The 57,671-nt window shown below is 41.5% G+C and carries 48 protein-coding genes, 1 tRNA gene and 1 pseudogene (2 of these 50 cut by a window edge); 29 read left to right on the forward strand and 21 right to left on the reverse strand.

What is annotated here, in order from left to right:
• The 4 genes from MF4642_RS03445 to MF4642_RS03460 all read left to right on the forward strand — a co-directional run.
• Positions 1-175 carry the end of a type IV secretion protein Rhs gene (locus MF4642_RS03445; protein WP_078425310.1) on the forward strand. The gene continues 332 nt to the left of window position 1, outside the view, so 175 of the gene's 507 nt are visible here — the last part of the coding sequence; its start codon lies beyond the left edge, outside the window; it ends in the stop codon at positions 173-175.
• 183 nt (positions 176-358) lie between these two features.
• Positions 359-1,315: a metal-dependent hydrolase gene (locus MF4642_RS03450; protein ID WP_078425311.1), complete on the forward strand. Its 957-nt coding sequence runs from the start codon at positions 359-361 to the stop codon at positions 1,313-1,315.
• 15 nt (positions 1,316-1,330) lie between these two features.
• Complete coding sequence (locus MF4642_RS03455) at positions 1,331-2,176, forward strand: SDR family NAD(P)-dependent oxidoreductase (RefSeq protein WP_078425312.1); 846 nt, start codon at positions 1,331-1,333, stop codon at positions 2,174-2,176.
• Between the two features lie 18 nt (positions 2,177-2,194).
• Positions 2,195-3,787: a flavin-containing monooxygenase gene (locus tag MF4642_RS03460; protein WP_078425313.1), complete on the forward strand. Its 1,593-nt coding sequence runs from the start codon at positions 2,195-2,197 to the stop codon at positions 3,785-3,787.
• Between the two features lie 148 nt (positions 3,788-3,935).
• Here MF4642_RS03460 and gltA read toward each other — a convergent pair whose 3' ends face one another.
• Positions 3,936-5,210, reverse strand: coding sequence for a citrate synthase (gltA, locus tag MF4642_RS03465; RefSeq protein ID WP_004695551.1), 1,275 nt, complete (start codon positions 5,208-5,210; stop codon positions 3,936-3,938).
• Positions 5,211-6,236: 1,026 nt separating this feature from the next.
• Between gltA and sdhC the strand changes: the two genes are divergently transcribed.
• The 10 genes from sdhC (at position 6,237) to MF4642_RS03515 (ending at position 18,980) form a co-directional block, all read left to right on the forward strand.
• Complete coding sequence (gene sdhC, locus MF4642_RS03470; protein WP_005400408.1) at positions 6,237-6,635, forward strand: succinate dehydrogenase, cytochrome b556 subunit; 399 nt, start codon at positions 6,237-6,239, stop codon at positions 6,633-6,635.
• Positions 6,635-7,000, forward strand: coding sequence for a succinate dehydrogenase, hydrophobic membrane anchor protein (sdhD, locus tag MF4642_RS03475; RefSeq protein WP_004695554.1), 366 nt, complete (start codon positions 6,635-6,637; stop codon positions 6,998-7,000). The genes sdhC and sdhD overlap by 1 nt, the downstream gene beginning before the upstream one ends.
• A gap of 12 nt (positions 7,001-7,012) precedes the next feature.
• On the forward strand, positions 7,013-8,911 hold the full coding sequence (locus tag MF4642_RS03480; RefSeq protein ID WP_004695556.1) for an FAD-binding protein: 1,899 nt from the start codon (positions 7,013-7,015) through the stop codon (positions 8,909-8,911).
• Between the two features lie 14 nt (positions 8,912-8,925).
• Positions 8,926-9,636, forward strand: coding sequence for a succinate dehydrogenase iron-sulfur subunit (locus MF4642_RS03485; protein WP_004982744.1), 711 nt, complete (start codon positions 8,926-8,928; stop codon positions 9,634-9,636).
• Positions 9,637-10,440: 804 nt separating this feature from the next.
• Positions 10,441-13,263 (forward strand): 2-oxoglutarate dehydrogenase E1 component, encoded by a 2,823-nt coding sequence (locus tag MF4642_RS03490; protein ID WP_078425378.1) that lies wholly within the window; start codon positions 10,441-10,443, stop codon positions 13,261-13,263.
• A gap of 16 nt (positions 13,264-13,279) precedes the next feature.
• Positions 13,280-14,494 (forward strand): 2-oxoglutarate dehydrogenase complex dihydrolipoyllysine-residue succinyltransferase, encoded by a 1,215-nt coding sequence (gene odhB / locus MF4642_RS03495; protein ID WP_004982740.1) that lies wholly within the window; start codon positions 13,280-13,282, stop codon positions 14,492-14,494.
• A gap of 59 nt (positions 14,495-14,553) precedes the next feature.
• Entirely contained in the window at positions 14,554-15,987 is a 1,434-nt protein-coding gene (gene lpdA / locus MF4642_RS03500; RefSeq protein ID WP_078425314.1) for a dihydrolipoyl dehydrogenase, read from the forward strand.
• 172 nt (positions 15,988-16,159) lie between these two features.
• The gene (gene sucC, locus MF4642_RS03505) at positions 16,160-17,326 is read left to right on the forward strand and encodes an ADP-forming succinate--CoA ligase subunit beta (RefSeq protein ID WP_078425315.1); all 1,167 of its coding nucleotides are present in this window, start codon (positions 16,160-16,162) and stop codon (positions 17,324-17,326) included.
• 11 nt (positions 17,327-17,337) lie between these two features.
• Complete coding sequence (sucD, locus tag MF4642_RS03510) at positions 17,338-18,228, forward strand: succinate--CoA ligase subunit alpha (protein ID WP_078425316.1); 891 nt, start codon at positions 17,338-17,340, stop codon at positions 18,226-18,228.
• 377 nt (positions 18,229-18,605) lie between these two features.
• Positions 18,606-18,980: a hypothetical protein gene (locus MF4642_RS03515; RefSeq protein ID WP_227518508.1), complete on the forward strand. Its 375-nt coding sequence runs from the start codon at positions 18,606-18,608 to the stop codon at positions 18,978-18,980.
• A gap of 299 nt (positions 18,981-19,279) precedes the next feature.
• Here the strand turns inward: MF4642_RS03515 and MF4642_RS03520 are convergent, their stop codons facing one another.
• The 3 genes from MF4642_RS03520 to trpS form a co-directional block, all read right to left on the reverse strand.
• A complete protein-coding gene (locus MF4642_RS03520) occupies positions 19,280-20,992 on the reverse strand; it encodes a flotillin family protein (protein WP_078388588.1) in 1,713 nt (570 codons plus the stop codon).
• Between the two features lie 45 nt (positions 20,993-21,037).
• Positions 21,038-21,682 (reverse strand): YqiJ family protein, encoded by a 645-nt coding sequence (locus tag MF4642_RS03525; protein ID WP_004982725.1) that lies wholly within the window; start codon positions 21,680-21,682, stop codon positions 21,038-21,040.
• 459 nt (positions 21,683-22,141) lie between these two features.
• Positions 22,142-23,155, reverse strand: coding sequence for a tryptophan--tRNA ligase (trpS, locus tag MF4642_RS03530; protein ID WP_004695576.1), 1,014 nt, complete (start codon positions 23,153-23,155; stop codon positions 22,142-22,144).
• A gap of 213 nt (positions 23,156-23,368) precedes the next feature.
• Here trpS and MF4642_RS03535 point away from each other — a divergent pair.
• The 3 genes and pseudogenes from MF4642_RS03535 to MF4642_RS03545 all read left to right on the forward strand — a co-directional run bounded on the left by MF4642_RS03535 (position 23,369) and on the right by MF4642_RS03545 (position 26,303).
• Positions 23,369-24,331 (forward strand): annotated as a pseudogene (locus MF4642_RS03535) (IS30 family transposase).
• A gap of 98 nt (positions 24,332-24,429) precedes the next feature.
• On the forward strand, positions 24,430-25,356 hold the full coding sequence (locus MF4642_RS03540) for a DUF808 domain-containing protein (protein WP_004695578.1): 927 nt from the start codon (positions 24,430-24,432) through the stop codon (positions 25,354-25,356).
• A 41-nt stretch (positions 25,357-25,397) separates the two neighbouring features.
• A complete protein-coding gene (locus MF4642_RS03545; RefSeq protein ID WP_078425318.1) occupies positions 25,398-26,303 on the forward strand; it encodes a neutral zinc metallopeptidase in 906 nt (301 codons plus the stop codon).
• Between the two features lie 54 nt (positions 26,304-26,357).
• Here MF4642_RS03545 and MF4642_RS03550 read toward each other — a convergent pair whose 3' ends face one another.
• The gene (locus MF4642_RS03550) at positions 26,358-26,915 is read right to left on the reverse strand and encodes a hypothetical protein (RefSeq protein ID WP_078425319.1); all 558 of its coding nucleotides are present in this window, start codon (positions 26,913-26,915) and stop codon (positions 26,358-26,360) included.
• Positions 26,916-27,139: 224 nt separating this feature from the next.
• Here MF4642_RS03550 and MF4642_RS03555 point away from each other — a divergent pair, with 224 nt between their 5' ends.
• Positions 27,140-28,639 (forward strand): cation:proton antiporter, encoded by a 1,500-nt coding sequence (locus MF4642_RS03555; protein WP_078425320.1) that lies wholly within the window; start codon positions 27,140-27,142, stop codon positions 28,637-28,639.
• A 114-nt stretch (positions 28,640-28,753) separates the two neighbouring features.
• The gene (locus MF4642_RS03560; protein WP_078425321.1) at positions 28,754-29,077 is read left to right on the forward strand and encodes an MGMT family protein; all 324 of its coding nucleotides are present in this window, start codon (positions 28,754-28,756) and stop codon (positions 29,075-29,077) included.
• A gap of 43 nt (positions 29,078-29,120) precedes the next feature.
• On the opposite strand, the gene MF4642_RS03565 is transcribed toward MF4642_RS03560, so the two are convergent.
• Complete coding sequence (locus tag MF4642_RS03565) at positions 29,121-29,561, reverse strand: universal stress protein (protein WP_078425322.1); 441 nt, start codon at positions 29,559-29,561, stop codon at positions 29,121-29,123.
• A 505-nt stretch (positions 29,562-30,066) separates the two neighbouring features.
• Between MF4642_RS03565 and MF4642_RS03570 the strand changes: the two genes are divergently transcribed.
• Positions 30,067-30,870, forward strand: a complete 804-nt coding sequence (locus tag MF4642_RS03570; RefSeq protein ID WP_078425323.1) for a hypothetical protein — start codon at positions 30,067-30,069, stop codon at positions 30,868-30,870.
• Positions 30,871-30,904: 34 nt separating this feature from the next.
• On the opposite strand, the gene MF4642_RS03575 is transcribed toward MF4642_RS03570, so the two are convergent.
• From MF4642_RS03575 to carA, 4 genes are all read right to left on the reverse strand, one after another.
• Positions 30,905-31,522 carry a CatB-related O-acetyltransferase gene (locus MF4642_RS03575; RefSeq protein ID WP_078425324.1) on the reverse strand — a complete coding sequence of 206 codons (618 nt, stop codon included), beginning with the start codon at positions 31,520-31,522 and terminating at the stop codon, positions 30,905-30,907.
• Positions 31,523-31,733: 211 nt separating this feature from the next.
• Positions 31,734-32,210, reverse strand: coding sequence for a transcription elongation factor GreA (gene greA, locus MF4642_RS03580; RefSeq protein ID WP_005400425.1), 477 nt, complete (start codon positions 32,208-32,210; stop codon positions 31,734-31,736).
• A gap of 94 nt (positions 32,211-32,304) precedes the next feature.
• Positions 32,305-35,538: a carbamoyl-phosphate synthase large subunit gene (gene carB, locus MF4642_RS03585; protein ID WP_078425325.1), complete on the reverse strand. Its 3,234-nt coding sequence runs from the start codon at positions 35,536-35,538 to the stop codon at positions 32,305-32,307.
• Positions 35,539-35,552: 14 nt separating this feature from the next.
• The gene (gene carA, locus MF4642_RS03590; protein ID WP_078425326.1) at positions 35,553-36,695 is read right to left on the reverse strand and encodes a glutamine-hydrolyzing carbamoyl-phosphate synthase small subunit; all 1,143 of its coding nucleotides are present in this window, start codon (positions 36,693-36,695) and stop codon (positions 35,553-35,555) included.
• A 308-nt stretch (positions 36,696-37,003) separates the two neighbouring features.
• On the opposite strand from carA, the gene MF4642_RS03595 reads away from it, so the two are divergent.
• Complete coding sequence (locus MF4642_RS03595) at positions 37,004-37,450, forward strand: hypothetical protein (RefSeq protein ID WP_010327273.1); 447 nt, start codon at positions 37,004-37,006, stop codon at positions 37,448-37,450.
• Between the two features lie 86 nt (positions 37,451-37,536).
• Here the strand turns inward: MF4642_RS03595 and MF4642_RS03600 are convergent, their stop codons facing one another.
• Entirely contained in the window at positions 37,537-38,076 is a 540-nt protein-coding gene (locus tag MF4642_RS03600) for a DOMON-like domain-containing protein (RefSeq protein ID WP_004695605.1), read from the reverse strand.
• A 12-nt stretch (positions 38,077-38,088) separates the two neighbouring features.
• Entirely contained in the window at positions 38,089-38,412 is a 324-nt protein-coding gene (gene yhbY / locus MF4642_RS03605; RefSeq protein WP_004695606.1) for a ribosome assembly RNA-binding protein YhbY, read from the reverse strand.
• Positions 38,413-38,606: 194 nt separating this feature from the next.
• Between yhbY and rlmE the strand changes: the two genes are divergently transcribed.
• From rlmE to MF4642_RS03625, 4 genes are all read left to right on the forward strand, one after another.
• Positions 38,607-39,257, forward strand: a complete 651-nt coding sequence (rlmE, locus tag MF4642_RS03610) for a 23S rRNA (uridine(2552)-2'-O)-methyltransferase RlmE (protein ID WP_004695608.1) — start codon at positions 38,607-38,609, stop codon at positions 39,255-39,257.
• Between the two features lie 132 nt (positions 39,258-39,389).
• Positions 39,390-41,282 carry an ATP-dependent zinc metalloprotease FtsH gene (gene ftsH / locus MF4642_RS03615; protein WP_005400430.1) on the forward strand — a complete coding sequence of 631 codons (1,893 nt, stop codon included), beginning with the start codon at positions 39,390-39,392 and terminating at the stop codon, positions 41,280-41,282.
• A gap of 135 nt (positions 41,283-41,417) precedes the next feature.
• Positions 41,418-42,269, forward strand: a complete 852-nt coding sequence (gene folP / locus MF4642_RS03620) for a dihydropteroate synthase (RefSeq protein ID WP_078425327.1) — start codon at positions 41,418-41,420, stop codon at positions 42,267-42,269.
• A 160-nt stretch (positions 42,270-42,429) separates the two neighbouring features.
• A complete protein-coding gene (locus MF4642_RS03625; RefSeq protein WP_004982696.1) occupies positions 42,430-42,741 on the forward strand; it encodes a DUF5713 family protein in 312 nt (103 codons plus the stop codon).
• A gap of 54 nt (positions 42,742-42,795) precedes the next feature.
• Here MF4642_RS03625 and MF4642_RS03630 read toward each other — a convergent pair whose 3' ends face one another.
• Positions 42,796-43,164: a hypothetical protein gene (locus MF4642_RS03630; RefSeq protein WP_078425328.1), complete on the reverse strand. Its 369-nt coding sequence runs from the start codon at positions 43,162-43,164 to the stop codon at positions 42,796-42,798.
• A 97-nt stretch (positions 43,165-43,261) separates the two neighbouring features.
• Positions 43,262-43,347, reverse strand: a tRNA-Leu gene (locus MF4642_RS03635).
• 213 nt (positions 43,348-43,560) lie between these two features.
• Here MF4642_RS03635 and MF4642_RS03640 point away from each other — a divergent pair.
• Positions 43,561-45,330 carry an alkaline phosphatase D family protein gene (locus MF4642_RS03640; RefSeq protein WP_078425329.1) on the forward strand — a complete coding sequence of 590 codons (1,770 nt, stop codon included), beginning with the start codon at positions 43,561-43,563 and terminating at the stop codon, positions 45,328-45,330.
• Between the two features lie 40 nt (positions 45,331-45,370).
• Here the strand turns inward: MF4642_RS03640 and MF4642_RS03645 are convergent, their stop codons facing one another.
• Positions 45,371-46,099 (reverse strand): hypothetical protein, encoded by a 729-nt coding sequence (locus MF4642_RS03645; protein WP_078425330.1) that lies wholly within the window; start codon positions 46,097-46,099, stop codon positions 45,371-45,373.
• Positions 46,100-46,272: 173 nt separating this feature from the next.
• Here MF4642_RS03645 and MF4642_RS03650 point away from each other — a divergent pair, with 173 nt between their 5' ends.
• The gene (locus MF4642_RS03650; RefSeq protein ID WP_078425331.1) at positions 46,273-46,785 is read left to right on the forward strand and encodes a hypothetical protein; all 513 of its coding nucleotides are present in this window, start codon (positions 46,273-46,275) and stop codon (positions 46,783-46,785) included.
• Positions 46,786-46,832: 47 nt separating this feature from the next.
• Here MF4642_RS03650 and MF4642_RS03655 read toward each other — a convergent pair whose 3' ends face one another.
• From MF4642_RS03655 to MF4642_RS03670, 4 genes are all read right to left on the reverse strand, one after another.
• Positions 46,833-47,117 carry a hypothetical protein gene (locus MF4642_RS03655; protein ID WP_004695618.1) on the reverse strand — a complete coding sequence of 95 codons (285 nt, stop codon included), beginning with the start codon at positions 47,115-47,117 and terminating at the stop codon, positions 46,833-46,835.
• Positions 47,118-47,238: 121 nt separating this feature from the next.
• Positions 47,239-48,579 carry a CitMHS family transporter gene (locus tag MF4642_RS03660; protein WP_078388602.1) on the reverse strand — a complete coding sequence of 447 codons (1,341 nt, stop codon included), beginning with the start codon at positions 48,577-48,579 and terminating at the stop codon, positions 47,239-47,241.
• Between the two features lie 236 nt (positions 48,580-48,815).
• A complete protein-coding gene (locus tag MF4642_RS03665; RefSeq protein WP_078425332.1) occupies positions 48,816-50,144 on the reverse strand; it encodes a hemolysin family protein in 1,329 nt (442 codons plus the stop codon).
• A gap of 128 nt (positions 50,145-50,272) precedes the next feature.
• Entirely contained in the window at positions 50,273-51,262 is a 990-nt protein-coding gene (locus MF4642_RS03670) for a LysR family transcriptional regulator (RefSeq protein ID WP_078425333.1), read from the reverse strand.
• 647 nt (positions 51,263-51,909) lie between these two features.
• Between MF4642_RS03670 and MF4642_RS03675 the strand changes: the two genes are divergently transcribed.
• Entirely contained in the window at positions 51,910-53,514 is a 1,605-nt protein-coding gene (locus MF4642_RS03675; RefSeq protein ID WP_004695627.1) for an isocitrate lyase, read from the forward strand.
• A 102-nt stretch (positions 53,515-53,616) separates the two neighbouring features.
• Here the strand turns inward: MF4642_RS03675 and MF4642_RS03680 are convergent, their stop codons facing one another.
• Together MF4642_RS03680 and MF4642_RS03685 are read right to left on the reverse strand one after the other, a co-directional pair.
• A complete protein-coding gene (locus MF4642_RS03680; RefSeq protein ID WP_078425379.1) occupies positions 53,617-53,991 on the reverse strand; it encodes a diacylglycerol kinase in 375 nt (124 codons plus the stop codon).
• Between the two features lie 213 nt (positions 53,992-54,204).
• On the reverse strand, positions 54,205-55,344 hold the full coding sequence (locus tag MF4642_RS03685) for a glycerophosphodiester phosphodiesterase (protein ID WP_078425334.1): 1,140 nt from the start codon (positions 55,342-55,344) through the stop codon (positions 54,205-54,207).
• A 256-nt stretch (positions 55,345-55,600) separates the two neighbouring features.
• Here MF4642_RS03685 and MF4642_RS03690 point away from each other — a divergent pair, with 256 nt between their 5' ends.
• Positions 55,601-57,671, forward strand: the 5' portion of a protein-coding gene (locus tag MF4642_RS03690) for a multidrug efflux RND transporter permease subunit (RefSeq protein WP_078425335.1). The gene runs 1,034 nt beyond the window's last position; 2,071 of the gene's 3,105 nt are visible here — the first part of the coding sequence; the start codon lies at positions 55,601-55,603; its stop codon lies beyond the right edge, outside the window.

Below are 57,671 nucleotides of genomic sequence, written 5' to 3' on the forward strand. Positions count from 1 at the left end.
ACTTTTTAACCGTCAATATCGTTATGCATTAAAACAAGGCAAGCAGTTTTTAAGCTATGGCATTGAACAGCAGGCGCAAATGGTGCAAGACTATTTTCTCAAAAAACACTATGGCGAAGAATGCTCAGCCTATGAACAGTGTATTCCCTTTGTGGCACACAAAGCCTCGTTCTGACCCCGATAGATAAATCTGTGGAGTGATTGTTAGACAACAGATTTTAAAGTCATAAATTGCAAATCATTTGAAGAAAAATGCCAGTGGCATAGGGGAAGCGGACTCTTATTTTGAATGCAAAGCACAGGTAAAAATCGTGAGATTGAGCCTAAAAAATGAGCTAAAAATAAGAAGGAATGTCCTATGCGTATCGCTCTTCCATTGAAAGGCAAAGCCAGCCAAATTTTTGCAGGACCCGTATTCGATGCTGAAAAACAGTCTGCGATTATTCCAATTCGGCATAGGAAATTTGACTTTGAAGCTGAGAAAATTGATCCCAAATTTTACTTAAATGCGGAGCTAGCCAGTGCTTACTTTGCATCTCTCTCGATCTTTCTGACCTATGGTGAAGACTTGGTGATTGATACCGCCCGTTATCACCGCGATTTCCTCACAGACCCTGTATTAAAACAACGTGTGACGTCTTTAATTGGACAGGAGGCACTGCATTCAAAGCTACATGAAGAATTGAACGATACTTTTAAACAGGTTGATTTACCCGTTGGCATTTTTCGTTATTTAGCCGAAATCGTTTTTGACTACGGTTTTAACCGTTTACCACAGCCGATGAAATTGTCTTTAATGGCAGGCATTGAACATTTTACCGCAGTGCTGTCTGAATACATGATGAACCATGAAGATATTTTTTTCGATTCTCAAGACGAAAAGCAACGGGCGATTTGGATGTGGCACATGCTAGAGGAATCTGAGCACAAAGACATTGCGTATGATGTGTTTCAATCACTTTCCAATAACTATGCCTTACGTATTGCGGGTTTTTTCCCAGCCCTTATCACTATTTTACTGCTGATCTCTGTGGCGTCAGTTTTTGTTCCGTTTTATCGCAAACCGTCTAATTTGGTGAGTCTCAGCTATTGGAAGGATGTGCCGCGGAGTTTCAGTCTCTTGTTTGGGCTGAAACGTGGTGTTTATGGCAGTAGTTGGATGCATATTTTTGACTATTTACGTCCGAGCTTTCACCCGAATGACTATGACACCTCTGCATTTTTAGATTATTACAAAGAGCGCTTACTACATCCTGAAACAGGAATATTAACCCCCTATTTCACCAAAGAATTTACTCCAGTACTTAAATCATAAAGAGGAGGTTATGACATGGGACTGTTGAGTAAAAAAAATAAACCAAGTCAAAAGGCCTATGCAGTTGTAACGGGTGCAGGTAGTGGAATTGGTCGTAGCTTTGCATTGGAACTGGCAAAACGCGGTGGTGATGTCATCTGTGCAGATATTGACTTAAGCTCGGCACAGGAGACGGTAGATTTAATTCAGTCGATGACATCTACGTCAGCCTATGCGGTGCATTGTGATGTTGGATTAAAAGAATCTGTACACGCTTTGGTGGAGCAAGCGGAACAGCTTTTGGGACATCCTGTTACTTTGCTCATCAATAATGCGGGAGTTGGGCTAGGTGGTAAGTTTGATGAGGTGTCGCTGGAGGATTGGCAGTGGTGTATGCATGTCAACCTGTGGGGGGTAATTCATGGTTGCCACTACTTTGTACCCAAATTTAAACAGCAAGGTTTTGGTGCCATTATCAATGTGGCATCGGCAGCGGGCTATACCGCAGCCCCTGAGATGACAGCGTATAACGTGACCAAGTCTAGTGTTTTGGCACTATCAGAAACCTTAGCTTCAGAGCTTCAGGCTTATAACATTGCAGTCAATGTGCTGTGCCCAACCTTGGTGCCGACCAATATTATGAAGAATGGGCGTTTGCCAAGTCGCTATTCTGGACTGGCTGACAAACTGCTGATGAACCATGCGTTTACCACCAGTGATGCTGTAGTCAAAAAAACATTAAATCGCTTAGATGCGGGCAAGCTTTATACCATTCCACAACCCGATGCCAAATTGTTCTGGTGGATGAAGCGTGCATCGCCAAGCTTATACGTCAAACTTTTAGGTTTGGGTTACCCACTGTTTAATCAAATCACAAAATAAGAATAGAGAAAAATGAATATGGAAACGCAATTAGAGATAGAGCAAGCAGATGTGCAAGCGCCGTCTGATCAAATGCGAGATCAAACTACCACGTCAAAAAGTACGGAAGCTCAACCTAAGCAGACCCGTAAAAAGGCTGTGCTTCGTCCTAAAGCTGTACATACTTACGATACCATTGTTGTAGGGGCTGGGATTTCGGGCATTGCTGCGGCTTATAAAATGAAACAAGTCGGCTATCAGGACTATCTGGTTTTAGAAAAGGCAGAGAGAGTTGGTGGTACGTGGCGTGATAATAATTACCCCGGCTGTGGCTGTGATGTACCTTCGGCATTGTATTCATTTTCCTTTGCACCTAGTCATCAATGGAGCCATTTATTTGCGAAACAACCTGAAATTTTAAGTTACTTAGAACGGGTAGTTGAGCAGTTTGAATTGCAAGACAAAATCTGTTTTCAGCATGAGTTGCTCAGTGCCAAGTTGAATGAAGAGGCGAATATTTGGCAACTTGAAACTTCTCAAGGGACATATCAAGCACGAACCGTGATCTTTAGCACAGGGCCGATTACAGAACCATCTTTACCTAAGATTAAAGGGATAGAGGGGTTTAAAGGAGAAATGTTCCATTCAGCCCGTTGGAAACATGATTATGACTTAACGGGAAAGCGGGTTGCAGTCATTGGAACTGGCGCATCTGCCATTCAGTTTATTCCACAAATTCAGCCGTTGGTGAAAGAGTTGATCGTATTTCAGCGTACTGCGTCGTGGGTTTTGCCCAAAGCGGATATGCAGCTGAATGCTAGCGTGAAGTCACTGGTGGCCAAATTCCCGATGATTCAGCACGGCTGGAGGAAGAGTGTTTCCAGTATTTTAAATGGGATCAACTTTGGGCTTCGTCATCCGTCACTGCTTGAGCCAGTCAATGTTTTAAGCCGTCAATTATTAAAATTGCAAATACAGGATGACTCCTTACGTAAAGCCGTAACGCCTAACTTTTCGATCGGCTGTAAGCGACTTTTATTTGCCAATAATTATTATCCTGCACTGCAACAAGACAATGTCACGCTGTTACCCCAAGGTTTGGTCGAGATTGATGGGCAGAGTGTCATTGCGGCAAATGGGGAGCGATTTGAGGTCGATGTAATTATCTGGGGAACTGGTTTTGAAGTGGCACATCCTCCAATTGGCCAACGTGTATGGAATGCTCAAGGTGAGCGATTGGCCGACCTTTGGAAGGATAGTTCGCCAGAAGCGTACTTGGGTACAAGTTTGGAAAATGTGCCGAATGCATTTTTGGTATTGGGCCCAAATATCTTGGTCTATGACTCTTTTATTGGCATTGCTGAAGCTCAGATTCAGTACATTGTAGATGGTCTACTAAAAATGAAGCAGCAAGGCTTTAAACGTATGGTGGTGAAACGAGATGTTCTGCGTTATCACAATGCCAAGGTACAAACCCATTTGAAAACCACCGTATTTAACCGAGGTGGTTGCTCAAGCTATTATTTAGATCAAAATGGCCGTAACTTCGCGGCTTGGCCGTGGTCCTTGGCTGAGTTAAAGCAACGTTTATCTGCGCTTGAGCTAAAACACTACGATGTTGTTGAAGCTTAAAGTAGCCACATTAAGTATTAAAAAAAGCCTGAGTCTGTTCAGGCCTTTTAATACTTTAAGGGTGTGATTCATGAATGGTAGGTTTAGAGTTCAATATATAAAAAAACCACCCATGCGGGTGGTTTTTTGTCTATCAACGCAGACCGAATTAACGGTTGATGTCGCGTTGAACTTCGCCAGTGTAAAGCTGACGAGGACGACCGATCTTGTATGGACCGCTGTGCATTTCTAACCAGTGGCTGATCCAACCAACAGTACGTGCAAGCGCGAAGATCACTGTAAACATTTCTGTCGGGATACCAATCGCTTTAAGGATGATACCTGAGTAGAAGTCTACGTTCGGGTATAAGTTACGTTTGATGAAGTATTCATCAGAAAGCGCGATACGTTCAAGTTCCATAGCAAGAGCAAGCTGTGGATCGTTGATGCCAAGCGCACCAAGAACTTCGTCGCAAGTTTCTTTCATTACTTTCGCACGTGGATCGAAGTTTTTGTACACACGGTGACCGAAGCCCATGAGTTTAACTTCTTTAGTTTTCACTTTTTCCATGAAGTCAGCAACGTTCTCTACAGTGCCGATTTCATCAAGCATCTTAAGAACAGCTTCGTTCGCGCCGCCGTGAGCAGGGCCCCAAAGTGCAGAGATACCTGCAGCGATACATGCATATGGGTTCGCACCAGTAGAACCAGCTAAACGTACTGTAGACGTAGAAGCATTTTGTTCATGGTCAGCGTGGAGCGTGAAGATACGGTCCATTGCTTTAGCAAGGATAGGATCTACTTTGTAATCACGGTCTGCTGGCGTAGCAAACATCATGTACAAGAAGTTTTCAGCGTAGCTTAAGTCGTTACGTGGGTAAACAAATGGTTGACCTACAGTGTACTTGTAGCTCCATGCAGCCAAAGTAGGTACTTTAGCAATTAAGCGGATCGCTGTAATTTCACGGTGATCAACATTTTCGATGTCTAAGTTGTTGTGATAGAACGCAGAAAGTGCACCAACTACACCAACCATGATCGCCATAGGGTGAGCATCGCGACGGAAACCATTGAAGAAGCGGCTAACTTGATCGTGAACCATAGTGTGGTTACGAACTTTAGCATCAAATACTTCTTTTTGTTCAGCTGTTGGAAGCTCGCCATTGAGAAGTAAGTAGCAAGTTTCTAAGTAGTCAGCTTTAGTTGCTAACTGGTCGATTGGGTAGCCACGGTGTAAAAGCACACCTTTGTTACCGTCGATGAAAGTGATTTTAGACTCGCATGCAGCAGTAGCCATAAAACCAGGATCAAAAGTGAAGTGACCTGCGGCCAATACATCCTTAACGTCGATTACATCTGGGCCCAATGTGCCGCTGTAAATTGGTAATTCAATTTCTTTGCCATCAAGCTGTAAAACGGCTTTTTTGCCAGTTGCTTCAGACATTCAATAGATCTCCTGTCCTGGTGAATGATTTATCTGACTCGAAATACTCATCTTTTAATGCACGAATCAGACGGATTAAAAATTTGCTCTAAGAGTAGAGAGTGCTGAAATTTTGTCAATTATACTTATGGATAAAATGATGACTTCCGAAGTTATAGTTAAGATTTAATCCATTAAAATTTGCATAAAATCACAGCACCGACACACTATAATAAGTTAATTCAACGAGCAAGTGCATAAATAAAAAATGTTGCTGGCGCAATTGTAAGCAGTTTTATATTGAAAAAAGCGCTTGAAAAGAAAAAGAATTCAAGTCGTCATATATTTACATTTATTATGATTCTCGTAACTTACGCATCATTTTAAAAAGAAAATGCTGATTTCGTAGTCATTGTTAAAAACAATAAGTGACTCAAAAAAAATGATTTAATTGTATAAAAAATAGCTTATTTGGTATTTCGAAAACGGTATATCAGTCACTTTTTTTATTTATACGGATGTGAAAAATTGTTTTAATTAAAATTTATTACGAGATATTTCAATCTTGTAGGGGATTAATCTGTTGCACCAACATCATGCATATTTATGCCACTATATTAAAATAAAATAATGAACATTTTATATATAAATAAAAAATGATTAAAATAAAGCAGTGAAATTCCCCAGTTTTTAAAACAAGAATTTTTTGTGCATCATTAGTCTAAAGTCGAATTTTCCCGTTTTTGTATAAATTTTAGCGCTTGAATTTGGTGTTTATTTTATAAAAACCAACCATATAGCTGAGATTTGAAGCTAAAGTATTGTAGCGTAAGGTATTTATCTATGTGTTAATGATTCTTATTTAAAGAATTTTTATGCAAAAAGGCCAAGGGCATTGTTTGTATTTTGATAGTTCACGTCTTATAATTCAGTGTCGTTTTAAGTTCAAACGCTATTTAATTTAGAGTTTTAAAGTAGCTGCTGAACAATGCCAGCTTTCCTTCGAATTAATTCCAACAAACTCCGGATGGAGTTTTTACTTACAGGATGCCCGCTGTGAAAAGCAACAGACCTGTCAATTTGTCCATGGGTCAAGTTTTAGAAGTAAACTTAAAATCCCCTGTGGCTATTGCATCAATCTTACACCGTCTATCAGGTGTCATCGTATTTTTACTCGTACCGGTACTTCTATGGATCTTAGACAAGTCATTGTCTTCGCCTGAAGGATTTGCTCAAGTTCAGGCTATTTTTAATAGCTTCATTGTGCGTTTTGTCGTATGGGTATTTGTAGCCGGCTTAATTTTCCACTTTATTGCGGGTGTTAAGCACTTACTTGCAGATATCGGTATTGCTGAAGAACTGCAAAGTGGTCGTATCGCAGCTACTATTTCATTGATCTTGTCTGCAATCGGTATCGTTGCGGCATTTGTATGGATTGTTATCTAATGAAAAGTGCTACTGGTTTAACGGGTTCAGGTTCTCGCGATTGGTTTATCCAACGTGTAAGTGCTGTCGTATTAGCGGTTTATACAGTTGTTGTTTTAGGTTGGATCCTATGCAATGGCGGTTTTAGCTATGAACAGTGGTACGGCTTTATGATGACAGCTCCAATGAAGATTTTATCTTTATTGGCCGTCTTATCTCTTGTCGCACATGCTTGGATTGGTATGTGGCAGGTATTCACGGATTATGTGACTACTCGTCAAATGGGTCCTTCAGCTTCAGGTTTACGCCTTGTACTGACTTCAGCAGTAATTATTGCTGTATTTGCATATGCGATCTGGGCAATCCAGATTTTTTGGGCGAATTGATAGGAATAGATCATGGGCGCTATAACCCCTAAAGAAGATTACACAAATATTCCACACGAAACTTTCGATGCTGTCATCGTTGGTGGTGGTGGTTCAGGTATGCGCGCGTCTTACCAACTTGCTCAAGCTGGTTTGAAAGTTGCTGTTTTAACTAAAGTATTCCCAACTCGTTCGCACACAGTTGCAGCGCAGGGTGGTATTGGTGCATCTCTTGGTAACATGCAAGAAGATAATTGGCACTACCACTTCTACGACACTGTTAAAGGTTCTGACTGGTTAGGCGACCAAGACGCGATCGAATTTATGACGCGTGAAGCGCCACAAGTGGTTTATGAGTTAGAACACTTGGGTATGCCATTTGACCGTAACGCAGACGGTACGATTTACCAACGTCCATTCGGTGGTCACTCTGCAAACTACGGTGAAAAAGCAGTTCCACGTGCATGTGCTGCTGCTGACCGTACAGGTCACGCACTTCTTCACACGCTTTATCAAAGCAACGTGAAAATGGGTACGCAATTCTTTGTTGAATGGATCGCGCTTGACCTGATTCGTAACGAAGCAGGTGATGTTCTTGGTGTAACAGCAATTGACCAAGAAACGGGTAAAATTGCAGTATTCCAAGCCAAAGCGACATTGTTTGCTACAGGCGGTGCGGGTCGTGTTTACCGTGCATCAACCAATGCTTATATCAACACTGGTGACGGCCTTGGTATGGCTGCGCGTGCAGGTATCCCATTGCAAGATATGGAATTCTGGCAGTTCCACCCAACGGGTGTTGCTGGCGCAGGTGTATTGTTAACTGAAGGTTGTCGTGGTGAAGGTGCAATCCTTCGTAACGATGCAGGTGAGCCGTTCATGGAACGCTATGCACCAACTTTAAAAGACTTGGCGCCACGTGACTTCGTATCACGTTCTATGGACCAAGAAATTAAAGAAGGTCGTGGTTGTGGTCCGAAGAAAGATTACATCTTGCTTGATATGACGCACTTAGGTGCTGAAACGATCATGAAGCGTCTTCCATCTGTATTTGAGATTGGTAAGAAATTCGCGAACGTTGACATCACCAAAGAGCCAATTCCAGTTGTACCAACAATTCACTACCAAATGGGTGGTATTCCAACGAATATCCACGGTCAAGTGGTTGTGCCTGAAGGTTCTGAAACTGAAGCATTTGCAGCACATTATGACAAAGATAGCGATATCTATTCGACTAATGCGGGCGATCGTAACTTTACGAAACCTGTTAAAGGCTTCTATGCAATTGGTGAATGTTCTTGCGTGTCTGTACATGGTGCAAACCGTTTAGGTACGAACTCATTACTTGACTTGGTTGTATTTGGTAAAGCTGCGGGTGAGCACATCATCGACTACGTGACTAAACATCACGGTGATGAATACCAACCACTTCCTACGACTGTACTTGAGCAAACTGTTGCACGTATCCGTAAGTTAGATGACTCATCTACAGGTGAAAATGCGCAAGAAGTTGCAGATGCAATCCGTGACATCGTTCAAGACCATGCTGGTGTATTCCGTACAACTGCACTTCTTGAAGAAGGTGTGAAGCAGATTCTTGCGATTGAACCACGTGTACGTAACATTCACTTGAAAGACAAATCTAAAGTATTTAACACAGCGCGTGTAGAAGCTTTAGAAGTTGAAAACTTGTATGAAGTGGCTAAAGCGACATTGATTTCAGCAGCAGCTCGTAAAGAGTGCCGTGGTGCGCATACGGTTGTAGACTTTGAAGAGTCGCCTGATCACCCAGCTTACCCATATGGTCGTCGTGATGATGAGTGGATGAAGCACACATTATGGTTCTCTAGCGATAACCGTCTTGAGTACAAGCCAGTGCGTTACAAGCCATTGTCAGTTGCTGCAATTCCACCTAAACCACGTACATTCTAATTAGGAGAAGTAAGATGAGTAGAGGTACTCGTACATTTAATATCTACCGCTACGATCCTGATAAGGATGCAGCGCCGTACATGCAAACTTTCAAGTTAGAATTGACTGATAAGCACCGTATGTTGCTTGATGCGCTTCTTGCATTGAAAGTACAGGATGAATCATTAACATTCCGTCGCTCATGCCGTGAAGGTATTTGTGGTTCGGATGGTGTAAACATCAATGGTAAAAATGGTTTAGCGTGTCTTTGGAACCTAAACGACTTACCAGAAGTGATTACAGTTCGTCCTTTACCTGGTTTGCCAGTGGTTAAAGATTTAGTTGTGGATATGAATCAGTTCTACGATCAGTACAACAAAATTCATCCATTCTTGATCAACAACCAACCTGCGCCACCAAAAGAGCGTTTACAGTCTCCTGAAGAGCGTGAGCACTTAGATGGTTTATATGAATGTATTCTTTGTGCATGTTGTTCAACTTCATGCCCATCATTCTGGTGGAACCCAGACAAGTTCTTGGGTCCTTCAGCGTTGTTGAATGCATACCGTTTTATCATCGACTCTCGTGATACAGCAACTCAAGAGCGTTTGGCTCGTCTAGACGACCCATTCTCGCTATTCCGTTGTAAAGGTATTATGAACTGTGTATCAGTGTGTCCTAAAGGTTTGAACCCAACTAAAGCAATCGGTCACATCCGTAATATGCTTTTAGATGCTGCGGGTTAATCTGTAGGCTGATTTATCAGTTAGAAAAAGCACACCTTTGGGGTGTGCTTTTTTATTTTATAGTTAGATTTTTGTTATAAAAAATAAAGTTGAGTGAAAGCGTGAGCTTGGCACTATTTTTGTTTGTGATAGGTGACTTTTGTGGAAATTGCACCAGATTGGTGAAAAGCGCGGCGATTTAAAACAAATGTCATAAATAAGTGCAAGTATGAGTCTGCAAAAAAAGTTATGAAGATGTTAATATGGATGTTGTTGATGGGGAGGGCATATTGAAAGATGATGCTCTCTTTTCGTATGTGTTTTTTGGAGTAGACTTTGGTCTACGTTGAAACTCGGTTTTATTTAAAGCACCATATATTAGATGAAATTTTGATATGTGTATTTCGCCAATTTATGAAAGGTATGTGTCAAAAAAATCAATTGAAATATGGGGAGTATGTTAAAATTTTTGCACGTTTATATTTAAAAAATGCGCGCTAAATATGTACATTAATTCAACATTTAAGCCGCATTAGAGCGAGTATAAATGAAGGGTTAGTCGCTTTAGAAAAAATAATGCATCGCCTTATTTTTTCTAAGTCGATTTGCAAAAAATTGCTCGGTTTTGGCCGGGTATGAATGAGTGATGATGCCGCTGAGGGCGTTATGATTCATTGTCACATTGGGTAATTCTAATGTAGTGATAACGCCTCATGGCATCCGCCTTATGGGGACTAATGTCATGTTACCAATTTGACATTACTAATCATGGGTTCGCTTAAAAAGCATCCTGAAATGTTTTTGCAATAGGAAATGGGTCCACAAATGCAAGAAGTTGCTGACGCATTGCGTCTTGACACTGAACTTTCCGCTGATAGTGCAGCGTATATTGAAGAACTTTATGAGCAGTACTTGGCTGCACCAGACTCAGTAGAAGCTGACTGGCGTGCATACTTCGATAAATACCCGAAAGGTGATCAACCACACAGCAATGTACGTGAGCAATTCTTATTACTAGGTCGTAATTCAAGTCGTGTTCAAGCAGTGGTACAGAGTTCTGTTAGTACAGAACATGAGCGTCGTCAAATTGGCGTACTACAACTGATCGCAGCGTACCGTAACCGCGGTCACCAAAAAGCGAAGCTTGATCCTTTAGGTTTGGCAAAACGTGAAATCGTGCCGGATCTTGACCTTGCTGCACATGGCTTAACCCAATCTGATTTCGACACTGTATTCAATACAGGTAATCTTTTGATTGGTAAAGATGAAGCAACTCTAGGTGAAATGGTTCAAGCCATGGAAGCAACGTACTGTGCTTCAATTGGTGCAGAATACATGCACATTGTTGATACCAAAGAAAAACGTTGGATTCAACAACGCCTTGAAGGTGCACGTGGTCAATTCAACTTCACTGCAGAACAGAAAAAACACGTATTAGAGCGTTTGACTGCGGCTGAAGGCCTAGAAAAATTCCTAGGTAATAAATACGTTGGTGCAAAACGTTTCGGCGTGGAAGGTGGTGAATCTTTCATTCCAATGGTTGATGCTTTAATTCAGCGTGCAGGTTCTGTAGGTTGTAAAGAAGTGGTCATTGGTATGCCACACCGTGGTCGTTTGAACCTTCTTGTAAACATCATGGGTAAAAACCCAGCAGACCTATTTGGTGAGTTCGAAGGTAAGAGCTTACATAAAAAAGGTTCTGGTGACGTTAAGTACCACCAAGGTTTCTCTTCAAACGTAATGACTCAAGGTGGCGAAGTTCACTTGGCATTGGCGTTTAACCCATCACACTTAGAAATCGTCGGCCCTGTGGTTGAAGGTTCAGTACGTGCACGTCAAGTACGTCGTAAAGACATTGGTGGTGATGACGTATTGCCAGTAATTGTTCACGGTGATGCTGCATTTGCAGGTCAAGGTGTTAACCAAGAAACCTTCCAAATGTCACAAACACGTGGCTATACTGTGGGTGGTACGGTTCATATTGTGGTGAATAACCAAGTTGGTTTCACAACCTCTGATCCACGTGATGCGCGTTCTACAGAATACTGTACGGACATCGCGAAAATGATCCAAGCGCCGATTTTCCATGTGAACGGTGATGATCCTGAATCAGTATTGTTTGTTGCGCAATTGGCACATGACTTCCGTCATACTTTCCGTAAAGACGTTGTCATTGACATGTTCTGTTACCGTCGTCGTGGTCACAACGAAGCGGACGAGCCAGCTGCAACTCAGCCAATGATGTATCAAGTCATCAACAAAAAAACTACAACGCGTGCGCTGTATGCAGACCAATTGGTTCAAGAAAGCGTTTTAGACCGTGCTAAAGCGGATCAAATGGTTGAAGACTACCGTTCGGATCTAGAAGCAGGTAAGCACGTTGCCAATGCACTGGTACTTGAACCAAATACAAAAATGTTTGTAGATTGGGCGCCGTACTTAGGGCATGACTATACAGATGTATGGGATACCACATGTTCTGAAGATCGCCTAAAAGAACTTGGTCGCAAAATGCGCGAGCTTCCTGAAGGCTTCGTTATGCAGCGTCAAGTTGCAAAAGTGATTGATGATCGCTTAAAAATGCAAACTGGCGAAATGCCATTGAACTGGGGTGCTGCGGAAACTTTGGCTTATGCATCTATTTTAGATGATGGCTATTTGGTTCGTTTGACCGGTGAAGACGTTGGTCGTGGTACCTTCTCACACCGTCATGCAAAACTGCATAACCAAGTGGATGGTTCAACCTATATTCCGCTTTGCCATATCAAAGAAAATCAACCACGTACTGCTATTTATGACTCATTATTGTCTGAAATGGCGGTGTTAGGTTTTGAGTATGGTTATGCAACGACTCTGCCTAAGAGCTTGGTGATTTGGGAAGCACAATTTGGTGACTTCGCCAACTGTGCGCAGGTGGTGATCGATCAGTTCATCGCATCAGGTGAAACCAAGTGGGAGCGTGTGTGTGGTTTAACCTTACTTCTTCCTCACGGTTTTGAAGGTCAAGGTCCAGAGCACTCATCTGCACGTTTAGAGCGTTTCTTACAGCTATGTGCTGAAGACAACATGCAAGTAATGACGCCAACTACGCCTGCACAGATTTTCCATGCTTTACGTCGTCAAGCGATTCGCCCAATTCGTAAGCCAATGATCATCATGTCACCGAAGTCTTTACTTCGTCACAAACTTGCAACGTCTACTTTAAGTGAACTTGCAAATGGTACATTCCAAACTGTGATTGATGAAATCGATAACATCAACAAAGCAGACGTGACACGTTTAGTGCTTTGTGGTGGTAAGGTTTACTACGACTTGCTTGAGAAACGTCGTGAGCAAGAGTTGAATAACACTGCAATCGTTCGTATTGAACAATTGTATCCATACCCTGAACAGCGTATTGCTGAAGTTCTTGCTCAATATCCAAATGTGAAAGACATCGTTTGGACGCAAGAAGAGCCGAAGAACCAAGGAGCTTGGTTATTTATTGCTCCTCGTCTATATGATGATGTAATGAAGTCAGCTAAACCAGTACGTATCAGTTATGCAGGTCGTGAAGCTTCTGCTGCACCGGCTTGTGGTTCACCATATTTGCATGCAAAACAACAAGCTCAGCTCGTAAATGACGCTTTAGCGATCGTAGCTGAATAACAGGAGATTCTTAGTAATGGCAACCGAAATTAAAGCACCGGTATTCCCTGAGTCAGTTGCGGATGGAACAATCGCAACTTGGCACAAACAACCAGGTGAAGCAGTATCACGTGATGAAGTGATCTGTGATATTGAAACAGATAAAGTTGTTTTAGAAGTTGTTGCTCCTGCTGACGGTACAATTGCATCGATCATTAAAGGTGAAGGTGACACTGTTCTTTCAAATGAAGTGATTGCACAGTTTGAAGAAGGTGCTGTATCTGGCGCTGCGCAAACTGAAGCAGTTCAGTCTGAAGCGAAAGTAGAACAAGCAGTTACTCAAACTGAAGCGGGTGCTGCACCAGTCGTTGAACGTGCTCAAGTTGCTGATCAAGCGCCTGCTGTGCGTAAAGCATTGACTGAGTCTGGCATTCCAGCTGCTGATGTTGCAGGTACAGGCCGTGGTGGTCGTATCACGAAAGAAGATGTGACAAATCACCAAACTAAACCAGCAGCTCCAGCTGCAGCACCATTAAGTGTTGCCGTGGGTGAGCGTGTTGAGAAGCGTGTTCCAATGACACGTCTTCGTAAGCGTGTTGCTGAGCGTCTGCTTGCTGCAACTCAAGAAACTGCAATGTTGACGACGTTTAACGAAGTGAACATGAAGCCAATTATGGAAATGCGTGCACAATACAAAGACGCATTTGAGAAGCGTCATGGTGCGCGTCTTGGTTTTATGTCATTCTTTGTTAAAGCGGCAACTGAGGCGCTTAAACGCTACCCAGCAGTTAATGCTTCAATTGACGGTGATGACATTGTTTACCACGGTTACTATGACATCGGTGTAGCAGTATCTTCTGAGCGTGGTCTAGTTGTACCTGTGCTTCGTGATACAGACCGCATGAACTATGCTGAAGTTGAAAATGGTATCCGTGACTTTGCTTACAAAGCACGTGATGGCAAATTAGGCATCGAAGACATGACTGGCGGTACGTTCACAATCACCAACGGTGGTACTTTCGGTTCATTGTTGTCGACTCCGATCTTGAATACACCACAAACTGCGATTTTGGGTATGCATAAAATCCAAGAGCGCCCTATGGCTGTAAACGGTCAAGTAGAAATCTTACCGATGATGTATTTAGCGCTTTCTTATGACCACCGTCTAATCGATGGTAAAGAAGCAGTTGGTTTCCTTGTAACAATCAAAGAATTGTTAGAAGAACCAGCTAAATTGATCCTTGACCTTTAATTCTAAAGAATAAAACATGGGCTTAGAGCGATCCTCTAAGCCCATTTTTGGAGATAAAAATGTCTCAACAATTTGATCTTGTTGTAATTGGCGGTGGCCCAGGTGGTTACGAAGCAGCAATTCGTGCAGCGCAACTTGGTTTTAAAGTTGCTTGTATTGAAAAACGTATACACAAAGGCAAACCATCTTTAGGTGGGACGTGCTTAAACGTGGGTTGTATTCCGTCTAAAGCATTGCTGGATTCTTCTCACCGCTATGAAGATACAGTGCATCACTTAGCTGATCACGGTATTACAACAGGTGAAGTGAACTTTGATTTGCCTAAACTCCTTGCGCGTAAAGACAAAATTGTTGACCAACTTACCATGGGTATTGATGGCCTTCTAAAAGGTAACGGTATCGAGTGGTTAAAAGGTACAGGTAAATTACTTGCAGGTAAAAAAGTAGAATTTGTATCTCACGAAGGTGAAACTCAAGTTTTAGAGCCTAAATATGTGATTCTTGCAACGGGTTCTGTGCCAATTAACATTCCATCAGCACCAGTTGATCAGAACATCATTGTTGACTCAACTGGCGCACTAGAATTCCAAGAAGTACCTAAGCGTTTAGGTGTCATTGGTGCGGGCGTAATCGGTCTAGAGCTTGGTTCAGTATGGCGTCGTCTAGGTGCTGAAGTTGTTGTATTTGAAGCAATGGACGCATTTTTACCAATGGCTGATAAAGCATTGGCGAAAGACTACCAAAAACTTTTAACTAAGCAAGGTCTAGATATCCGTGTTGGCGCTAAAGTTGCTGGCACAGAAGTTAATGGTTCTGAAGTCACTGTTAAATATACTCAAGGTGGCGAAGAAAAAACTCAAGCGTTTGATAAGTTGATCGTTTGTGTAGGTCGTCGTGCATACGCTGAAGGTCTATTGGCTGATGATTGTGGTATCAAATTAACTGAACGTGGTTTAGTTGAAGTGAATGATTGGTGTGCGACGTCTGTTGACGGTGTATATGCAATTGGTGACTTAGTACGTGGTCCAATGCTTGCACATAAAGCAATGGAAGAAGGCGTAATGGCTGTTGAACGTATTCACGGTCATGCAGCTCAAGTGAACTATGATACGATCATTTCTGTGATTTACACACACCCAGAAGCGGCGTGGGTCGGTTTAACAGAACAGCAAGCGATCGAGAAAGGCCACGAAGTGAAAACGGGTCAATTCGGTTTTGCTGCAAACGGCCGTGCAATGGCTGCGGGTGAAAATGCTGGTTTCGTGAAGTTTGTTGCTGATGCAAAAACAGATCGTTTACTGGGTATGCATGTGATTGGGCCTGCTGCGTCTGATATCGTACACCAAGGTATGATTGCGCTTGAGTTTGTATCTTCGGTTGAAGATCTACAGTTGATGACTTTTGGTCACCCAACATTCTCAGAAGTGGTTCATGAAGCTGCACTTGCAGTGGATGGTCGAGCGATTCACGCAATTCAGCGTAAACGCAAATAAGACAACGAAAAGAGCGACTACGGTCGCTCTTTTTTGTTTCAGGTGTTGTCTTCTCATGAAGAATCATCTAAAAATAAAGACAAGAAGTTTTTAAAATCCAAAATGGTTACTGTGATAGTAAACAGTTTTGGTGCAACAAAAAGTAAATAAGCAGTAATAAAAAGGTTAGTCGATGAATTTACATGAATATCAAGCTAAAGCGCTATTAAAAAAATATGGTATGCCTGTCCAAGAGGGCATACTAGCCACCACTCCAGAAGAAGCAGTAAAAGCCTTTGAACAAATAGGCGGAAAATTTGCTGTCATGAAAGCTCAAGTTCATGCGGGTGGTCGTGGTAAGGCGGGTGGCGTAAAAGTTGTAAAGTCTGCAACGGAAGCTGCTGAATATGCAAAAAGCATCATCGGGACCAACCTTGTTACCTATCAAACCGATAGCCATGGCCAACCTGTAAATAGCGTACTTGTCGCGGAAGATGTTTATCCTGTAGAGCGTGAACTGTATTTAGGTGCAGTGGTTGACCGCTCAAGCCGTCGTGTGACCTTTATGGCTTCGACCGAAGGTGGCGTCGAAATTGAAAAGGTTGCAGAAGAAACCCCTGAAAAAATTATTAAAGTTGAAGTCGATCCTTTGGTTGGCTTATTGCCATTTCAAGCGCGTGAAGTTGCATTTAAGTTGAACCTTAAAGATGGTCAAGTGAATCAATTTGTGAAAGTGATGTCTGCTGCGTATCAGGCGTTCATTGAGAATGACTTTGCTTTATTTGAGATTAACCCGCTATCTGTGCGTGAAAATGGTGACATCCTATGTGTCGATGCCAAAGTGGGGATCGACTCAAACGCGCTGTATCGTTTACCTGAAATTGCTGCGCTGCGCGATAAGTCACAGGAAAATGAACGGGAGTTGAAAGCATCTGAATTTGACCTCAACTACGTCGCGCTTGAAGGCAACATTGGCTGTATGGTCAATGGTGCAGGCCTTGCGATGGCAACCATGGATATTATTAAACTCTATGGCGGCCAACCTGCGAACTTCCTTGATGTCGGTGGTGGTGCAACCAAAGACCGTGTGATTGAAGCGTTTAAAATTATTCTGGCAGATACCTCTGTACAAGGGGTGTTGATTAATATCTTCGGTGGAATTGTACGTTGTGACATGATTGCTGAAGCAATTATTGCAGCGGTTCAAGAAGTAAATGTGACCGTACCTGTGGTTGTTCGTTTAGAAGGGAACAATGCTGAATTGGGTGCCAAATTACTTGATGAATCAGGTTTAAAACTTATTTCTGCAAATGGCTTGTCGGATGCCGCAGAAAAAATTGTTGCTGCAGTAAAAGCGTAAGGAGTATCAATATGAGCGTATTAATTAATAAAGACACCAAAGTATTGGTACAAGGTTTTACAGGTAAAAACGGCACATTCCACTCAGCACAAGCACTAGATTATGGAACTAAAGTCGTTGGCGGGGTAACTCCTGGTAAAGGTGGCACAACCCACCTAGATTTACCTGTATTTAACACCATGAAAGATGCAGTTGCTGGTACAGGCGCAGATGCGACTGTGATTTATGTACCAGCTCCGTTTGTATTAGATTCAATTATTGAAGCAGTGGACTCAGGTGTTGGACTGATTGTAGTCATCACAGAAGGTGTGCCAACTTTAGACATGCTCAAAGCTAAGCGTTATCTAGAAACCAATGGCCATGGTACACGTCTGATTGGTCCAAACTGTCCGGGTATTATTACTCCGGGGGAATGTAAGATCGGGATTATGCCTGGTCATATTCACCAACCGGGTAAAATTGGTATTATCTCTCGCTCTGGTACATTGACGTATGAAGCGGTTGCGCAAACGACTAAGCTTGGTTTAGGTCAATCCACCTGTATTGGTATTGGTGGTGATCCAATTCCGGGTATGAACCAAATTGATTGTTTGAAACTGTTCCAAGAAGATCCGCAAACTGAAGCGATTATCATGATTGGTGAGATTGGTGGTACGGCTGAAGAAGAAGCAGCTGAATATATTCAATCGCATGTGACTAAACCTGTGGTGGGTTATATTGCAGGTGTAACAGCACCGAAAGGCAAGCGTATGGGGCATGCGGGAGCAATTATTTCTGGTGGTAAAGGGACAGCGGAAGAAAAGTTTGCAGCATTTGAAAAGGCGGGGATGGCGTACACGCGTAGCCCAGCAGAACTCGGTTCAACGATGTTCCAACTTTTAAAGGATAAAGGTTTAGTTTAAGCCTTTTATATTTTAAAGGAAAAAGCCGTATGTCTTAATTGCACATACGGCTTTTTTGTGGAGAGCATATTGGTTTGCACTAATACATTTCTCTGTATAAAAATAATATGGGTATTAGAGTTTTTAATCTCAGCTGAAAACTATATTTAGCCACATTGAAAAATCCATATTGGACAAAAGACAAAATGGTTAAATTAGAGCAAGATTTACTATGTACTTAACAATCTGAGAATTGATAAATATTTGGTGTTCACTGTTTCTATAGGAGACTATGCTATATTCATAATTAAAATAATTCTTTTGAAGACATAATATTACAGATGTTTAAGCCTATTCATTTATTGTTTTGTCGCTGCTTATTCTTGTTCGGGCTAGCAATGAATAGTGCTTATGCTGAAAATGAAGACGTCTACTTGGCTGAGTCTTTGAGTGATGATATTTTCCACTATTATCAGCAGTTAGCTGCACAACATAATGAAGAAGAAAACGATTATACATTGATCAATAATGATTTTTATGAGAATGAATATATTCGCGTATTTAACTACTCGGCCTACAACTCGGATGGTTTGAGCCATAAATTGGGGACAGGGGAGTTTGATAGTTCAGATTTGGATGCACTCAGTATTTCATTTGGGTATGGTATTGAAATTAAAATCAACAAACGAAATAAAGTTGGATATGAGTACCTTTCAAATTTTCCTTATGATCGTGGGCAATTGATCCGTTTCTTTTGGGTGCGTTTGCACTAAATGGTTCAACTCAGTTTATTTGTAAAAAAGGTTGTAGCCATATGGTTTAGAATGTTTTCACTCAATTGTAGAGTCTAGGATGTTTACATTACTTTTGGACTTTTCTGATGGTAGGCTAATCGATTACCAAGCTAAAATAACTTAAATTTTTATAATAGATGATAGGCTTACTATGCTGAGTGAATTAGAGGGTCTATCGTTTTAACAGCTTAAATGTGTATTTTATTGAAAGTTGAATATTAAAGTAGATGATAAAAAACGCGACAGATCGTCGCGTTTTTTGCTTGTAAGTCTAACTACTATTGAGCTTTGCTTTGCGGTTTTAAGCTTTGGGTTAAACCATTGATGTCGCCGCCTTGAATTCCCAGTTCATTCATCAAGCTATCAATTAATGGTGCTTGGGTACGATAGCGTAGCGCACTATTCACCACTTGATCAGACAAAGCAACTTGTGAAGATTCCGCACCATCACCTCCAGTTGTGGCTGAGCCGACATTACCTAAACCGTTAACCTGTAGAATTTTGATGTCATCAATGTTTTCCATCGGCTTAACACTTTCACGAATGATTTCAGGTAAGTATTTTAACAATGCTAGGCGAATTTGCATTTCAACTTGCTCAGGAGATAAGACGTTGTTGGCCTCATTCACGGCACGTGTACCATCTGCATCGACTTGGTATTGTTTTTCCATTGCTTGAGCCAACAGTATTTTGGCATCCGCTTCACCTTTGGCCTTTAAGCGAGCTTGTTCGGCTTGAGCTTCCGCTGCAATACGAACTGCTTCGGCATCATCGGCAGCGGCTTGTTTACCTGCTTCAGCTGCAACCGTAATCGCAATCGCATCTTTTTCTGCAGCTTGTTTCGCCGCAACCAACTCAACTGCTTTTTGACGTTCCGCACGCTGTGTTTCACGTACGGTAATCACTTCTTCTTCAGCTTTAACGGCTTCAGCACGGGCACGGTCTGCAGAAGCTTTGGCTTCAGACTCTTCACGTGACTTTTCAGCAATTGCAATGGCACGTGACTGTTCAGCCAACTCGATGGTTTTCTTTTGCTCAACCTGCGCTTGTTCAATAATTTGTGATTTTTGAATATTTTGGCTTTCTACATCACGTGCTGCACCAATACGCTTTAACTCGACTTCACGCTCAGCTGCAATACGTGCTTCTTCTGCTTCACGTTTTTTCTCAGCTTCTTGTGAGGCAATTTCAGCCAATTGCTCTGCACGGCGAATTGCAATTTCACGTTCTTGTTGTAGTTTGGCGTATTCCTCTTCGCGAATGATTTGTAGGCGAGCTTGCTCTGCTTCTAAGTTTTTGGTCTTAATGGCAAGGTCAGCGTCTTGCTCGATATGATTACGTTTACGACGGCGGTCTTCAATTGTTTCAGTCAGCTTGGTTAAACCTTCGGCATCGAATGCATTTTGAGGGTTAAAGTATTTAAAACCTGTTTGGTCTAAACCTGTTAATGACACAGTTTCAAGCTCTAGACCATTTTTATGTAAGTCTTCGGACACCACTTGTTGTACTTTTTGCACAAAATCTACGCGCTTTTCATGTAACTCTTCCATCGCCATTTCAGCAGCGACTGCACGCAAGGAATCGACAAACTTACCTTCCACAAGGTTCTTCAACTCATTTGGAGACATGGTTTTTTGTCCCAAAGTCTGCGCGGCCACTGCAATTGATTCAGCCAAAGGCTTTACACGGACATAGAACTCCGCCATGACATCGACACGCATACGGTCACGGGTAATGAGCGCTTGATCATCAGCACGGCGAACCTCTAAACGTAGCGTGTTCATGTTGACAGGAATAATTTCATGTAATACAGGCAGTACAATTGCACCGCCACCTAAAATAACTTTTTCGCCGCCAAAACCTGTACGTACGAAAGAGATTTCTTTGCTGGAACGACGGTACAGACGGGCAATAATAATGCCGATAATAACCAGAGCTGCAAAGATAATCCCTGCAAGAATAAGAATGTTATAGAAATTGTTGCTGAGCATAAGGGTCCCGATTTTATTTAAAGTTATAAGTACAAAATGAAAGAATTAAAGTGAAATGGCTTTAAAGCCAATCTTGGTTTTTTGAGTCAAAATGACTTCTTGACCTTGAGAAAAATGAAGGTCTGTTTCAGGTTCAACCAGTACATAATGCGTTTGCCCGAACTGATCTTGAACTCGTGCTTGAGCAGGTGAGTTAACTTTAGCCTCTCCTAAAATAATCAGTGCTGTTCGTCCAATCAGCTCTTCACTGTAAATTGCTGTGGTTTCATCTTGTGGCAAAATTTTAGCAATCAGCATGGCGCTGTAACGAATCATAGGCATTGAAAGTACGAGGCAAAGAGGTGCCATGATCCATGCACTCCAATAGCTCCCGGTCCAAGTTTGAAGAATGGACTGTAGAATAAAGCCACTTAAGCTATATAGAGTGAGGAAGATAATCAGCCAAACTAAAAGAGGAACACGGCCGATAAACAACCAATCCAGCAGGGCATTGAGCCAACCTTGATCGGCATCTAGTGCAATGTCGACGTCTTTAGTACTGCCTAGGTCATCAGGTAGGAATTGGTCAAGTAGGCCTTGTGAGCCGCCGCCTAACACCAATAAAATCAATTCGAGCAGTCCCAATAAAAACATCAGACTGAGGCAAATACTAAAAATTAAATTGGATGGGTGAGTAAATAATTCCCACATTCTAAAGGTTCTCTATTTTTATGCTGTTATCAGTTAAGTGTAAATTTTTAAAAAGAATTGTATTGAAATTGGGCTTTAGCATAGCATTCAAAAAACAGAATGTCTAAGTTTGTTGGCACGTAAAGAAAGAGCAGTTTAATTGTGATTTGATAAATTTTAGATAAAAAAATACGCAATGATTGGGGTATTCATTGCGTAGAACTACGAATCTGTTGTTACACAGTTTCGGTAAAAGGAGAAATGTTATATCTCAGGGTTAATCTAAGCTATGAACTTATCATAAGGTCTGCGCGTACTTATTTCATGAGTATTCACGTTAATTACTGTAAATTTAGGTTAACAAACGACCCTAAATGTCAGTTTTTGAGATGCATGTAGCTTATTCGTGTTTATTTCGCGATTAAAAAAGCCTTTCTCAGTGAGAAAGGCTTTAAAGAAGCGGATTAGTTTAAGAACGGATTAGAAATGAAACACTCCTAAACCCGACTTAACTTCATCTAGAGTCTGTTGAGTGATGTCACGACATTTGTCTGTACCTGTCTTCAAAATATCCATGATGTAATCAGGATCTTTCGCAAGTTCCATACGACGTTCACGAATAGGCGTGATCAGCTCTTTCAATACGCCTTCAAGACGTTTTTTCACCGTACCATCGCCCAAACCACCACGGCGGTAATGTGCTTTCAGTTCTTCAACTTCTTCTTTATTTGGATCAAACGCATCTAAATATGTAAATACGATATTACCTTCTACCTGGCCGGGGTCTTCAACACGCAGGTGGTTCGGGTCGGTGTACATCGCATTAACAGCTTTTTTAATGTCTTTATCTGTTGCGTCCAACACAATGGTATTGCCCAAAGATTTCGACATTTTGGCTTTACCATCAAAGCCGGGTAAACGGCTCATATTGGAAAGCAGAGCCTTACACTCAGGCAGTAATTCCTGACCAATCTGACGGTTTAAGCGGCGTACGATTTCATTGGTCTGTTCGATCATTGGAATTTGGTCTTCACCCACAGGTACAACCGTTGCTTTAAATGCGGTGATATCTGCCGCTTGCGCAACTGGGTAGCATAAGAAACCAGCTGGAATATCACGTTCAAAACCACGCATCTGAATTTCAGACTTGATAGTTGGGTTACGTTCTAAACGAGACACGGTCACAAAGTTGAGATACAACATGGTGAGTTCATTTAGCGCGGGTAAGCTCGACTGCACGCAAATGGTGGTTTTGGTTGGGTCGATTCCGACAGCTAAGTAATCTGTGGCAACTTCAAGAATATTGCGGCGAACTTTTTCGAAATTATCTGCATTGTCAGTAAAGGCTTGTGCATCGGCCAATAATAAATGCTGATGGTGTGAATCCTGCAAACCCACACGTGAACGTAAAGATCCGACAAAGTGCCCTAAATGAAGTTGTCCCGTTGGACGGTCGCCTGTCAAAATAACAGGACGGTTGTCTTGATTACTCATTATCTATTTCCAAAGTCGTCGTAGCGACATGCTATTTTCAAAGAATGCAGACATTGTACGGCATAATCTTTTTCAATGTCAGTCTTAAAAAAACTGCAGAGAAAAAATTCGCAGATTCAAATCCCAAGTGCGACACATTTGTAGTTAGTTGAAAAAGTTAGGTGTATTCGTAGAATCATTGGACTTTTTCAACTCGCAATTGGAAAGCACACAATGAAGAAATACACCCAACTTTCTCAAGATGAAAGATACGAAATTTATGCTACTTTGAAAAGTAAAAGTTCAATCGCTACCCTTGCTCGGGAGTTAGGGCGTTCACGATCAACCATCTACCGTGAATTAAAATGAAATACTGGACAACGTGGATATAGAGCTCAACAGGCAGCTAAATTTGCAAGTCAAAGACGGTACCGTCCTTCATCACCCATGACAGCGTTTGCCTTCGCTTATATTGATTATTTGATTGGCTTGGACTGGTCACCAGAACAAATTTCAGGTGCTTTAACACAACGCTGTTGGCTGGATGTACCTTCACATGAGTGGATTTACCAGTACATTTATCAAGATAAATCAAAAGGCGGTAAACTCCATCTACACTTAAGGCATCAGAAGAAATATCGAAAACGAGGTTACAAAAACACGGATCGTAGGGGTCAAATCATTGATAAAACAAGTATTCATTGCCGAGACCAGGTCATTGATCAACGACAACGTTTAGGAGATTTCGAAGGTGACACGGTGATTGGTAAACATCATAAAGGTGCTTTATTAACTCTCGTTGATCGAAAGAGCCTGTACGTACATATTGTTCATTTAGGGTCAACGAGAGCATCCTCTCAAACGATTACTTGTGCATTAGATCGTTTACAGATGAGCCATGCTTATAGTGTGACATTTGATAATGGCAAGGAATTTTCCGAACACAAAAGAATTACTGATGCTGGCATAGATACGTATTTTGCTGATCCTTACAAGTCTATTCAGCGAGCTAGAAATGAAAATACGAATGGTTTAATCCGGCAATATCTGCCAAAATCGTCATCGTTTGATGACGTGTCAAACGAACAAATAGAGCAGATAGAATTTACACTCAACCATCGTCCTAGAAAAACACTAGGTTGGCATACACCGAGTGAAGTTATGGCTGGTTTTTATACTGTTGCACTTGCCGCTTGAATCCGCCATTATAAAATCAGTTAAATTTCAATAAACAAATATTCAAAAGCTTAGATCACAGATTAAAATGTCAAAATTCTCAAGATGGATAAAAATAAATGGCGAGTAGCTTATTAATATTACTAGATGATATTGCCACGATATTAGATGACGTTGCAGTCATGAGTAAAATGGCGGCAAAAAAAACGGCGGGTGTTTTGGGCGATGATTTAGCACTCAATGCACAACAGGTCAGTGGGGTTCGTACTGACCGTGAGCTGCCTGTGGTTTGGGCTGTGGCAAAAGGCTCTTTTGTTAATAAATTGATTTTAGTCCCTGCGGCGCTGTTGATTAGTGTGGTTGCACCGTGGCTGATCACGCCACTGTTAATGATTGGTGGCTTATTTCTATGCTATGAAGGGGTAGAAAAAGTCCTGCACAGTTTGCATCACAAAAAAGCCAAAACCGAAGAAGAAGCCAGCCAAGAATTAACTGCGATTGAAACGGATATGGCGACTTTTGAGAAAGATAAAGTCAAAGGGGCGATTCGTACCGACTTTATTTTGTCGGCAGAAATTGTGGTGATTTCATTGGGGACTGTGGCTGCTGCAACTTTTTCAACCAAAGTTATGGTGTTGTCTGTAATTGCCATTTTAATGACTGTCGGTGTATATGGTTTTGTGGCGATGATTGTCAAAATTGATGATTTAGGGCTGTATCTAACTCAGCAAGCCTCTTCATTTAAGCAAACTATTGGCCGTGGTTTATTGGCTTTTGCACCAAAACTAATGAAGACCTTAACCATCGTAGGCACTATCGCGATGTTTTTAGTGGGTGGTGGCATTATTTCCCACGGCGTGCCTTTATTGCATCATTTCACTGAAGGTTCAGTGGATTATGCTGAACATATTCCAACTGTGGGAAGCATTGTGGGGGCATTAACCCCAACACTGATTAACTTAGTGATTGGTTTTGTGGCTGGTTTGATTGTATTGGCTATTGTGAGCTTGATTAAAAAAGTTTGGCCGAGCTCAAAAAAGGCATAAACTGGATCGGGTCAGCATGTATTAGAAGAAGGAAGAGTGCTATGCGTTGGAAGGGACGTCGTGTCAGTAGCAATGTCGAGGATCGTCGCGGTGGTGGCGGTGTCAAGGCGGGTGGCATCAGTATTTTGGGGCTGATCGTGGCCTTTGTGGCATGGAAGTTTCTAGGTGTCGATCCGCAGCAAGCCTACCAAGCCACTAAACAAGTGACCGCACAAACTGGAGCGGCAGAAACCCAAGGTTTGGATAACCCAACGCCTGATCAGCAGGAAGCGATGGACTTTGTCGGTACTGTACTGGCCGACACTGAAGACACATGGGGTCAAATTTTCCAACAGCAATTGGGACAACAATATGTTCCACCGAAGCTGGTGATGTTTTCAGGAGTGATCAATTCGGGTTGTGGTACTGCTCAGTCTGCAATGGGGCCGTTTTACTGTCCAGCAGATCAGAAGGTGTATATCGACACCGCTTTCTTTAAAGACATGCGAACTCAAATGGGTATTGGCGGGGAGCAAAACCAAACGGAGTTGGCGCGCCAAGATCAAGCGGGTGACTTTGCTCAGGCTTATGTAGTGGCACATGAGGTTGGACATCATATTCAGACCATTTTAGGGATTTCTCAACAAGTGCAAAAGGCTCGTGCACAGGGCTCAAAAGCGCAAGGCAATGCTTTATCGGTACGCCAAGAGTTACAGGCTGACTGTTTAGCAGGAGTATGGGCGCATCATAACAATCAACGAACTCAGTTCTTAGAGCAAGGCGATGTTGAAGAGGCGATGGATGCGGCACATAAGATTGGTGATGATTACCTACAAAAGCGGGCAACAGGGCAAGTGGTGCCTGATAGCTTTACCCATGGAACCAGTCAACAGCGTATGACTTGGTTTGGCACGGGCTTTAAGTCGGGGCAAGTTGAAAGTTGTGATACCTTTAATCAAGCCATTTAAGTTATAAAAAAAGAGGCGATTTATCGCCTCTTTTTTATTTCAACCAATTCATTTCTATCGGTTTAAGAACTGCTTAAAGTTTCGAGCAATACGGACACTTACATATAAAGCAATACAGGCAAATAACAACACCCCAAACACCACATACTTTAAGTTGCTCATATCCGCACGGTAAAACTGCTGAATTTGTTCAGGCGTATAACGCAATGTTTTAACATCTTGTGTGCGTGTATCGAGATAACTGACTTGCTGAATATAGTTAAATTGCCCCGCTTTGAGTAGTTCAATTGACTGAATTTGGCGGGTATGTTGTTCGTTGTAGTCATCTACACAAATGTCAGTTAAATAATGATCACAGCTGAGTTTGGCGATATAACCCTGATTGGCCACATGCAAATAAATATGATCATCGGGAGCTTTATTGTTTGAAAGTAGAACCAGTGTTTGATCGGGACGAGAGTTCATTTTAAAACTTTGGGCTGAGGCAAAAGTTTGCTCGGCTTGTAAAATTTCTTTGGTTTTTGCAAAGCAGGTTAGAAACAACGCAAAGGTGGTCAGGAAAATAATCAGTGCGAAGAACATCCGAAAGATGGTTTTAAAAGTGAATTGCATAGGAGATCAAACTTGGCCAAAGGGAAAGTTCACACATAAAAAACATGCATATGTCCTATGTTAATTCATCATCAGGAGAAATGTTAAAAAAAATTATTTTTTTTGGGCGTTGATGTGAAAAATGATTAAAATATTTCGAGCATCAATGTGTATGAAATGAATTTTTATTCCAGATATCAGCACTGAAAGCCGCCGTCTCCCCAACCGCCCGATTTGGAAGTTCAATGGGAAATTATTTTTTTCTACAAGTTTTTACCGTTATTTTTGCATTATCTATTGCAACGACTATTTTCAATAAACGTATTTTAGGTTTTCCTCAAGCCATTGGCGTACCCATCGTTTCTGCCATTTTTGTCTTTATTTTACAGTGGGGCGCGAGCCTGCTGAGTGGTAATCAGTTTATTACCATCAATATTCATAACATTGAAGAAGCGGTTCGTCACATTGATTTTTATGACTTTTTAATCAATGGCGTGATTTGCTTCATTTTGACCTCGTCGGCACTGAAGTTCAAAGTCTCAGATTTACGTAGTTATTGGAAGCCGATCAGCATTTTAGCCAGTATTGCACTGGTGCTGTGCGCCGTGTTTTTTGGGGTGGTGCTCTACGGTTATCAGTTCATTATTGGGCAGCATGTCGATTTATTGGTGCTTTTGCTGTTGGGTGCTGCATTGGGTGCAACGGACCCGATTGGGATCAAAGGCGTGCTCAGTTCGGTACGTGCACCACATCATTTAATGGTCAAGCTCGAAGGCGAATCACTGTTTAATGATGCCATGTGTATTGCCTTGTTTATGACGCTTTTAAACGTCTTACAAGGTGAAAACTTTACCGTCATGGGCGTGTTGCAAACCTTACTCTATGAAATTTTTGTCGCCGTCATTATTGGTTGGGCCTTTGGTTTAGGGATCTTGCGACTACTACGTGGTAAGCACGAAATGGAGTCTCTCATTTTAACCACAGCACTCTTGGCCTGCGGTTCGTACTTGGTTGCACTGTTTGCTCATGCTTCAGCACCGATTGCATGCGTCATCGGTGGTTTGATTGTGGGGAACAAGTGGAAAGAAATTTTACAAGAGCGCGAGATACGGGAAGTAAACCATTTTTGGCATACGGTTGAAGGGATTATTAACTCGTTCTTATTCACCTTAATTGGTTTGGAACTGTTTATTTTAGATCTCAGCTTTAGTCTGATTTTTGGTGGCATCGTCGCTTTTATTATTCTGCATGCTTCACGTTTTGCAGCGAATTATTTATCTTTTGCCTTTTTTCCCTCTTTCCGTAAGAAAAGTTATAACGGAAGTTTGGCGATTTTGTCATGGGGGGGAGTACGGGGAGGGATTTCCTTAGCACTGATCTTAGCGGTAGCTAACGTACCTGAGCTAAGTGAATATAGCAGTATCTTGATTGGTTATACTTTTATCGCTGTGTTGCTTTCAGGTATGGTCTGTGGTCTAGGATTGCCTGCTGTAATGAATGCGTTTTACTACAATCCGAATGAAGAAAAGACAGGTTTTAAAGGCTGGTATCAACGTCTGTGTAATAAAATGAACCGTAAAGGCTTTAAGTATATTATTGGTGAAGATGCACAGGGTTTTGAGACGATTACTGTCTATCAACCTGAAGCATTGATTGATGTTAAAGCAGATGACGGCATTGCTGCGGTGCATAACCCTGAGCGAGTTCAGGAAGTGAAACGTTTGGAAAGTCCTGATAATTTTTAGCGATTTGGCCAACCCAAAAGCCCCTGTATTGGGGCTTTTTAGAATGAATGAGAGGGTTTATTTGAATCAAATAATGATGCCATTATGGAGTGATTAAAACAGGACACATTTGAAATGGCAGAATCGATAGTAAAAGAACTAGCCCCAATGATTTTTCAGGTGATCGCTCAAATTCCTTATGGGCGAGTAGCCAGTTATGGACAAATTGCACGTTTAGCAGGCATTCCTAAACATTCGCGTTTAGTGGGCTATGTGTTAAAACATATGGATGTAGACAGTAGTTTGCCTTGGTATCGAGTAATCAACTCACAAGGGAAAATTAGCCTAAGTCAGCTGAATGATCAGGGACAGAACATTCAAGCACAATTACTTCTGGCGGAAGGTATTTTAGTGGTTGCGGGAAAAGTGAAAATGAAAGAATTCCAGTGGAATATTTAAAATAGAAATGCTCTACCTCCTTGGAAGTAGAGCACTCGATGTATTACTGACGAACAACTAAAACAGGAATGTGCGCTTCACCTAAAACATTTTGTGCAACACTGCCTAGGAATAAACGTTTTAAACCTGTACGACCATGAGAGCCAATGACAATCAGGTCTGCTTTAGATGTTTCAGCTTCTCTGATAATTTCACGGTGCACCACCTGACCTTCAAGTAGTTTTGCTTCAACAGGAATGCCCAGATCGCTAAATTTAGCCGCAGCTTCCTCTAGCGTTTTCAAAACTGAAGTACGTGCACGTTCAATTAAGTCATTGGTTTGAGTTGCAGAAATGTATTCGGCAGCAATGTAAGGGTCAAGTGCAAGTACTTGAACGACTGTAATTTTTCCGCCAAATGCTTTAGCAAGTTCAGCCGCTTGCGCAACTGCTGCATATGATGTTTCTGAACCGTCTACAGGGACTAAAATGTTTTGGTATGCCATGGTTATTTCTCCTTATTATCAACTGATTATACGTACAGATTTCTGTTCTAATGTATCACGGGTTAAATACAGCTTATACCTTAATATTAGCTGTATTTTTTAAAGAATAAAACCTAGTAAATTCATATGGATATTTGCATATGAAATGCTAATTTCTCACTTCTAAATTAGCACAAAAGCGTGTGAATAATAATCAATTTAACACTAAAGTTGAATGTAAATGTAGCGTTTAAGAAACATAGGCTTTGTCTAAAAAATAGCTTATATTTATGAATAGCTTACTACTTTATAAATACGATGACAGATACGAATCAACTGAATTGGCAACGGACAAATTTAGAGAATGTTGAAATGTTTGTTAAGCTATCTTAAATTTTTCAGATGGTTATATTTAAAGAAGAATAAGTGATTGAATTTTAATGATAATGATAGAAAATAATATATTTTAGTAACTTATTAGATGTTAAGCATTAGGTAGCTAAATATTTACCAACTAAGGCAACTCATGATTTTAGATTTTCTCAGAAAACCACTTACAGTCGTAGATTTTTTAGTCTTACTATTATTGTCACCAGTAATTATTAGTATTGTGATCTTTATTGCCATAATTTTAGAACCTAGTGATATTCCAAGTATAAAAGATCAGCCTTACGAGTGTGGGAGATTTGGTGATCAACAAATGAAGATCGATCGAAATTATCTATTTTTTGCAAGAGTTGAATACCAAGATGTGAACTATTGGGGTAAGAATGTTAGAGAACAGCATAATATCAAAGGATGCGATGATCAGATTCAAAATGCTAGTTTTGACGTCAAATGGCCTGAAATGGAGCCATCAGATGGATTTCAGTTGGATTCAAAAAATGTAAATAACATCACAGTAGCACTCAATCAGCGGACTATATGGCCAGAAGAACAAGAGAGCAAAGGCTTTTTTGATTCAATTGCTAGTTTAAAACTCTACCTAAGAGATATAGCAACACATGAAGAGATGAGCGCAAAAGAGATCAATGAAAAAAAAGTATTTAACCTAAATCTTGGACTTTACCAAATAGATGTTAGAGGAATTGGGCGGGTTTCTCAAAGGGTTTTTTGGCAAGAAGTTGAGGGGAAAGGAGTGGGTGCCATCATTAATTGCCATTACTTTCAAAGTGAAAATACAAGTTGTGAATTAAGTTATCACGTACCAAATTATGGATTCAATACGAGCTATATAACGATCTATTTTCATGCAGAATTGCTTCCGCATTGGCAAGAAATACAACAAGATTCTTTTAAAATGATCGATTCTTTTCGGGTGAGGGTATAACAAGAAGAGTGAGATATTATCTCACAACAGATGTTTAATTCAGGTGTTCAATGAGTTGAGTAACATCACTCGTCTGCAACTGCTCACGCATTTTTAAAAACTGCTTTTCATCTAAGTCATAGAGCTTCAGTGCAAGCAGTTTTTCTATATCTGCTTCGGGAAAACGATACTTAATAATCTTGGCAGGTACTCCACCAACAACTGCATAGGGTGGAACATCTTTGGTCACGACAGCACCCGTTGCCACCACTGCACCTTCACCGAGTGTTACACCCTGCATAATCATGGCACGAGAGCCAATCCAGCAGCCATCTCCAATGATGGTATCACCTGCGGGAATAAAACTACGTGTATCAAAAGGAAAAGCCGAAATCCAGTCAGTACGATGCAGTTGGTTACCACCCATCATAATCACGCATTCTGAGCCAAAACAGACGAAGTTGCCGATATAGAGTTGATCAATTGGTTTGTCTATGGTCGAGGGCTTATCATGCAAATAACGCACGACACAACGTTCAAAACCTTGATCCCAATACGCTGAATAGTAAGAGTAATTCCCTTTAATGTGAATATTCGGATTCTTCACCGTTTTAGAGATGAACTCAAACTCACACCAGTGTTTGACAGGAGAATTAATCAGGGGCTCAGACATAAAAAGACAGCGTTGAAGAGTGTGAGAAATTATAACAAATAAAAGTCTTGCTTTGAAAAAGAGAGGAAATGAATACCCTAAATCTATCTCATTCTTGGAGTGAAATTTCCCACGTGCATAAGAAGAGGGCTAGGGAGAGATATTTGGGAAAATACAAAAACAAAAAACCCCTCAATAGAGGGGTTTCTACAGCCGTAAATATCAAAGAAACTTAGATATATGCAACTTTTACAATTTCGTATTCAACTTCACCCTGAGGGGTTTGAATTTTTGCTTCGTCACCTTCACTTTTACCCAAAAGGCCACGTGCGATAGGAGAGTTCACTGAAATTTTATTGATTTTAAAATCAGCTTCGTCGTCACCAACGATCATATAGGTCTTTTGTTCTTCGGTGTCTAAGTTTTCGATAGTAACTGTCACCCCAAAAACCACACGACCGTTCTGTTCAAGTTCTTTTACATCGATAACTTGAGCCGCACCCAATTTACCTTCGATGTCTTGAACACGACCTTCACAGAAACCTTGTTGCTCACGCGCAGCATGGTATTCCGCATTTTCTTTCAAATCCCCGTGCTCACGTGCTTCAGCAATTGCCGCAATAATACGTGGACGTTCAATACTTTTTAATTGATGTAATTCTTTCTCTAAGGCTAATTTGCCTTGGGGAGTCATAGGATAACGTTGCATTGTTGTCCCTCAAGTCGGTGAGTGTAAAAAAATATAGGTTTATAAATGAAAAAAGCCCGCCACCGAGAGGTGACGGGACTTCTCGGTAAACGAATTAACCTACAGTTTGTAAATCTTGCAAACGGTATACATCCATTGGCAATTGAATCGCAAAAGCTTGGCATACAGCATCAGCACCGTTCAAGGTCGTAGTGTTATACACTTTCGCTTGAAGCGCTGAACGACGAATCGAGAACGAATCTTGTTGAGCTTGTTTGCCTTCAGTTGTATTGATAATGAGGTGAACTTCGCCATTTTTCAAGCGGTCCACGATATTAGGACGGCCTTCAGTGACTTTATTTACACGTTCACACTCAATACCTGCAGCTTTAATGAACTCATAAGTACCGCCAGTCGCAAGTACTTTGAAGCCAAAGCCTACCAGTTGCTTCGCAATACCAACAGCACGAGGTTTGTCTGAATCACGCACAGAGATAAATGCATGCTTCACTTCACCTTCTGTTGGAAGACCTGGTAAACGCTCGTTTGCACCTAAAACAGCTTTGTAGAATGCTTCACCAAAAGTTTTACCCACACCCATCACTTCGCCTGTAGATTTCATCTCAGGGCCAAGAATTGGGTCAACACCAGGGAACTTATTGAAAGGGAATACTGCTTCTTTTACTGAGAAATATGTAGGGATAATTTCTTTCGTGAATCCTTGAGATTCTAAAGATTGACCCGCCATACAACGTGCAGCAACTTTCGCTAATGATTCACCGATACATTTAGAAACGAACGGTACAGTACGTGATGCACGTGGATTCACTTCTAAGATGTAAACGTCAGTGCCTTTTACAGCAAACTGTACGTTCATCAAACCAATTACGCCAAGCTCTTTCGCCATAGCAATGGTTTGACGACGCATATCATCCTGAACTTCTTGAGATAAAGAGTACGGAGGAATAGAACATGCTGAGTCACCTGAGTGAATGCCTGCTTGTTCGATATGCTGCATGATACCGCCGATCACAACGTCTTTACCGTCAGATACGCAGTCTACGTCAACTTCAATTGCATCATCTAAGAAACGGTCAAGAAGAACAGGTGCTTCATTTGATGCTTGTACCGCATCACGTAAGTAGCGCTTAAGTTCGTCGTCGTTGTATACGATTTCCATCGCACGACCACCGAGTACATAAGAAGGACGTACCACAAGTGGGTAGCCGACTTTCGATGCTTCAGCCATACCTTCTTCAGCAGATTTTACGATGCTGTTGTTTGGTTGGCGAAGTTGTAGACGTTGAATCATTTGTTGGAAACGTTCACGGTCTTCTGCGCGGTCAATCGCATCCGGTGATGTACCGATAATTGGCGCACCTGCTTCTTCTAAAGCACGAGCCAATTTAAGCGGAGTTTGACCACCGTACTGCACGATAATGCCTTTTGGCTTTTCAGTACGTACGATTTCAAGTACATCTTCCAAAGTGATTGGTTCGAAGTACAAGCGATCTGAAGTGTCGTAATCTGTTGAAACTGTTTCAGGGTTACAGTTCACCATGATGGTCTCAAAACCATCTTCACGCATTGCAAGCGCCGCGTGTACACAGCAGTAATCGAATTCGATCCCTTGACCAATACGGTTAGGGCCACCACCGATCACCATGATCTTATCTTTATCAGATGGGTTTGATTCACACTCATCATCGTAAGTTGAGTACATGTAGGCAGTGTCAGATTCGAATTCTGCTGCACAAGTATCCACACGTTTGTAAACTGGAGTCACGCCCAAGTTCCAACGGTGCTTACGGAATTGTTTTTGTGAAATACCCATCAAGTTCGCGATGCGAAGGTCAGATAAACCTTTACGTTTGAACGAACGGATGTTGTCTGCGTTTAGATCACCAAAACCTAAAGTTTTGATTTCATTTTCAGTTTTGATGATGTCTTCGATTTGGATCAAGAACCATTTATCGATTTTCGTCGCTTGGAACACGTCTTCTAAGGTGAAACCATGACGGAATGCATCGGCTACATACCAAATACGCTCTGGACCCGGAACTTTAAGTTCAACCAAGATCTTTTCTTTCGCGCCTTCAGTACCTACAGCGATTTTTTCATCAAAACCACACGCACCAACTTCAAGACCACGAAGCGCTTTGTTTACAGACTCTTGGAAGTTACGACCAATCGCCATCACTTCACCCACAGACTTCATCTGTGTGGTCAGTGTTGCGTCTGCTTGTGGGAATTTTTCAAAGTTGAAACGTGGAATTTTTGTTACCACGTAGTCAATTGCAGGTTCGAACGAAGCAGGCGTTGTACCGCCAGTAATGTCGTTTTTTAATTCATCAAGGGTATAACCAACTGCTAGTTTCGCAGCGATTTTTGCAATTGGGAAACCAGTTGCTTTTGATGCAAGGGCAGATGAACGCGATACACGTGGGTTCATCTCGATGATCACCATACGGCCAGTATCTGGACAGATACCGAACTGAACGTTAGAACCACCTGTTTCCACACCAATTTCACGAAGAACTGCTAAAGATGCATTACGCATCAATTGGTATTCTTTGTCTGTCAATGTTTGAGCAGGCGCAACAGTGATTGAGTCACCTGTGTGCACGCCCATTGGGTCAAAGTTTTCGATCGCACAAACGATAATACAGTTGTCGTTTTTGTCACGAACAACTTCCATCTCGTATTCTTTCCAACCAATTAAAGATTCATCAATCAATAATTGTTTGGTTGGAGAAAGATCGAAACCGCGTTCACAGATTTCAAGGAATTCTTCTTTGTTATAAGCGATACCGCCACCTGAACCACCCATCGTGAATGACGGACGGATAATCACAGGGAAGCCGAAGCGCGCTTGAATCTCTAAAGCTTCTTCCATGTTTTCAGCAATCGCAGCTTTTGGACATTCAAGACCAATTTTACGCATTGCTTCATCAAACAGTTTACGGTCTTCAGCTTTTTCAATCGCCTCTTTAGTCGCACCGATCAATTCAACATTGTATTTTTCTAAAATACCGTTGGCATCCAGTGCAAGCGCACAGTTCAATGCTGTTTGACCACCCATTGTTGGAAGGACAGCATCTGGACGCTCTTTTTCAATGATTTGTGCAACAGTCTGCCAAGTGATTGGCTCGATATATGTTGCGTCTGCCATCGCAGGGTCGGTCATAATGGTTGCTGGGTTAGAGTTCACCAAAATAACACGGTAGCCTTCTTCACGAAGAGCCTTACACGCTTGCGCACCTGAGTAGTCAAACTCACATGCCTGTCCGATGACAATCGGACCTGCACCAATAATTAAGATACTTTTAATGTCTGTACGTTTAGCCATGATCGCTTCCTTAATTACTTCTTAGATGCTTCGATAAGTTCGATGAAATGATCGAACAATGGTGCGCAGTCATGCGGACCAGGGCTTGCTTCAGGGTGACCTTGGAAGCTGAATGCTGGTTTGTCTGTACGATGAATCCCTTGAAGAGTTTGATCGAACAAAGACTTGTGCGTAGCTTTCAAGTTTGCAGGAAGAGTCTCTGCATCTACTGCGAAGCCGTGGTTTTGAGAAGTAATCATCACTGTGCCTGTTTCCATGTTTTGAACAGGGTGGTTAGCACCGTGGTGGCCATGCGGCATTTTCACCGTTTTTGCACCTGAGGCAAGTGCAAGAATTTGGTGACCCAAGCAAATACCAAAGACAGGTAGGTTGCGAGCGTCTTCTACAATTGTTTTTACAGCTTCAATTGCGTAGTCACATGCAGCTGGATCGCCAGGGCCGTTCGATAAGAACACGCCATCTGGATTCAATGCAAGTACTTCAGCAGCAGGAGTTTGTGCAGGCACGACAGTGAGTTTACAACCGCGGTCTGCAAGCATACGTAAGATGTTGGTTTTGACACCGTAGTCGTATGCAACAACATGGAATTTAAGTTCAGGTTGTGTGAAGCCTTTGCCTAATACCCAAGAACCTTCTGTCCATTCGAAACCAGTTGGGTCACAGCATTCTTTCGCTAGGTCTAAACCATTTAAACCACCGAATGCGCGTGCTTTTTCTAAAGCCTGCTCTTCAGTAATATTTTCACCAGCAAGGATGCAACCATTTTGCGCACCTTTGTCACGCAAAATACGGGTTAATTTACGCGTATCAATATCTGCAATTGCGACAACATTATGTTCTTTTAAGTATTCGCCTAAAGATTGCGTTGATCGGAAGTTGCTATGCAATAAAGGTAGGTCACGAATGATTAATCCGTTGGCCCACACTTTATGAATTCGACCTGACTCAGCGTCTTCATCATTACAACCTGTGTTACCGATATGAGGGTAAGTTAAAGTCACAAGTTGCTGTGCATAACTCGGGTCAGTCAAAATTTCTTGATAGCCAGTCATGGCAGTGTTGAAAACGACTTCACCAGTCGTACTACCCGATGCACCAATAGACGTTCCTTTAAAGATCGTACCATCGGCAAGGGCTAAAATTGCTGGGGTGCTCAAACCAAAGCTCCTGAAATTTAGGCTGTAAAAAAGCGAGTAGACGAAAAAAAAGGAAGGCTATCTAAAAACCTACCCTCCCTATGTCTGCTCGCTTGAACTTAACATGGCACTATACGCAACTTCACTAACAAAGTCCATGCCAATAAGATGGAATTAACAAGATAAAGTGCTTTTATTTTGTAGCGGATACTGTTTCTAAGTTTTGTAAAGAAAAATGTAACAACAAATAATTGTCTAACAAATCAAAATCTAAATTTTATCGAATCACGCTAAGCTGTCGCTGTGTATATAACAACAGGAATAACATCATGACTGAACAAGACAAAGTGACCAAACCAAAGCCAGCGTTGAAAGAAGTTGTTGCAGAAAGCACTGAAAAGCTTGAGCAAGTGGCGAAAGAAGCAACAGAGCAGGTCACTGAAGCGGTAGTTGAAAGCAAAGAAAAGCTTGAAGCTGAAGCGAAGCAGTTAAATGCCAGTGTGCAAGAGCAACTCCGCCAGTTTAAACAAGATCTTTTACTGCGCTTAGAAACCATTAAAGGGCAGTTATCGAACTCTCAAAAAGACTTAACTGAACTAAAAGAGTTTGTTAAAACTGAGTTTACGGCTGTTTTAGATGACTTGACCAAACTAGGTAAAGAGTTAAAAGGTGATGTAAGCGAAATTTCAGTAAAACATAAAGATCAGTTGACTGAAACGTTTAAACGTTCAAAAGAACACACCTTAGATGCGTGGAATAAGGTTTCAAGCAAGTAATCTAGCTGTACGAGGCCCAAGATTAAGTGCATAAAAAAGTGAGGTCATAGCCTCACTTTTTTATTGATCTGGTTTATTTGTCTGGATTAAAACTGATGTAGCCAATCACGTTTATTGTGAAAGTCAGCTTGTTGGCCACTATGCTGCATGGCATAGAACTGTTGACCTTGTGAAGTATTCAACACCGCGGATAAACCCAGATATAGGTCAGCCCATTTGAGTTTGTGTTGCAGCATAAATTCAGTCAGATCAATGCTGACATTTAAACCATAGTGGGTGCGCTTCAATTGATTGAGTTCAATATCATAAGCGACCTGTGGCGGCATATCTTCAGGATAACGATATTCCTCAAACTGATAGGCCTGCCAAGCTTGCGAAGGGGAGAGATTGATCTCGCGATAATAATCTTCGCCTTTTACCCCGATAAAGACTTCAAAACAGGTGTTTTCCCATAAAAAGTCTTGACGAGGATTTGCATTCACGACTTCGGGCCAGTGCATGTACAAATTGGGATCGCGTAACCAAAAGCCGATATTGAGAGCATATGGGCTTTGTTGTTCAATCGCACCAACAAGCGAAATAGCTTGAAAGCGACGATCAAATGCACTGAGTTCGTAACTTGCCATAAAAAACTACAATTATTTTGCTGCGTGAGCGAAACGAACTAAATTAGACAATTTGGCATTTTGTTTCGCCGCTTTTTTGTAAAGCAACGCAATCTTACCAATGGTCTGTACAATTTCTGCACCTGTAGTTGAGGCAATTTCTGCAATGATTGCAGCGCGCTCTTCACGGTCTTCACCCGCGACTTTGACTTTAATCAATTCGTGGTCGTTTAAAGCACGTAAAATTTCTTCAACGACATTTTCAGTCAGACCTGAACCGCCAAGCATTACCACTGGGTTTAAAGCATGACCGATTTGACGCAAACGCTTGCGTTCCTGAATGGATAAAGTCGCCATAAAGATAACCTAATTTTAAAAACGGCTTAGTATAACAAACTGCGAAATTAAACGCTTTATATTCTGTGGAAATAATCGATTTAGATAATAGAAAAAAACAACTAAAACCCAAGATTTGGATACAGATGTATACTGCAAGCCTAGAGAATTTAACGTACAATTGAGTTTAAGAAATTTTAATGTTTTAGAGAGATATGGCAACACGCATTACCAACCAAAAGTTATCCAAAAGTAGCCGTGCGTGGATGAGAGAGCACCTTGATGATCATTTTGTGAAAAAAGCACAAAAAGAAGGTTATCGAGCACGTGCAGCTTATAAGTTACTTGAAATTCAAGAAAAATATAACATCATTCGTCCAGGCATGACCGTGGTTGATTTGGGTGCTGCACCTGGAAGTTGGTCACAAATTGCAGGAAAGCTGGTCGGTGATCGAGGATTGGTGGTTGCATCTGACATTTTGGAAATGGATGCACTCCCAGATGTAACCTTCTTGCAAGGTGACTTCCGTGAGCAAGAAGTATTCGATAAATTGTTAAATATTTTAGATGGACGTAAAGTAGACGTTGTAATTTCAGATATGGCCCCCAATACTTCAGGTAACAAGGCTGTAGATCAACCTCGCCAGATTTACCTCTGTGAATTGGCCATCGATTTTGCTACGAAAGTGCTCGGTCCAAATGGTCAATTTGTTGTAAAGGTATTCCAAGGTACAGGCTTTGACGAGTTCCGCAAGCAAGTAGTCGACAACTTTGATGTGTTAAAAACAGTAAAACCTGCTGCATCACGTGCCCGATCTAAGGAAGTATTCTTAGTTGGGCAAGGCCGTAAGAAGGCTTTCAAATAAAGTTTACTTGCCAAGTCGTTAAAAATTGTGCATTTTGTACCTTTTTATTATTTTGCGAAGCTGATCTTCAGCAGAAACTTTAAGGTCACCCGATAGGGCATGATCAAATTAGATTGATATGGGAATAAAGCTTTGAGCGATCTCTTCAAGAATGCCATATTGTGGCTAGTGATACTGGGCGTACTGATCCTTATTTTCAGTAATGTCAGTAGCAATGAAAAGCCGACAGCGATGAATTATTCAGAGTTTGTTGCTGCGGTGAATGCTGGTCAAATTAAGCAAGTGACAATTGATGGCGAACGAATTCATGGCCAAAAATCAAACGGTTCAGAGTTTGAAAGTATTCGTCCTGCGGTTCAAGACCCAGAGCTTATGCCTAATCTGATTAAAAATAACGTTGTCGTTGAAGGTACTGCACCTGCACGTCAAGGTTTATTGATGCAACTTTTGATCGCAAGCTTCCCTGTACTTTTAATCATTTTGTTATTCATGTTCTTTATGCGCAACATGGGTGGCGGAGCAGGTGGTAAAAACGGTCCAATGAGTTTTGGTAAGTCAAAAGCAAAAATGTTGGCAGAAGACCAAATTAAAGTGACTTTTACCGACGTCGCTGGCTGTGATGAAGCAAAGCAAGAAGTTGTAGAAATTGTTGATTTCTTAAAAGATCCTTCAAAATTTAAACGCTTAGGTGCAACGATTCCTAAAGGCGTGTTAATGGTGGGTCCACCGGGTACAGGTAAAACTTTACTTGCAAAAGCAATTGCAGGTGAAGCGAAAGTACCATTCTTTAGTATTTCTGGTTCTGACTTTGTTGAAATGTTCGTGGGTGTGGGTGCATCACGTGTACGTGATATGTTCGAACAAGCCAAACGCCACGCGCCGTGTATCATCTTTATTGATGAGATTGATGCTGTGGGTCGTCATCGTGGTTCAGGTACAGGTGGTGGTCACGATGAGCGTGAGCAAACCTTGAACCAAATGTTGGTGGAAATGGATGGCTTTGAAGGTAATGAAGGTATTATCGTCATTGCTGCGACAAACCGTGCCGATGTACTGGATAAAGCTTTACTCCGTCCGGGTCGTTTTGACCGCCAAGTAATGGTTGGCTTACCAGACATTAAAGGTCGTGAGCAAATCTTAAATGTTCACATGAAGAAATTGCCTTCAGTGACTGGTGTCGATGTACAAGTGCTTGCACGTGGTACGCCAGGCTTCTCGGGTGCACAATTGGCGAACCTTGTGAACGAAGCTGCACTCTTTGCTGCGCGTCGTAACAAGAACACTGTCGATATGCATGATTTTGAAGATGCAAAAGACAAGTTGTACATGGGCCCTGAACGTAAGTCGATGGTGATTCGTGAAGAAGAACGTCGTGCAACTGCGTACCATGAAGCTGGTCATGCGATTGTGGCTGAAATTCTGCCGGGTACAGACCCTGTACATAAAGTGACTATTATGCCGCGTGGTTGGGCGTTGGGTGTAACTTGGCAGTTGCCTGAACATGACCAAACCAGCCACTATAAAGACAAAATGTTGAATGAACTTTCAATTTTGTTTGGTGGTCGTATTGCTGAAGAAATCTTTATCAACCAAATGTCGACAGGTGCTTCAAACGACTTTGAACGTGCAACTAAAATGGCACGTGCGATGGTGACCAAGTACGGTATGTCTGACAAACTTGGTGTAATGGTGTATGAAGATGATTCTCAGCAATCATTCATGGGCAGCATTGGTAGTCGTACGATTTCTGAAGCAACACAGCAACAAGTAGATGCTGAAGTTCGTCGTATCATCGATGAGCAATACCATGTCGCACGCAATATCTTAGAAAACAATAAAGATATTGCTCATGCGATGGTGAAAGCTCTGATGGAATGGGAAACGATTGATCGCGAGCAAATTCGTGACATTATGGAAGGTCGTGAGCCACAACCACCAAAAGTATATGTTGCAGAAAATCCTGTGATAGATGTAACTCCAACGGATGGTCCAAGTACACCACCACCATTACCATCTGCAACTTAATTTTTAAAAGTTAAAATAAAAAACCACCTTCGGGTGGTTTTTTATTGCGCAGATTTTCCACTGCCGATGAAGAAAAATAGGCACTTAAAAGTGGGAACGCGTTAAGATAATGTAAGTTGAACTGGAGAATATTACATGCAATTGATGGCTTTGCCGAAGAAAATCCTACGTTGTGGTGAGCGATCAATCGACCTGTCGGTACCGCATGTGATGGGTATTTTAAATGTGACGCCAGACTCGTTCAGTGATGGCGGCAAACATAATGGCAAAGCACAAGCGCTTGCGCATGTTCAGCAAATGATTGCGGATGGGGCTACAGTCATCGATGTTGGGGGTGAATCTACACGTCCAGGTGCATCTGTAGTTGAGGTTGAAGAAGAGATTCGTCGTGTCGTCCCAGTGGTGGAAGCTTTGGCTGAACTTGATGTAGTCATTTCGATTGATACCTCTCAACCTGAAGTAATTCAAGCTGCGGTCGCAGCAGGCGCACATATCTGGAATGATGTGAGAGCATTAACACGCCCGAATGCTTTAGAGATGGCAGCTGAACTGAATATTCCAGTGATCATCATGCATATGCGTGGTGAACCAACCACCATGAATAGTTTAGATCAATATGATAATGTCACTTTAGATGTGATGGCTGAGCTTTCCCAGCGTGTGGCGGATGCACTCAAGGCAGGTGTCAAAGCTGAAAATATCATGATTGATCCGGGTTTTGGCTTTGCTAAAAATGCAAAGCAGAACCTTAAGCTTTTAAACGAATTCCATCAGCTGAATCAGCTCGGGTATCCCATCTTGTCCGCATTGTCACGGAAGCGCTTTATCGGCGAAGCCTTAGGTGGGGCAGATGCAGGCCAGCGGGCCGTGGGTTCTGTAGCGGGACATTTGCTGAGTATTCAACAAGGCGCGTGTATGGTACGCACCCATGATGTCAAAGCCATGAGTGATGCGATCAAGGTTTGGCAAGCGATGAATCTTGCTTAATGGGGCGGCGGAATGCTGGGCTAATGATTTAATTTGAAAATTTGATCTATATTAGATTGTTAGACTGGCAGCATCTTCAGATGCTGCTTTTTTATTTGGTGATTTGTTCGGTTTATGTTATACAGACTCGTTTTTTAAGTTTCTCGTTTTGAGTGCCTGTATGTTTGCAGATTTACTTCTCCCTATGTTTGATGATGAATATTATCCCGATATTCTTGTTGCTGAAGTGAAGCAGCATGTTGAGACTTTTGCTAAAAAAATTGTAAAAGCAAAATCTGAGGGTGATATCTATCAATATGCCAATGCCACAGTAGCTGAAATTAATGAAATGAAGCCGCATTTTGAAGATCTAGATTCATCATTAGATGATTCTGCTGCCGATTTTATTGCTGAAGCGATGATGATGGTGGTGCAAGATGCTGGGTTTATGGATATTGAAATGGAAGAATTGGTGGTGAACAGAGAGTGGTGAGTCACTCTCTCATTTCAAGTTCTGTTGGTTTTGCTTTAGAAACAGAGTTTGCTGTTACAACTCATCTAAAAGATCGGTGAGATGACAGCTTTGCTTTAAATGCTCATCTCCAATCGCATCGACTGTCATCAGGTATTCGCCTTCGACCATTTCAGCATTTGCATTGAGATTCAGCCAAAATTTTGGATGCTTTTTCATGAGCTCACGAATATGTTGCTCATCTTTAGTGTGATTAAAGCTTAATTTAAAATGAGCATCTACTGATTTACACGCATGTAAATAGAGTTGACGGTCTTTTTCAATAATCGTGCCTGCAAACAAGTCATAAAACGTATCGCTATCTGTTTGCTGCGAGGTGGGGTTTGCATGGCTGACGTTTGAAAAAATTAGGCATAAGATGATAATAAGAGTGTTCTTTTTCATATTGTGATTGTTATGTGCTTCGAGGCATAAATTATAGACATAAAAAAACCAGCATATCGCTGGATTTTTTATTGCACCATCTTAATTAGCTTAAGAATGGTGCCCGAGGCCAGACTCGAACTGGCACGCTTTGTGGGCGGGGGATTTTAAATCCCCTGTGTCTACCGATTTCACCACTCGGGCATGAGCGCAATAATAGAGGACGAAATAAAAGTTGGCAAGTCTATTTGTGATTATTTGCTTTCTTTTCAATCAATTCAGCGGTTTATGTTTAAAAAATAGCAAAATTATCTGTGCTGCACTCGTTCAGGCTTCATAAAAATGTCATCGACTTGAGATATGGATGTCATCTTTTTCGCATAAATTTCAAGTCCATATCGTCTTTAGGCAATCCACATGACAAAAAAAATGAACCGCCGAGAACTTATTCAAAAAACTTTGGCAGGATTTGGTGCTTTATCTTTACCTATTTCACTAACCGCTTGTGGTGATGACGCCGATTCAAACACACAGCCCACTACGCAAGTGCAGTTTTTGCATGGGGTTGCCAGTGGTGATTCTTTACAAACTCAAGTTATCATTTGGACACGTGTAACACCGACGGACAGCAGTGCGCGTTTAGAGGTAGTGTGGGAAGTGGCAAAAGATGCAGACTTTAAACACATTACAGCAACTGGAAAGGTGCTGACCACGGCTGCACAAGATTTTACGGTGAAAGTGGATGTGACGGGACTGGCAGCAGGGCAAGTTTATTTCTACCGTTTTAAATCGGCGTCGAAATATTCGATCACTGGGCAAACCAAAACATTGGCAGCACAAGTACAGTTGGTACAGTTTGCGGTCTGCTCATGCTCAAATTATCCAGCGGGCTATTTCCATGTTTATAAAGAAATGGCCAAACAGGATGTCGATGTTGTGATTCATTTGGGGGATTACATTTACGAATATGGTATGGGCGAATATGCAACGGAAGAGGCTGTAGCGATGGGGCGCGCACTGGCGGATGATAATAATGCAGAAATTATTCGCTTAGATGACTATCGCAAACGTTATGCTTTATATAGATTAGATCAGGATTTACAGGCCGCGCATCAACGTCATCCTTTTATTGTGATTTGGGATGATCATGAACTCGCAAATGATGCCTGGGAAAAGGGTGCTGAAAATCATCAGTCAGATACTGAAGGTGATTTCTTTGAACGTAAACTTGCTGCACTGGCAGCCTATTTTGAATGGATGCCAATCCGTCCGCTTTCTGAAAAAGATCATTTGAATATTTATCGCCAGTTTAACTTTGGTAATTTAGTGCAGTTGAATATGTTGGATACGCGTATTCTAGCGCGGAGTAAACAGTTAGATTATGCAGATTATTTAACCGCATCGGGTTTGGATGCTGTGCGCTTTACTACAGATATGCAAGACCCAAATCGAACGTTACTGGGGTTGAATCAACGCGCATGGTTAACACAGCAACTTGCGAGCTCTAAAGCCACATGGCAAGTTTTGGGTCAGCAGGTGTTGATGAGCAAAATGCTTGTTCCAGCCGAGATGTTACAAGTGCTCAGTGCAATCAGTAGCGGCGCGGTGACTCCAGAGGTTTTGGCGCAGGTGAATCAACTCATTAAAGAATTGGTAGAAATAAAACTTCGTTACTTAAATCATGATCCATCTTTAACAGTAGAGCAGTTGTCTCGTATTAAAACTGTGGTTCCTTACAATTTAGATGCATGGGATGGTTATGCGGTTGAAAGGGAGACGCTGTACGGCACACTGCAGTATTTAAATAAAAAAGTCGTGGTCTTGGCTGGTGATACACATAATGCATGGGCATCGGACTTACACGATTTAACAGGGCAATTTGTGGGTGTGGAGTTAGCGACCAGTTCAGTCTCTTCCCCTGGGTTGGAGAAATATTTGTCCATTCCGATGCAGCAACTGCAAGAATTTGAATTTGCATTTACCAGTTTGATTGAGGAGTTGAATTATTGCAACTTGAATCAACGTGGTTATTTGAAAGTCCGTTTTACCGCAGAGCGGGTACAAGCGGATTGGATTTTTGTAGATACCATTAAGCACAAAGAATACATCGTTGATGAAACTCGCTCGCATCAAGTGATATTAGACCCGACATTATCACCAGTCAGTGCGTTAAAGCAAACGGCATAAAATGACCCTAGAAAAAACCGAGCATCATTGCTCGGTTTTTTTATAATTTCTCATCGATATAACTATCGAGATCGATATGCTTAATCTGCTTACAGTAAGCATGCTCATACTTCAGTAGTTGCACATATAAATCTGCTTCATGCCCCAGCTGGGTTTTACGTGCCTGATAATCTTCAGATTGATGGGAGCTAAAGCGTAATTGGAGTCGTGATTTGAGCGTTTGCTTATAGGCCCAAAAGCAGACACGTCTGAGTTGTTGTAACTGGTGATGTTCAACCGACTGGCTGTGGTCTCGAAATAAATTTTCTTTATAGAAGCGCACAAAACCAAAGTTCACACCAAAATAAAACAAGATCCACATTAGCAAACTGCTTTCAAGGAACACCAGATTTAGTCCACTTAAAAGAATCACGGCAGCGAGTTTGAAGGGCGCATGGCGTTGCAGTTGATACAGGGAGTTTGATGAATGTTTAATTTGTTTAATGACACAAGGTAAGACCCACATCAGCACCAATAAAATACTGATAATGGCATAACTGTGACTTTGGAGCGGATCGAGATTCTCCAAGTGAGTTAAGTAAAAATCTTTCAGAATTAAGCTGATTGGAATAAAAATCATCACCGCCAAAACCCACGGAATAACTTCACGCTGGTCATCTAAAATACCGCGTGTTTTGATTTGACTATAAAGCAAGTAATTACGTTTAAATGCGGCAGGGTAAAGGGTCTCTAATTGTTGCAGTAACAGTTGAACTTGTTTGGATTGCATCGTCAAAAAAGAGCGTATGAGAAAAATAGCCTTTACTATAGTAGATTTGGAAGGGGATGGCTCAAAAAAATACGTGAAACAGAATATTCACAGAGAAAAGCACAACAATTTCGCTTTTTCGCTCTGAATTATGCGAAAATGTCGGATTCAATTTTTTTGTCTAAGGGCAGTTCATGACTGATCATTCTCCTGAATCTTTAAGTGATATCGAAATTTTAGACATTTTGCAGTCTATGAAAGACGATGAGCTTGATACAGAGGCAAAAGAAGAGATTCGTAAAGGCGGTAAAGCGGGTCGTCAAGAAGCACATAAACTTGCGATTGTGGCTTTAAACCAATCTTTTGAAAGCAAATTTGTTGAAGCTGTAGCTTTGGCATTGGGCTTGAATGAAGGTCAAGCCAAAAAAATTCGTTATAAGAAAGACCGCATCCGTATTTTAAAAGTACGTAGGATTGATTACATGGCGATTGATGGTGCGGAAACAGCACAAGTCTTGTCACAAGTTGCACAAGCCATTGTACGGGAAGATGCGACCGTGACACATGATTTGCACAACATCTTCCCATTTTGGAAAGAAGGCTGGCCAATGGTTCAGTTTGACAGTGCATATAAAATTTTATCTGAAGATATTACCATTCACTATCAAGCAACTTTAGATAAATTGCTAGAATTGTATGGTCGTTAAGATCGCAGTATCAAAGCACCTTCGGGTGCTTTTTTTATGGGGCTATATTAGCTATGGAAAATCCAAGACAGTAATAAGCTGATGGGCCAAATGAACAGTCGCCACCATGTAATGAGTGGATTCCAGAAATATTGTCCAAAAGACAGAGTATCGTTAAAGCTGCGTTGCCCACGTTCATAAGCATAAGGTGTAATCCGCCATGCTAAAATCAGCAAAACAATCGCACTTACGATCAGAAGTGTGTGGCTGTATTGGGAAAAATAATAGTAAATCAGATAAAGCGCAGAATAAAAGAAAGTACACGCCAAAATAGCAGGCAATGAAAAAGACATAAGCTTGACTCTATTATATTGTTATATCAAGGCATTATAAATGAAAATACCCGATGTGATACATCGGGTATTTATCGGTTGTTGAGCTTAAGGTTCGTTATAACTCAGTATGAGTATTTGATTAACCCAGTGTTGAGTAAAGTGGGAAAATACCAAAGATCATCGCTGTAACCAGCATCACTAAACAAGTAATCACCGCCCACCTGATGGTAAATTCTTGGTGTTCACCAAAGTTAATTCCAGCCAATCCACAGAGTAAGTAAGTCGATGGAACCAATGGGGACAGTAAGTGTACAGGTTGACCAACAATCGATGCACGAGCCATTTCCACAGGAGTGATACCATAGTGTCCAGCGGCTTCAGAGAGTACAGGCAGTACACCAAAGTAGAAGGCATCATTCGACATGAAGAAGGTCAGTGGCATACTAATCACAGCCGTGATAGGTGCTAAATACGGCCCCATACTTTCTGGAATAATGGCAACCAGTTCTTGAGACATGGCTTCAACCATACCTGTACCCGATAAAATACCGGTAAAAATACCTGCCGCAAAGATAATCCCGACTACAGCTAAGGCACTGGCAGAGTGGTTACCAACCAAACGCTTTTGCATGTCTAGATCTGGATAGTTCACCACCAAGGCAATACACAGGGCAACCATGAACAGAATCGCCGCAGGTAAAATGCCCATTACTAAGCAGACCATCAAGACCAAAGTTAGTAGAGCGTTAAACCATCTTAAGTGGGCACGGTTGGCTTCAGGTTCTTGCGAAATCTGAATACTGTCACCATGGCTAATATCTAATTCCACAATACCAATGCGTTTACGCTCCATACGGCCATACATAAAGCCGAGGAAGTATAACCACCCAATTGCAACGAGCATTGGTAAAATCATCGGAACAAAGACATCGTTTGGATCGACATGCAATGCCGTTGCAGCACGTGCTGTTGGTCCACCCCATGGCGTTAGGTTCATGATTCCGCTCGCAAGCATCATTAGACAAGCCATAATTAAAGGGCTCATACCAATACGCTTATACAGCGGTAGCATTGCGGCAACACAGATCATGTAAGTGGTTGAACCGTCACCATCCAAGGAAACAATTAAAGTCAGTGTAATGGTGCCGAGGGTCACTTTTAAAGGATCACCTTTAACCTGCTTTAAAATCCACTTCACTGAAGGGTCGAATAGACCCGTGTCGATCATAATTGCAAAATAAAGGATTGCGAAAAGGAGCATTACGCCCGTAGGAGCGAGCTTTTTAATGCCTTCCATCATCATATTGCCAAGTTCAGCAATATCAAATCCAGCAAGGTTGTCAACAAAGAGACTTAAAACATAAGTAAGTAATGCAAAAATGATAGGGATTAAAGTTAAAGCAACAAGAGCGCTCAGTCGTTTGGACATGATTAAGTACATGAAGCACATAATCATGCCTAAACCTAAAATGGTCAGCATGGATCAATCCTTTGAACGTGTTAAGTCTGTTTATTCATCAAGTGACAGCGATAGTATGCAATTCAGCATGATTTTTAAATGCTCTTAAACATATGTGATTTTTCATTCTATTTTTCTAATAAATAATATATATCTGTAAAGTATGGTTAAGATACTTATTTTGTATAACTTCATATGTTTAAATCTGAAGCAAAAAAAACCTTGCAGTTGCAAGGTTTTAATTCAAGGCGATGTTTCTATTCATCGACTGTTTGGGTTGCAGGCTGTAGTGTTTCTTCAAGTAAGCGCGTCACTAAAAGTTGGTCAATCTTAAAATGATCGACATCAACCACTTCAAATTTAAAGCCTGCGTATTCTACGGTATCGGCAGGGCGTGGAATTTTGCGTAGACGGTACATCATAAAACCAGCCAAGGTTTCATAATTTTCTTCATCTGGCATTTCATCAATGGCCAGTGCATGCTTCATGTCTTCAATCGGCGTGCTGCCATCAATCAGCCATGAATTATTATCACGTTTAATGATCTGTTGTTCGGCTTCAATTGGAGTAACCCAGTCGCCCATGACCGTAATCATAATGTCTGACAGGGTGATGACGCCCACGACCAAAGCATATTCATTAATCACAACAGCAAACTTTTCTTTGGTGGAGCGGAAACGGTCTAATAACTCAGACAAGGTTAATGTGTCTGGAATGGTGAGAACATTACGAATGGTGCTTTCATTGAGTTGTAGTAAAGATTGATTATTCAGAATTCGGACCAGAATGTCTTTGGCATCGACATAGCCAATTACATCGTCAATATTTTCACTACAGACTAAGAACTTAGAATAAGGATATTCAGCCAATTTTTGACGAATGCTGGCTTCGGATTCATTTAAAGTAAAATACACCACATTTTCACGCGTGGTCATACTTGAAGGAACGTTCCGCTCTTCAAGTTCAAATACGTTTTCAATGAAATGGTGTTCTTGCTTTTGCAGTACCCCAGCTTGCGCACCCGCATCCATCACTGCAGAAATATCAGCGAAAGTAATATTGTCATCACGGATAGTATTAATTTTAAACAAGCGGAACAGCAAATTCGCGATGGCATTGATACCCCAGGCCAATGGCTTGCAAATTTTGATAAAAACTTGAATCGGGTTAATGACAGAAACTGCAATTTTTTCTGGTGCAATCATGGCCATGCGTTTCGGCATTAAATCTGCAAAAAGAATAAATAGCGAGGTAACCAAGCTAAAGGAGAGGATAAAGCCAATGTTTTCAGTCCATGGGCCTTGATAAATGCGATTTACAAAATTTACGATATAGGGGCGAAATGCTGCTTCACCCAAGATACCACCGAGAATGGCAACCGCGTTTAAGCCAATTTGCGAAGCCGCAAAGAAATCAGCGGATTGTTCTTGCAAGTCTAAAACTTTTTGGGCGCGTTCCTCGCCAGCTTCTGCAAGAATTTTAAGTTTGACCTTACGTGCACCGGCAAGGGCAATCTCCGTTAAAGAGAGAAAACCGGCTCCGGCAATCAGTATCGCGATGATGAGGATATTCTGGAAAAGGCTCACGAATCCACCTGTAGATCATCATTATTATGGAGTATTTTTAACACAAAAAGACTAGAGGTAGTAAGGAAATTACTACCTTGATGAGCACAGTATAATCTTAAAAAAGAATAATTTAAGATTTTTTACGATTAATAGTGAGAAAATTGTGAGTTATTGCTTAAAAATTCACGATTTTCTTCTTCAATCATTTGACGGGCTACATACAAAATAAGCTGACGCAACCAGCGGTGTGCAGGATGATGATGCAACAGCGGGCACCATGCCATTTTCAATTCAAATTCTGGAATATAAAATGGTGGGTCTTTAATCAGCAGGTTTGGATTGTTGGATTGTAGTTTTGCAATACGACTTGGCAGCGTTGCAATCAAATCAACATTGGATGCCAAAAGTGCAGGCATTTGATAATGACGGGTAAAAACAGAAATCTTACGTTTTTGACCAATACGTTCTAAAGCTTGATCAATCCAGCCAAGACCGGCCTGTTTATCAGGATTGACACCAAAGCCAACACCCATACCAGTTTTAGACACCCAGATATGTTGTGCATCTAAATAGCTTTTAAGATTTAAGTTTGCGCTGGCAGGGTGTTTATTGTTGAGCAAACAAGAAAAACTGTCACGCCAAACCAAGACCTGATGGAAACTTTGTGGAATTTCATTGAATCGGTTAATGGCTAAATCAACTTTACCCTGTTCCATATCACGGTAAGACACGTCACTTGGGGTTAAAAAGTCGAGAACGACATTCGGAGCTTCTGAACGCAATGCTTTAACGAGGCGGGGAACTAAGGTTGCTTCGGCATAATCCGAAGTCATAATACGGAAAACACGATTTGAGGTATAAGGACGGAACTCGGTACGAGGTTCCAAAATCATGGAGAGATCAGAAAGAGCGTCACGTATGCGGGGTTGTAATTCTAAAGCCCGTTCGGTCGGTGTCATACCTTCAGAAGAGCGAATTAGCAGGGGATCATTAAATAAGTTACGAAGACGACGTAGAATATTACTCATTGCTGGTTGGGTGACACCCAATTGTTCAGCTGCTCGGGTTACATTTTTTTCGCGTAAAAGTACGTCCAAGTAAATTAAGAGGTTTAGATCAACCCGCTCCAGATTCATAAAATAAATACCGAGAATAAAATCATGAAATTATTTGCATTATGCCATAAGCCATCGGGCTTGTGTAATAAACTGACGAAAAAAAAAGCATCGGGTTGTATAAAGAATCCCCCCTTCATTTTCTAAGAAAATGGGTTTTTATGCTTAAAAACTGAGGGCATATTAGCTCTAAGTAATGTTTCAATATGTGTGAATTGTGGCTTAGAGTATCGCCTAGAAAATGGCTTAATTTTGCCTGTTATTGATGGAATAAAAGCGTGATAAATACTCTTTTTGCTCAGTTTTGAACTTTTGTCATTTCGGTCACATTAAGTATTGATTTTCGGTTGGGACTCTTTTTTTCAACGGCCAAGACTTAAGTCTAATGAAGAAATATTCGACAAAGTATGTATTTTTTACGGTTTTCTTATTTTATTTAAGTTTAATAATAACAATTACTTAATTTTGTTTTATCGAAATATAATTAGACTTTTATCTATATATTTTTTAAATAAATACTGAAAATTAATGCAGAATATTGGATTAATTTTTTCTGTCAATCTAATCTGTATTCATCGCAACGAAGCGCTCTAAATCTAAGCAAAAGCTTGAGGGTCTGATTTTAGCTTTTCGTTGAAGAAAATCCTAATATTATTACAGGAAATATCATGACTACATATCAAACAGCGATTGATGCAATCCGCGAATTAAAAGCAAAATTCGGTAGCACTTGGGCAGACATCAGTCCTGAAGATGCTGCGCGTATGCAAATCCAAAACCGTTTCAAAACTGGTTTAGATATCGCTAAATACACAGCTGCAATTATGCGTCGTGATATGGCTGCTTATGATGCTGACTCTAGCAAATACACTCAGTCTTTGGGTTGCTGGCACGGTTTCATCGCACAACAAAAAATGATTGCAAACAAAAAATACTTCGGTACGACTGAACGTCGCTACATCTACCTTTCTGGTTGGATGGTTGCTGCGCTTCGTTCAGAATTCGGTCCACTTCCTGACCAATCTATGCATGAAAAAACTTCAGTACCTGCGTTGATCGAAGAAATCTACACGTTCTTACGCCAAGCTGATGCGAAAGAATTAAACGACCTTTTCCGTGCGCTTAAAAAAGCAAACGAAGCAGGCGATACCGCTAAAGCTGCTGAAATCACTGCTCAAATCGACGGTTTCCAAACTCACGTTGTGCCAATTATTGCGGACATCGATGCTGGTTTCGGTAACGAAGAAGCGACTTATTTACTTGCTCGTAAAATGATTGAAGCTGGTGCTTGTGCACTACAAATCGAAAACCAAGTATCTGACGCGAAACAATGTGGTCACCAAGCTGGTAAAGTAACTGTTCCGCACGAAGACTTCATCTCTAAAATTCATGCATTACGTTATGCATTCTTAGAAATGGGTCTTGATGACGGTATCATTGTTGCGCGTACTGACTCTGAAGGCGCTGACTTGACTCAAAAAATCCCAGTGGTTAAAGAGCCAGGCGACATCGCTTCTCAATACATCGGTTTCCTAGACACTGTTGAAATTGACATTGCTGATGCTCAAGAAGACGAAATCCTAATCAAGCGTGATGGTAAACTTCACCGTCCAAAACGTTTGGCTTCTGGTCTATACCAATTCCGTCCAGACACTCAAATTGACCGTGTTGTTCTTGACTGTGTATCTAGCCTTCAAAATGGTGCTGACCTTCTTTGGATCGAAACAGCGACTCCAAACGTTGACGAAATCGCGCACATGGTTAACCGTGTTAAAGAAACAGTTCCAAATGCGAAACTTGTTTACAACAACTCTCCATCTTTCAACTGGACGTTAAACTTCCGTCAACAAGCTTACGACCGTTGGGTTGCTGAAGGTAAAGACGTTTCTGCTTACGACCGTGCTAAATTAATGAGCGCAGAGTACGATGCAACTGAATTAGCTGCTGATGCAGACGCTAAGATCCGTACATTCCAAGCAGATGCTGCTCGTGAAGCGGGTGTATTCCATCACTTGATCACACTTCCGACTTACCATACTGCTGCGCTTTCTACTCATGAGCTTGCACAAGGTTACTTCGGTTCTGAAGGTATGTTGGCTTATGTTGCTGGCGTACAACGTAAAGAAATCCGTGGTGGTATCGCTTGTGTGAAACACCAAGCAATGGCGGGTTCTGACATCGGTGATGATCACAAAGAAATTTTCTCTGGTGACAACGCTCTTAAAGCGCACGATGATGCTAAAAACACAATGAACCAATTCGCTGCTCACTAAGCACTGAACTGATTCAAAAGAAAACCCTGCGAAAGCAGGGTTTTTTATGACTTAATTTTAAGCTTGTTGAACAGCTTGAGCGTGAAATATTGAACAAAAATGTTAAGGCATCAGAATCAGCAGCCAAACAATAAAGATAATACTTAAAGAAACAAACTGTGCAGCACTTCCCATGTCTTTGGCATTTTTTGAAAGCTCATGGCGCTCCAATGAAATACGATCCACAATCGCCTCAATGGCTGAATTGAACAATTCAACAATAATTGCAAGTAAACAGACTGCTACCATGAGGGCTTGTTCTAAGCGACTGACATCACAAAAAAAGCTTGTTGGAATCAGAATCAGGTTAATCAGCAGGACTTGGCGAAACGCAGCTTCGTGCGCAAATGCAGCCTTAAAACCTGAAATGGAATAATGTGTTGCATTAAAAATACGCTTAAAACCTGACTTGCCTTTGAGTGGGGAATATTGGCTCATACCATCAACCATTTTAAAATTTCAGCCACAATACATGATCTATATTAAAAGTCACTTAATTATAGTATTCAAAAAGTGCTTAATCTATGCGCACCTAAAGTAAGGAGAAAGAGATTAAAAAGCCTGCTTTTTAATCTCTATAGTTAAAAGGATGGATATGGGTTTGACGTCAACAAGCTGTTTAAATGTTTGGTTTAGTTTGTGTGACTTATTCTATTTTTTCAAAAAAGCATCGGCGGCTTGGCGTCCTAAAGCAGGGTCATCGGTAAACACACCATCCACTCCAGCTTTAAAGAAAACTTCAAACTCAGCCAGCGCACCTTTTTCGCACTTTTCAGCGGCAATAGCGCTACAGTCTAAATAGTCTGCTAAGAAATTGTTTTCAGGGCGTAGGGTATAAGGATGTACTTTTAAGCCCACTGTATGTGCATCGTTCACAAAACTGGTCGGGGTCGCCGGCTGAGTATTGGGCACGATATAGGTTTTACTTGGCCCAACACCATGTGCATAACTTGCGACGTCTTTCAGTCCTTGAGGTGTTGCCATATCACTATAGCGGAGTGTTGATTTGGCAAGCACAGCATCGGCAGGTTGTTCGGAGTTACCGCCATAGAGTTGAATAATTTTGGCATGTTGAATCGATTTTAATTGATCTAACTGTTGACGCATCTGTTTTAAGTTGCTGACTTCAAATGACTGGATATAGACTGGTGCAATGTCACGACTATAGCTGTGTTTGGCCAGCGTGGTTAATAGGCGTTGCTCCATGGCCAAATTGAGACCTTGGAAATAGCTGGGATGTTTGGTTTCGATATACAGGCCCACAATTTTTCCTGTCTTTTTATAGTGCGCATCTACGAGTTCAATAATTTCATCTAAAGTGGGCAGATCAAATTGATCATTATATTGGGCATTTGCTGGACGAATCTCTGGAATACGTTCTCGTGCCTTCAGTTGCTTCAGCTCGTTTAAAGTAAAGTCTTCAGTAAACCAACCTGTGTAAGTCACGCCATCAACGACTTTACTGGTCTTCCGTTCTGCAAACTGCGGCAAGCTGCTGACATTGGTGGTTCCTCCGATTTCATTTTCATGGCGAGCGATTAAATAACCGTCTAGAGTTGGCACCAAATCAGGCTCAATAAAATCTGCACCATCATCAATTGCTTTTTGGTAAGCGGCTAAGGTATGTTCAGGGCGTAGCGCGCTGGCGCCGCGATGTCCAATAATAAGCAATGCAGGCTCAATGTATTCGGCGTTGTTTGATGGTGGCTGGGATGCTGCATTGTCTTTCTCATCATGATGACAGCCCAATAAACTTAAAAAAATAAAACTCAATAATGTTCTTTTTAACATGTGTTCCTCAACATTTTATTGTGGTGTTGCGGACTCAGTGTTCAATTTTAATATCTCAGATTAATGACAAATTGCGAAAAATTACAGGATGTCATCAATTGGTCAAAAAGCTTTCTTCATAGTTTCTTCATATTTAGCTCTAATGTTCTATTTCATGTTGTTAAGTCTTGTTTTTTAATGATTCGTCATAGAAGATCAAGCATAAAGTGATACCAGTTTCTAGATCTAGCCTCAGACCCAAGAGTACCGCAGACCCATGCTGTCTAAATTTTTTATTCATCGTCCAATTTTTGCTGGTGTGCTGGCGATTATCGTGATGGCATTTGGTTTATTTGCCACCTTTCAGTTGCCTGTAGAGCGCTACCCCGATATTGCACCTCCGCGAATTACGGTGAGTGCAACATATACAGGCGCGTCGGCAGAGACGGTGGAGGAGAGCGTTACTCAGGTTTTAGAACAGCAAATTAAAGGGATTGATCATTTACTGTATTTTAGTTCGAGCAGTGACTCGAATGGCCGTAGTCGAATCAGCATTAGTTTTGAGAATGGAACTGACCCAGATACCGCTCAGGTGCAAGTTCAAAATGCCATCAATGGAGTGATTAACCGTCTACCAGAAGATGTACAGCGTCAAGGAGTCAATGTCTATAAATCGCTTGGCGATACGCATATGGTGATTGGCTTATATGACCAAACAGGCAAAAGCAGCAATATTGCACTGTCTGATTATATGATGACGCATTTGGAGCAAGATTTAGCCCGTATTGATGGAGTTGGTGAGGTTGATGTTTTTGGTGCGCAGTATGCCATGCGCTTATGGCTGAATCCGCACAAATTGCGTCAATATGGACTGATGCCAAGCGATATACGTGCAGCGGTTGAAGCGCAAAATACGCAAGTGGCCGCAGGGGCAATTGGTGAGTTACCCAGCCTGTCAGACCAATATTTAAATGCCAAAGTCACCTCCGGTACACGTCTAAAAACCGTTGAAGAATTCGAAAACATCATTGTCAAATCGACCCGCGATGGCAGTTTTATTTATTTAAAAGACGTCGCACGGGTGGAACTGGGCGCGGAAAATTACCAGTCATTTAATACCATTAATGGTTTTCCTTCAGCGGGGATGGGCATTTCACTGTCTTCAGGGGCTAATGCATTGGCAACTTCTGCATTGATTAAGCAAGAGGTTGCCTGTTTATCTTCTAAACTGCCTGAAGGCTATCAAATTGTTTATCCACGTGATAACACGCCTTTTGTGCAAGAGTCGATTAAGGAAGTGGTCAAAACACTGTTTGAAGCAGTGCTTTTGGTGATTGTGGTCATGTTTGTCTTTTTGCAAAATTGGCGTGCAACGCTGATTCCGACCATCACTGTGCCTGTTGTAATTTTAGGCACGCTTGCCATTCTGTATGTGCTCGGCATGAGTATCAATACCTTAACCTTATTTGCATTGGTCTTAGCCATCGGGCTTTTGGTGGATGATGCGATTGTGGTGGTGGAAAACGTTGAACGGCTGATGCATGAACAGCAGATGAGTGCTCAACAAGCTTCGATTGCATCGATGCAGGAAATCAGTGGGGCATTGATTGGGATTACTTTGGTGTTAACCGCAGTGTTTATTCCCATGGCCTTTTTCGGTGGTTCGACAGGAGTGATCTACCGTCAGTTTTCAATGACCTTGGTTGCTGCCATGGCGCTATCGCTGCTGGTCGCATTGATATTGACGCCCGCGTTGTGCGCCTTAATTTTAAAACCCAATGATAAATCGGCACGATGGGCAACTTGGTTTAATCTGAAGTTGGATCAGTTAAAACAGCGTTATTTAAAGTTGAGTACGCAGACCATTCAGCACAGTAAAATCATGCTGGTGGTTTTTGTGGCGTTGATTGCCGTCTTTTCGCTGTTTTATCGGGCTTTGCCGACCAGTTTTATTCCCAGTGAAGATCAGGGCATTTTAAGTGTTCAGTTTAAACTGGCCGATGGTGCACCATTGAGTCAAAGCCGTGTGGTGGGAGAAGAAATTCGCCAATACTTTTTAGATAAAGAACAGGCCAATATCAATTTAGTGATGATCCGCTATGGTCGTAATTTCTCGGGGACGGGACAAAATTTAGGTCAAGGTTTTATTGCGCTGAAACATTGGAATGAACGTAAGGGGAAAGAGAACTCCGCACAAGCGATTCGAGAACGGGCAATTGCTCATTTTAGATCGCATCGAAATGCACAAATTAATGTAAATATGCCGTCTTCAGTCAGTGGCTTAGGGCAAACTGATGGCATGGAGTTTTGGATACGCGATATCAATGGCGAAGGTCGTGCCTATTTAG

The sequence above is a fragment of the Acinetobacter sp. MF4642 genome, from assembly GCF_002018925.1.
Lineage (GTDB): Bacteria > Pseudomonadota > Gammaproteobacteria > Pseudomonadales > Moraxellaceae > Acinetobacter > Acinetobacter johnsonii.

Coding starts and splice junctions, on each gene's coding strand:
- MF4642_RS03450 (WP_078425311.1), top strand. CDS start 359: ATGCGTATCGCTCTTCCATTGAAAGGCAAAGCCAGCCAAATTTTTGCA.
- MF4642_RS03455 (WP_078425312.1), top strand. CDS start 1,331: ATGGGACTGTTGAGTAAAAAAAATAAACCAAGTCAAAAGGCCTATGCA.
- MF4642_RS03460 (WP_078425313.1), top strand. CDS start 2,195: ATGGAAACGCAATTAGAGATAGAGCAAGCAGATGTGCAAGCGCCGTCT.
- gltA (WP_004695551.1), bottom strand. CDS start 5,210: ATGTCTGAAGCAACTGGCAAAAAAGCCGTTTTACAGCTTGATGGCAAA.
- sdhC (WP_005400408.1), top strand. CDS start 6,237: ATGCCCGCTGTGAAAAGCAACAGACCTGTCAATTTGTCCATGGGTCAA.
- sdhD (WP_004695554.1), top strand. CDS start 6,635: ATGAAAAGTGCTACTGGTTTAACGGGTTCAGGTTCTCGCGATTGGTTT.
- MF4642_RS03480 (WP_004695556.1), top strand. CDS start 7,013: ATGGGCGCTATAACCCCTAAAGAAGATTACACAAATATTCCACACGAA.
- MF4642_RS03485 (WP_004982744.1), top strand. CDS start 8,926: ATGAGTAGAGGTACTCGTACATTTAATATCTACCGCTACGATCCTGAT.
- MF4642_RS03490 (WP_078425378.1), top strand. CDS start 10,441: ATGCAAGAAGTTGCTGACGCATTGCGTCTTGACACTGAACTTTCCGCT.
- odhB (WP_004982740.1), top strand. CDS start 13,280: ATGGCAACCGAAATTAAAGCACCGGTATTCCCTGAGTCAGTTGCGGAT.
- lpdA (WP_078425314.1), top strand. CDS start 14,554: ATGTCTCAACAATTTGATCTTGTTGTAATTGGCGGTGGCCCAGGTGGT.
- sucC (WP_078425315.1), top strand. CDS start 16,160: ATGAATTTACATGAATATCAAGCTAAAGCGCTATTAAAAAAATATGGT.
- sucD (WP_078425316.1), top strand. CDS start 17,338: ATGAGCGTATTAATTAATAAAGACACCAAAGTATTGGTACAAGGTTTT.
- MF4642_RS03515 (WP_227518508.1), top strand. CDS start 18,606: ATGAATAGTGCTTATGCTGAAAATGAAGACGTCTACTTGGCTGAGTCT.
- MF4642_RS03520 (WP_078388588.1), bottom strand. CDS start 20,992: ATGCTCAGCAACAATTTCTATAACATTCTTATTCTTGCAGGGATTATC.
- MF4642_RS03525 (WP_004982725.1), bottom strand. CDS start 21,682: ATGTGGGAATTATTTACTCACCCATCCAATTTAATTTTTAGTATTTGC.
- trpS (WP_004695576.1), bottom strand. CDS start 23,155: ATGAGTAATCAAGACAACCGTCCTGTTATTTTGACAGGCGACCGTCCA.
- MF4642_RS03540 (WP_004695578.1), top strand. CDS start 24,430: ATGGCGAGTAGCTTATTAATATTACTAGATGATATTGCCACGATATTA.
- MF4642_RS03545 (WP_078425318.1), top strand. CDS start 25,398: ATGCGTTGGAAGGGACGTCGTGTCAGTAGCAATGTCGAGGATCGTCGC.
- MF4642_RS03550 (WP_078425319.1), bottom strand. CDS start 26,915: ATGCAATTCACTTTTAAAACCATCTTTCGGATGTTCTTCGCACTGATT.
- MF4642_RS03555 (WP_078425320.1), top strand. CDS start 27,140: ATGGGAAATTATTTTTTTCTACAAGTTTTTACCGTTATTTTTGCATTA.
- MF4642_RS03560 (WP_078425321.1), top strand. CDS start 28,754: ATGGCAGAATCGATAGTAAAAGAACTAGCCCCAATGATTTTTCAGGTG.
- MF4642_RS03565 (WP_078425322.1), bottom strand. CDS start 29,561: ATGGCATACCAAAACATTTTAGTCCCTGTAGACGGTTCAGAAACATCA.
- MF4642_RS03570 (WP_078425323.1), top strand. CDS start 30,067: ATGATTTTAGATTTTCTCAGAAAACCACTTACAGTCGTAGATTTTTTA.
- MF4642_RS03575 (WP_078425324.1), bottom strand. CDS start 31,522: ATGTCTGAGCCCCTGATTAATTCTCCTGTCAAACACTGGTGTGAGTTT.
- greA (WP_005400425.1), bottom strand. CDS start 32,210: ATGCAACGTTATCCTATGACTCCCCAAGGCAAATTAGCCTTAGAGAAA.
- carB (WP_078425325.1), bottom strand. CDS start 35,538: ATGGCTAAACGTACAGACATTAAAAGTATCTTAATTATTGGTGCAGGT.
- MF4642_RS03595 (WP_010327273.1), top strand. CDS start 37,004: ATGACTGAACAAGACAAAGTGACCAAACCAAAGCCAGCGTTGAAAGAA.
- MF4642_RS03600 (WP_004695605.1), bottom strand. CDS start 38,076: ATGGCAAGTTACGAACTCAGTGCATTTGATCGTCGCTTTCAAGCTATT.
- yhbY (WP_004695606.1), bottom strand. CDS start 38,412: ATGGCGACTTTATCCATTCAGGAACGCAAGCGTTTGCGTCAAATCGGT.
- rlmE (WP_004695608.1), top strand. CDS start 38,607: ATGGCAACACGCATTACCAACCAAAAGTTATCCAAAAGTAGCCGTGCG.
- folP (WP_078425327.1), top strand. CDS start 41,418: ATGCAATTGATGGCTTTGCCGAAGAAAATCCTACGTTGTGGTGAGCGA.
- MF4642_RS03625 (WP_004982696.1), top strand. CDS start 42,430: ATGTTTGCAGATTTACTTCTCCCTATGTTTGATGATGAATATTATCCC.
- MF4642_RS03630 (WP_078425328.1), bottom strand. CDS start 43,164: ATGAAAAAGAACACTCTTATTATCATCTTATGCCTAATTTTTTCAAAC.
- MF4642_RS03640 (WP_078425329.1), top strand. CDS start 43,561: ATGACAAAAAAAATGAACCGCCGAGAACTTATTCAAAAAACTTTGGCA.
- MF4642_RS03645 (WP_078425330.1), bottom strand. CDS start 46,099: ATGCAATCCAAACAAGTTCAACTGTTACTGCAACAATTAGAGACCCTT.
- MF4642_RS03650 (WP_078425331.1), top strand. CDS start 46,273: ATGACTGATCATTCTCCTGAATCTTTAAGTGATATCGAAATTTTAGAC.
- MF4642_RS03655 (WP_004695618.1), bottom strand. CDS start 47,117: ATGTCTTTTTCATTGCCTGCTATTTTGGCGTGTACTTTCTTTTATTCT.
- MF4642_RS03660 (WP_078388602.1), bottom strand. CDS start 48,579: ATGCTGACCATTTTAGGTTTAGGCATGATTATGTGCTTCATGTACTTA.
- MF4642_RS03670 (WP_078425333.1), bottom strand. CDS start 51,262: ATGAATCTGGAGCGGGTTGATCTAAACCTCTTAATTTACTTGGACGTA.
- MF4642_RS03675 (WP_004695627.1), top strand. CDS start 51,910: ATGACTACATATCAAACAGCGATTGATGCAATCCGCGAATTAAAAGCA.
- MF4642_RS03680 (WP_078425379.1), bottom strand. CDS start 53,991: ATGAGCCAATATTCCCCACTCAAAGGCAAGTCAGGTTTTAAGCGTATT.
- MF4642_RS03685 (WP_078425334.1), bottom strand. CDS start 55,344: ATGTTAAAAAGAACATTATTGAGTTTTATTTTTTTAAGTTTATTGGGC.